The following is a 57,012-nucleotide window of genomic DNA, read 5'->3' on the forward strand; positions in this document are numbered from 1 at the left end:
AAGCCGTAGTCCATCAGGCGCTTCGCGACGTCGTCGACGCTGATGCCGCTCGATTCCTTGATCGGACGCAGGTCGAGAATGCACTCGTGCGCGACCAGCCCGCCCGGGCCCGAATACAGCACCGGGTAGTGCGGCGCGAGGCGCTTCGCGATGTAGTTCGCGTTGAGGATCGCGGTTTCCGTCGCGGCGGTCAGGTTCTTCGCGCCCATCATCGCGATGTACATCCACGAGATCGGCAGGATCGACGCCGAGCCGTACGGTGCTGCCGATACCGCGCCGATGCCGTCTTCCGCGCGTGCGTAGCCGGTCGAACGCTGGTTCGGCAGGAACTTCGCGAGGTGCGCGCCGACCGCGACCGGGCCGACGCCCGGGCCGCCGCCGCCGTGCGGGATGCAGAACGTCTTGTGCAGGTTCAGGTGCGACACGTCGCCGCCGAACTGGCCCGGCGCGGTCAGGCCGACCATCGCGTTCATGTTCGCGCCGTCGACGTACACCTGGCCGCCGTGCGTGTGGACGATCTCGCAAATCTCGCGGACGTTCTGCTCGAACACGCCGTGCGTCGACGGATACGTGATCATGATCGCCGCGAGGTCCTTCGAATGTTCTTCGGCCTTCGCCTTCAGGTCGGCGATATCGACGTTGCCCTGTGCGTCGCAGGCCACGACCACGACCTTCATGCCGGCCATGTGCGCCGACGCCGGGTTCGTGCCGTGCGCGGATGCGGGGATCAGGCACACGTCGCGATGCGCTTCGCCGCGCGATGCGTGGTACGCGTGGATGATCAGGAGGCCCGCGTACTCGCCCTGCGAGCCGGCGTTCGGCTGCAGCGACACGGCTGCGTAGCCGGTGGCCGCGACGAGCATCTGCTCGAGCTGATCGATCATCTCGCGGTAGCCGACGGTCTGCTCGGCCGGGGCGAACGGGTGGATGCCGCCGAATTCGGGCCACGTGACCGGCAGCATTTCCGAGGTCGCGTTCAGCTTCATCGTGCACGAGCCGAGCGGGATCATCGAGCGGTCGAGCGCGAGATCCTTGTCCGACAGGCTGCGCAGGTAACGCAGCATTTCGGTTTCGGAATGGTGGCGGTTGAACACGTGGTGCGTCAGGTATGCGCTCGTGCGCTCGAGGCCGGCCGGCAGCGCGGCGACGCCGGCGAGGCCCGCGTCCAGCGCGTCGACGGCCGGTGCGGTGCCGCCCGCGGCCTGCGCGAACACGTCGAGAAGATCGGCGAGGTCGTCGCGCGTCGTCGTTTCGTCGACCGACACGCCGACTTGCGTGTCGCTCACGCGGCGCAGGTTGATGCGCCGGGCCTTCGCGAACTCATGGACCTGCGCGGTGCGCGCGCCGGTGTCGATCGTCAGCGTGTCGAAGAACGTGTCGTTGACGGTCGCGAAGCCGAGCTGCTTCACGCCGGCGGCGAGCAGCGCCGCGATGCGGTTTACGCGCAGCGCGATCGTCTTCAGGCCGTGAGGGCCGTGGTAGACCGCGTACATGCTGGCCATGATCGCGAGCAGCGCCTGCGCGGTACACACGTTCGACGTCGCCTTCTCGCGGCGGATGTGCTGTTCGCGCGTCTGCAGCGCGAGGCGCAGCGCGGGCTTGCCCTGCGCGTCGACCGTCACGCCGACGAGGCGGCCCGGCATCTGGCGCTTGAATTCGTCACGCACCGCGAGGTACGCGGCGTGCGGGCCGCCGAAGCCCATCGGCACGCCGAAGCGCTGCGTGTTGCCGATCGCGACGTCCGCGCCCCATTCGCCGGGCGGCGTCAGTACGGTGAGCGCGAGCAGGTCGGCCGCGACGACCACGTGGCCGCCGGCCGCGTGGATCGCTTCGGTGAGCGCGCGGTAGTCGCGCACGTCGCCGTTCACGCCCGGGTATTGCAGCAGCACGCCGAACGCGTTTGCCTGCGCGGCGTCGGCGGCCGGGCCCGTCTTGACCTCGATGCCGACCGGCAGCGCGCGCGTGCGGATCACTTCCAGCGTTTGCGGCAGCACGTCGTCGGCGACGTAGAACACGTTCGACGCCGGCTTGCCGGTGCGCTGCAGCAACGTCATCGCTTCGGCCGCGGCAGTGGCTTCGTCGAGCAGCGATGCGTTCGAGATCGCGAGGCCCGTCAGGTCGGCGATCATCTGCTGGAAGTTCAGGAGCGCCTCGAGGCGACCCTGGGAAATTTCGGGCTGGTACGGCGTGTAGGCCGTGTACCACGCCGGGTTTTCGAGCACGTTGCGCAGGATCACGGCCGGCGTGTGCGTGTCGTTGTAACCCTGACCGATATACGAGCGGAACACCTGGTTCTTGTCCGCGAGAACCCGCAGCGCGGCGAGCGCTTCGGCCTCGCTCTTCGGCTGCGCGAACGGGCCGAGCGGCAGCGTTTCGGCGCGGCGAATCGAGGCCGGGATCACGGCGTCGATCAGGGCGGCGCGCGACGCAAAGCCGAGCGTGTCGAGCATGGCCTGCTGGCTGGCGGCATCGGGGCCGATGTGGCGTTCGGCGAACGCGTCGTGCGTTTCGAGCGCGGCGAGCGAGAGGGGCGTGCGGTTCATCAGGCGGTCCGGGTGTTCGAGCTTCATGGCGTGACTCTGGTCCCGCGCGCGCCGAGGCCGGCGCCGCGCGGTTCGGGTAGGGGAATTAGTCGATCAGCTTGCTGTAGGCGGCAGCGTCGATCAGCTTGTCGGTCGATGCGCCGGCCGCGAGCTTGATCTTGAAGAGCCACGTGTCGTACGGCTCGGCGTTGACGTCTTCCGGCGTGTCGGTTGCGTCCGTGTTGATGGCGATGATCTCGCCCGACACCGGCGAGTAGATGTCGGATGCCGCCTTCACCGATTCGACGACGCCGACCGCGTCGCCTTCCTTCACTTGCTTGCCGACTGCCGGCAGCTCGAGGAACACGATGTCGCCAAGCGTGTTCTGCGCGTGATCGGTGATGCCGACCGTCAGCGTGCCGTCTGCCTCGGCACGGATCCACTCGTGTTCGTCGGTGTATTTCAGCTCGACCGGGACGTTGCTCATCGGATGCTCCTGGATAAAAGGGTTTGTTCGTTGTTGCGGGCGCGCCGCCATGGCACGCCGGATGCGGTTGCGCCGGGTGCCATCTCCCGGCTTACCGGGAGGCGGCCCCCCGGCCGTTACGCAGCGAGGACCTTGCCGTTGCGCACGAACGGCAGTTTTACCACGCGCGCGGGAAGATTCTTGTCTCGAATTTGCACCTGGACCAGGTCGCCGATCTGGACGGCGGCCGGCACGCGGGCGAACGCGATCGATTCCTGCATCGACGGCGAGAACGTGCCGCTCGTGATCTCGCCTTCGCCGTGCGGCGTGACGACCTTCTGGTGCGCGCGCAGCACGCCGCCTGCCTTGCCGTTTTCCTTCTGCAGGATCAGGCCGACGAACGCGGCGCGCGTGCCGTTGGCTTCCAGTGCGGCGCGGCCGACGAAGTCGCGCGGTGCGGTGAGGTCGACCGTCCACGCGAGGCCCGCGTCGAGCGGGGAGACGGTGTCGTCCATGTCCTGGCCGTACAGGTTCATGCCGGCCTCGAGGCGCAGCGTGTCGCGCGCACCGAGCCCGCACGGGCGTACGCCGTTTTGCTGCAGTGCGGCCCACAGCGCTTCGACGTGCACGGCCGGGACGATCACTTCGAAACCGTCTTCACCGGTATAGCCGGTGCGGGCGATGGTGAGATCGCCGAACGGCGTGGCGGCGACCTGCGCGGCGTTGAACGGCTTCAGCTCGCTGGTCGCGGCACGGGCGGAAGGCACCGTGGTCCAGACCTTTTCGCGGGCGTTCGGGCCCTGTACGGCGACGATCGCGAAATCGCGGCGCGGTGCGATCGTGAGACCGTAGCCGCCTTGCTCGTTCAGCTGGTTGAACCACGCGATGTCTTTCTCGGCCGTGCCGGCGTTGACGACCACGCGGAAGAATTCTTCGGTGAAGTAATAGACGATCAGGTCGTCGATGACGCCGCCCTGCGGATTGAGCAGGCACGAGTAGAGGGCCTTGCCGGGCGTCTTGAGCTTGCCGACGTTGTTCGCGATCGCGTGCTCGAAGAACGCGCGCACGCGGCTGCCGGTGAAGTCGACCACGCACATGTGCGACACGTCGAACATGCCGGCGTCGGTGCGCACGGCTTCGTGTTCTTCGATCTGCGAGCCGTAGTTGACGGGCATGTTCCAGCCGCCGAAGTCGACCATGCGGGCATTGAGCGCGCGGTGCGCGGCGTTGAGCGGGGTGTGATTCAGTGCAGTCATCGAGGCCTCAGGCAAGGCGCTTGCGCGCGGATCAGAACGGCCATGTGCCGACCGCCGCGGCCGATGGCCTCAAGCGATCCGGTACATGCCCCTCTGTCCTCGATACCTGAGAGATTGCGCGGCGGGCAAAGCCCGGCCGGCGCGCGCCCCTTCGGTGGGCAGCCTGCCCGCGCAACCAGTGCGCTGCGGGCTACTGCCGCTCTCCAGAGTGCGGGGAGAGTGTGGCCCGCGCAGTGCGCGGACGCGATTCCCCGACGCGGTCGGTCCTTTTGCCTGAGAGTTTGCGGGTGTGCCCCTTCGGCGGCGCAACCGGTGTCGAAACGACCCGGTTACACGCTCTCCCGACGCGTGCGGGCGACTGTACGCGAGCGGGTGGGCATTGTCAATTTGGGCAAAAGAATGTCGCTTCGCGACAAGCGGCGGCGTGGGGTGCCGCCGCTTTTGCCGGCACCGGCAGGTGTCGGCCTGGCCGGGATTACTCGCCGATCGCGCGCGCGGCCGTGTCGAGTTCCTGGTTCAGCACGCGCTGCTCGTCGCCGGACAGGCCGCCGCTGTGCTGGGCCGCCATGTCGTTCGATTCCTGGCGGATCACGTCGAGGCGGTGGTGCAGCTGCGCGCCGTACGGCGGCGGGTAGTAGCCGCCGTTCACGCGCGCGTCGATGCGACGGTGCAGGTTGTCGATCCGGCCCTGGACCTCCTGCATGCGGTCGTTCGCGACGACCTGCGGATTCGGACGCGGCGGGGGCGGAGGCGCCTGCCGGACCGGCCGCTGCGGCTGCACGATACACGCAGCGAGCGAGGAAACCAGGACGCAGTATGCCGCTGCGCGAATCAACCGTTGCATCACATTCTCCTGACGGATTGGTGTCGGATCGACTTTTTGAGAAACGCGTCAGACCGGACGACCGCTGACTTTCGTTCCCGCACCATTTGTAACGGAATGTTCGGGACGGGGCCGTTGCGGCGGCTGACGCAGGGCCGCTGCCCGCGCGCGGTGCGGGAGGGCGGCAGCGGCCGGGTCGGCACTGACCCGGCCGGCGGCCATCATACGATGCGTCGCACGAACGGTACCCGGCGGCCGTCGTGCTCGCTCTGCGCGGCGAGCTCGATGATGGTCATCACGTCGACGGCGTCCTGCGCGGTGACGGGGAACGGTGCGCCGTCGCGGATCGACGCGGCGAGCGCACGGTAGAACTCCGCGTACTGGCCGTCGAGCGTCGGAACCGGGCGCTCGACCTCGACGTCGCCGTCGAGCACGCGCAGCAGGCCGGGCGGGTTGCCGCCGCCGAATTCGACGTCATCCGCGGTGAGGCCGGCCTTGAGCTGGTCTTCCTGCGTGTCGAGCCCGAATTTCTCGTAGCTGCCGCGCGTGCCGTGCAGCGTGAAGCGCGCGGGTTCGATCGCTGACAGCGCGCTCGCATGCAGCGCGACGTCCTTGTCCGGATAGCCGAGCAGCAGATGGACGAAATCGGGCGCCGTGCCGTTGTCGCGACGTGTCTTGACGGTCGCGCTCACCGTTTCCGGCGTGCCGAACAGCGCGAGCGCCTGGTCGATCAGGTGCGGGCCGAGATCGAGCAGCAGGCCGCCGCCGCGGGCCGGCTCTTCGCGCCAGCGCGTGCGCGGCGTCGGCCGGAAGCGGTCGAAATGCGACGCGAAATAGGTGAGGCGGCCGAGCTCGCCCGACTTGACGATGTCGCGCACGGTGAGGAAATCGCCGTCCCAGCGGCGGTTGTGGAACGGCGCGAACAGCCGGCTGCGCGCGTTCGCGAGCCGTGCGAGCGCAAGCGCCTCGTCGGCGGTGAGCGTGACGGGCTTGTCGACGACCACATGGCGGCCGGCTTCGAGCACCTGGCGCGCGAGCGTGAAGTGCGTGTCGTTCGGCGTGGCGATCACCACGCACTCGATGTCGTCGAGGCCGAGCAGCGTATCGAGGTCGGGGACGACGCGCGCGCCCGGATACGCGGCCTGCGCGCGATCGGGCTGCCCCGTCGCGATCGCGGCGACTTCAGTGCGGCCGCTCGTGGCGATCACCGGCGCGTGGAATGTCGCGCCGGCGAAACCGAAACCCATCAAACCAATCCTGAGCAATGACGACATGGCAATCCCTGGCTGCGAAGGAAACTAAAGGATGGCGCGCCGAAATGGCGCGAAGACGACCGGCTATTTTGGCATGGCGCCGCCGCTTGCACAGTGGCGTCGGGCGAAACGCGCGACGTGACGCGACGCTTGCGCAAGGAAACGCGGCATTTTGCGCGGGGCCGCGCACCGCGCGCGGCATGGCCGGCTGCCAGGCTGCATGGTGAATGACCGGCGGACGTTGCCGGCCACGCCGTCGAGCGGGCCGGCCGCCTCGGGCAACCGCGGCGTGACGCGGCGCACGTAGCGGCCCTGCGCGAACAGCAGCGGGCCGAGGGCGGCGGTGGCGAACGGGTATCCCACGAGGTCGATCCGGTAGGGGTTCAGGAAAATGAAATCGGGCCGGAGCGGGCGGCGCCGGGGGAGACATATTGTGGCCGAGCGGTGCGCGAACGGGGCCGGATTGGCCGGACGGACAGGGCGCGCCCGGCCGGTCGGCCTGCGCGGCCCCGTCCGGCGGCGCTCCCGAAATGCACGCCGCCGACGTGTTAACATGCGCGTCCTGCCCGCGTGTCCGCCTGCTTCGCCAGCCCGCCGCGCACGGCATCCTCCCGGCGTTCCGCCGTCAACCGCAACACCATCCGCCATCATGTCAGCAGGCCTCAATCCCGCTCAGAACGAAGCGGTGCGCTACCTCGACGGTCCCTGTCTCGTGCTCGCCGGCGCGGGCAGCGGCAAGACCCGCGTGATCACGCAGAAGATCGCGCACCTGATCGAAGCGAAAGGCTTCGAGCCGCGCCATATCGCCGCCGTCACGTTCACGAACAAGGCGGCCGCCGAAATGCGCGAGCGCGTGTCGAAGCTGCTCGAGGGCAAGACGCTCACCACGCCCGGCAAGGAAGGCCGCAAGGTGCCCGTCAACCAGCTCACCGTCTGCACGTTCCATTCGCTCGGCGTGCAGATCCTGCGGCAGGAGGCCGAGCATGTCGGCCTGAAGCCGCAGTTCTCGATCATGGATTCGGACGACTGCTTCGGGATGATCCAGGAACAGCTCGGCACGACCGACAAGGGGCTGATCCGCAAGATCCAGAGCATCATCTCGCTGTGGAAGAACGGCCTGATCATGCCCGACGAGGCGATGGCGATCGCGTCGAACGAGGACGAGCACCAGGCCGCGCTCGTCTACCGCAACTACGTCGCGACGCTGCATGCGTACCAGGCGGTCGATTTCGACGACCTGATCCGCCTGCCGGCCGAGCTGTTCGCGAAGAACGAGCAGGTGCGCGACCGCTGGCAGAACAAGCTGCGCTACCTGCTGATCGACGAGTACCAGGACACCAACGCGTGCCAGTACGAGCTGGTGAAGCTGCTCGCGGGCCCGCGTGCCGCGTTCACGGCGGTCGGCGACGACGACCAGGCGATCTACGGCTGGCGTGGCGCGACGCTCGAGAACCTCGCGCAGCTCGGGAAGGATTTCCCGAAGCTGCACCTGATCAAGCTCGAGCAGAACTACCGGTCGACGGTGCGGATCCTGACCGCCGCGAACAACGTGATCGCGAACAACCCGAAGCTGTTCGAGAAGAAGCTGTGGTCCGAGCACGGGATGGGCGATTCGATCACCGTCACGGCGTGCAACGACGAGGAGCACGAGGCCGAATCGGTCGTGTTCCGGCTGTCCGCGCACAAGTTCGAGCGGCGCGCGCAGTTCCGCGACTACGCGATCCTGTACCGCGGCAACTTCCAGGCGCGCATCTTCGAACAGGTGCTGCGGCGCGAGCGGATCCCGTACGTGCTGTCCGGCGGCCAGTCGTTCTTCGACAAGGCCGAGATCAAGGATTTGTGCGCGTACCTGCGGCTGATCGCGAACGCCGACGACGATCCCGCGTTCATCCGCGCGATCACGACGCCGCGCCGCGGCATCGGCAACACGACGCTCGAGGCGCTCGGCTCGTTTGCGGGGCAGGCGAAGGTGTCGCTGTTCGAAGCCGTGTACATGGGCGGGATCGAGGCGCGGCTGTCGGCGCGCCAGGTCGAGCCGCTGCGGATGTTCTGCGACTTCATCCAGCGCCTGACCGAGCGCGCGGACAAGGAGCCCGCGACCGTCGTGCTCGACGACATGATGGAAGCGATCCACTACGAGGCGTACCTGTACGACGCATTCGACGAGCGGCAGGCGCAGTCGAAGTGGCAGAACGTGCTCGAATTCCTCGAATGGCTGAAGCGCAAGGGCACCAAGCCCGAGACGGAGGCCGTCGACGGCGAGGCCGAAGGCTTCCACAACGCGGACGGGCTTGCCGATACGGGCAAGAACCTGCTCGGCCTGATCCAGACCGTCGCGCTGATGTCGATGCTCGAGGGCAAGGAAGATGATCCGGACGCCGTGCGGCTGTCGACCGTCCACGCGTCGAAGGGGCTCGAGTATCCGCACGTGTTCCTGGTCGGCGTCGAGGAGGGCATCATGCCGCACCGCGGCGGCAGCGAGGACGACGGCCCGATCGACAGCGAGCGGATCGAGGAAGAGCGCCGGCTGATGTACGTCGCGATCACGCGCGCGCAGCGCAGCCTGCATCTGAACTGGTGCAAGAAGCGCAAGCGGGCGCGTGAGACGGTCGTGTGCGAGCCATCGCGTTTCATTCCGGAGATGGGGCTCGACGAAGCGCCGCCGCCGACGCCGGAAGAAGCGCCGATGTCGCCGAAGGACCGGCTCGCGAGTTTGAAGGCTTTGCTGCAGAAGTGACGCGGCGAGCCGGCGGACCGCCGCACCGGAAAGAGAAAACCCCCGCGATGCGCATGCGTCGCGGGGGTTTTTTACGGATGGCCCGGCGTGGTTACTTCGACGCGTTGACCATGTAGTCGACGGCCGCCTTCACGTCGGCGTCCGACGCGTTCGACCCGCCCTTCGGCGGCATCGCGCCCTTGCCGTGCAGCGCGTAGTTGTAGACCGTATCCATCGACTCCTTCAGGCGCGGCGCCCAGTCGTCCTTGTTGCCGAACTTCGGTGCGCCGAGTACGCCGGCCCCGTGGCAGGCCACGCAGGTCGACGAGTACAGCGCCTTGCCGGCGTCGGCACTGGCCGGGGCGGCCGCTGCTGCAGGCGCTTCACCGGCCTTCGGGATCGCGGCGATCGCAGCCTGTGCCGCGGCGACTTGCGCGCTCGCGGCGTCGGCTGTGCCCGATGCGGCTGCGGCGCCGCTGGCGGCCGGTGCCGCATTGGCTGCCGGCGCTGCCGGTTCGGGGAAGTTCGCGCCGTCGTTGTTCGCCATGTAGACGATCGCGCGGGCGATTTCATAGTCGCTGACGTCGTCGGGGCTCGTGCCGCCGCGCGGCGGCATCGCGCCCTTGCCGGCGAGGGCCGTCTTCAGCAGCGTGTCGAAGCCTTGCGAGATGCGCGGCGCCCAGTCGTCCTTGTTGCCGAACTTCGGTGCGCCGGCCGCGCCCGTGCCGTGACAGGTCACGCAGACGGCCTTGTAGACTTCCTCGCCGGTCTTGTACGTGCGGGGCGCGTTGGCGTCCTTCACGTCGACCTTCGCGAGCGGCGCGATACGCGCGGCGACCTGTTCGTCGGATAGCGCATCGGTGCCGGCGCCGGAACGGAACGCATGGTTCGCATAGTTGGCGAACAGGACGATCAGGATGATCGGAATCGCGAACGACGCGATGATGACGGCAATCAGCTGCCCGGGTGTCTTGACGGGAGATTCGTGGGGTGCTTCGCTCATGCTTGCCTCGTCTCCATGAATAGGAATTGTGAGCGCGGTGCAACGGCAAAATGGCAGTCCAATGAAGCACGGACGATTATAGACGGAACGTTTACATCACGGCGAGCGGTGCGGTGGCGCGTGTTTACCCGCACGCAGCCCGGCCCGGCGGCCATTCGGCGGGCAAGGTGGACGCGTCATGGGAAACCGGGTATCCTTGCCGTCTTGCCAAACGTGGGCGGCCTGTATATTGGGGTCGCTTCACTGTCTCACGCGCCCGTAGCTCAATGGATAGAGTACTGCCCTCCGAAGGCAGGGGTTGCTGGTTCGATCCCAGCCGGGCGCGCCAAGCCTAGTAAGGCTCTCAGCGGTTTTCTCCCTTCGTCGTACTGTCTCGTTGCAGCTGAAATGCAGCTGGCACCGGCATGGGCTCGGCCGTCAGCGGCGTGACCCACTGCGCGAGGTGGTCGGCCGACAGGTGTGCGTACCGCTGCACCATCTCCATCGTCTCCCATCCGCCCAGCTCCTTGAGTACCTGCAGCGGCGTGCCGCGCTGCACGTGCCAACTCGCCCAGGTGTGGCGTAGGTCGTGCCAGCGGAAATCGCGGATACGGACACGCTTCAACGCTTTGCGCCAGACTGGCCAAGACTGCCGCAGCGCGGCGGTGGATTAACCTGCGAGCGTTGAACGAAGCTCGATCGGTGCCGGCGTGATTTGATGCATGTCGAAGATCACCACTTCGTTGTACCCGGTTCGCAGCCACGGGGCGGGGCAGAACAGTCGATATTGAGGGCCGACGTTCCAGTAGCGGCCGAGGTTGCGCCCATTGACCCAAACGATGCCTTTGATCCAGTCGCGCATGTCCAGGAACGTATCGCCCACCTGATCGAGCACCAGTGCCGCCTTGAAGAACAAACCCGGTCGTGTCGGATTCGTGCAGCGTTGCTGCAGTGTCGTGATGTACTCGGCGTCCATCGGGAGCGCATAAGTTGTCCATCCACGTAACGGCTTCGCACCGACCGCCACATCCCCGTCAATACCCTTTCGATCAATCAGGTCGTCACCGTAGTTGACGCGGCCCATGCCTTCGACGAGCACATCGAGCACCTTGCCACCGGTCGGTAGGGTGACGTGCTCGCTGTTTGGTACGACGCGCAGCCCTTCCGCGAGATAGCGCGGCATTTTCGCTCGCGTGATGCCGCCAGCATATTCGGCGTCGACGAACACGGTCGCATAGTCATGAACGTCCCCCGTCGATAGCGGGCCGCCGGCTCCGCCGATGTCCGCGTGGCGGTAAAGAACGAAGCCGGCCTGTTGGCCGTGCATTTCCATCGGCCGCGGCGCGTCGCTTGTGGCGATCGGCGCCGGCAGGTTGTCCCAGAGCGATGCGAAAAGAAACGGCCGCAGAGAGTGATCGCCCGCGAGCTCGATCGTGGGCGGTGCAGCCGGTACGGGTGGAAGCGGTTCGGACAGGTGCGCCTGGATCAGGTCGCGGTAGCGCATGAAGCTTGCGGCCGCACGTCCCTGCTCGTCGATTGGCGCGAAGTAGTCGTAGCTCGTGATGTCAGGTTGATAGTCACCCGTCTTGTGATCGCGGTTCGCGCCGGCCGTAAAGCCGAAGCTCGTGCCGCCGTGGATCACGTAAATGCTGAACGACAGGCCGTAGCGCATGAAATCCGCTAGCTCGCGCGAGATATCGGAGTCATCCCCCTGGAATTTCCGGTCGCCCCAATGGGTGAAGAAGCCCGGATAGACTTCGCCGCCCATTACGGTAGAGCCGGGGAACTCTTCGCGTATCCGATCGATGTCGTGTGCTTTCGGTCCACTGAGACCGATCGCGCAGCCGTCAAGGGCAGTGCGGTTTTCCCGCAATTGCTTGACACCGTCGTCGGTAAAGAACGGCCCGGCGATTCCGCCGTCCACCCATGCCCGTCGTATTTCTTCCAGATAGGCGATGTCGTCGCCATAGGTCGCGTACTCGTTTTCGATCTGGATCAGTAAGATCGGTCCGCCGTTCGTCGACATCAACGGGCGTACGCGCGGCACAAGCTCGGCAATGTACTGGCGCGCCGCATCCATGAAGCGCGGATCACGGTGCGAGCCCACACGCAATTGAATGTCATCGTGTGCGAGCAGGCGCGAAGGGATGCCACCCAGATCCCACTCGCCGCAGATATACGGGCCGGGCCGTAGCAGCACCCACATGCCTTCGTCCTGGCAGAGCCGCATGAATGTCTCGACGTCGCGCTCGTCTGACTCGAAATCGAATTTACCCGCGGCTGTCTCGTGGAAATTCCACATGACGTAGACGGCGATGGTGTTCATCCCCATCGCCTTTGCCATCTGGATTCGCTGGCGCCAGTACTCGCGCGGGATGCGCGCCGGATGCATTTCGCCGCTACGAATCTGGAATGGCGCACCGTCGAGCAGGAAAGTGATGCCGTCGTCGCCGAACGTCAGAGTGTGACTGCCCCCGCTTTTCGGCGTAGGGCCGGAGAGGATTTGCCGTGGTTCGAACGTCACGGACGTTTTGTTGCGACCGCATGCCCCGAGAAGCGGCACCAACGCTGCCGCCATCAAAAAGTTTCGCCTGTTCAAACTTGTGTTCCGGTTCTTTTTTGGGATTCGCCGAGCCTGGCCCTGGCTCGCCTTTCAGTAGCACAACATTATCTTACGAATCCCATCTTCGGGTCAGATCGCAATCCGCCGCAGGCTGCACCTGACGGCCTGACGCGCAGCGCGGCGAACCCCGAGGGCCGCCCACGCATCTGTGCCGTGCCGCCTCGCCGTTGTGCGAGAATCGCCGGCAACGACAACTCAAGCGTCGATCGCGGCGGCCGTCCGCGCATCGCGCCGACTCCCGATGACTGCCATCCCGTCTTCCTTGACCGCAGTCGATGCCCGCGCGCTGACCGATGCGGAGCAAGCGCTGCTCGCGCGTCTGAACGCCTATTCCCCCGACGATCCCGACGCGCCGCTGCCATACAGCCGCCGTCTCGCCGAAGCCGAAGGCTGGTCGCATGCCCATGCGCTGGCCGTGATCGACGAGTACAAGCGCTTCGCGTTTCTCGCGCAGGCGGCCGGGCATCCGGTCACGCCGTCGGTCGCGGTCGATGCCGCGTGGCATTTCCACCTGCAGTACACGCTCGAATACTGGGACGTCTTCTGTGCCGGCGTGCTGCGTGCGCGACTGCATCACATGCCCGGCATGGGCGCGCCGGACGAGGGCGCGGTGTACGCGCAGCGCTATCGCGACACGCTCGACAGCTACCGCCGGCTGTTCGGCTATGAGCCGCCGGAATCGATCTGGCCGCGCCCCGTCGACCGGCCGGCCGAAGCGCCGCCGCCGCAGGCAGACGAGCCGGCCCTCACGCCGACGCGCCGAACCTGGCGCAACCGGCTGCCGAAACTCGCGTGGCCGGCGGCTGCCGCGAGCGTCGCCGCGACCTGCGCATCGGCGCAGGACTTCAACGTGCTGGACTACACGGGGCCGCAGTTTCTCGCGTTCTACATCCCGGCCTGCGTGGCCGCGCTGTTGTTGATCGGGCTTGCGCAACAGATCGAATACCGGTGCCGGCGCAGGCGCGCATTCTCGTCGGACCTGACGGTCGAGCAGGCCGCGTACCTCGCCGGCGACGAGTCGCGGGTCGTGCAGGTCGCGACGCTGTCGCTCGTTCACACAGGCGCGATCGAGCTGGCGATGGCCGGGCGGCTGGGTGGGCGCGTGCGGCTCGTCGATGCGACACGGGCCGGCGAATACGGGGACGAATGCGAATGGCTGGCCGGGCAGCCCGACGGGGAGGCCAGCTTCGGCGCGTTCCGTCAGCTGCTGGCGCGTCGCGCGGCCGAGCAGGCGAAATCGTTGCGCGCGCGTGGCTGTTTCTGGGGGCCGGGCGACATGCGGACGGCACGCATGGCCGCTCGTTCGATCGCGCTGCTGGTGCTCGGCACGGGCGCGGCGAAACTGGCGGTCGGGCTGAGTCGCGGCCGGCCGGTCCTGTTGCTCGTGATCTGCATGGCGGCGTTCGCGATTGCATACGGCATCGTCGTGGGGCGGCTGACCGGGTTCGGGCGGCCCGGCCTGACGGTGGGCGGGCAGGCGTCGCTCGCGGCCCGGCGGACCGTGCGCAGCGACGAACACGACCGGCCGGACGCGTTGCTATGGACCGCCGCGCTGTTCGGCGCGGGCGCGCTGGCCGGCACCGCATGGGCCGCGCATTCGATGGTGCTGATGGAGCCTCCGCCGTTGACGCCGACCGCCGCGCGGGCGGCCGGATCGACCGGTTCGTCCTGCAGTTCGAGCGACTCATCGTCGAGCTGCAGTTCGTCGAGCTCATGCAGCTCGAGCAGTTGCGGCGGCTGTTCGAGCAGCTGAGCGAGCAACTGAGCACAGGGCGCGCTGCCGGGATAGCGCGCCGGGCCGCCAGCGTCAGGCAAGCGGCACGGCGCGCGCCGAACTACGCGATCGCGGCATCGGCGGGCGTTCGTGCCTGCGCAGCACGCCCGTCGCCCGCCTCGACGATCAGCGTCCAGTCGAACGCCGGCAGTGCGCAGAGCTGCTCGACGGTGGCCGTGTACTCGTGCGCGGGCGCGTGCAGGTAGCGCACCTTGTCGGTCCATTCGGGCAGCGGCGCCTGCGACGTGGTCACCACGACCGCCAGCAGATCCTGTTCCGGCCGCCTTGCGATTTCCTGCAGGCTCAGCCGGACCTTGTCGAGGTCGCCCTCGGCGTCCAGGATCAGCGCGCCGGGGATCGGCGCATCCGGCTGGCCGGGCGGGTTGCCGACAGCGCCTTTGTCGATGCACTGCTGATACACATGGCGATAGCGCGGCAGCGCCTGGTGTAGCGCGTGATGCTTGCGGACCTTCGCCTGCGCCGTGCGCGCGAGCCCGCGGCGCAGCGCCGGATTCGCGACCAGCCGGTCGAGCGCGTCGACCCAGGCCTGCGGCGCATCCGGGACCAGCAAGCCGTCGCAGCCGTCGTGCAGCGCGAGGCGATAGGCTGGCCGGTCGCTGACGATCGAGGGGATGCCGGCCGCCGCGTATTCCTGCCACTGGATCGTGCTCGTGCCGGCGTTGTAGTCGTGGTCGGCGAGCGGAAGCAGCGCGATGTCCCAGCGCCGTTCCGGCAGGCGCTGTGCGTGCGCGTCGTAGTCGTGAAGCTCGGGCTCGCACCCGGCGGCCGGGTGGCCGGCCCAGCCTGGCGGGACGTCCGCGCCGACGAAACTCACCTTGACCTTGCCGGGATGGCGCGCGCAGATCGCCTGCAGCGCCGCGTCGACGAGCGCGAAGTTGTCGGCGCGCAGCGACGCGCCGGCGATGCCGATCGTCACGCAGTCGTCGCCGCGCGCCGTCACGGGGCGGTAGAACCGGTCGAAGTCCACGCTGCCGGGCAGCACGTGAACGCGCGGGTGCGACAGCCGGTAGCGGCTGGCGATGAACGGCGTGGATACGATCACGGCGTCCGCGTTGCGCAGCACGAGCTCGATCCCCGCGCGGGCCATTCCGCCTTGCGCGGCGAGCGGGTGCGCGGCCGGCAGGTCGGTCAGCAGGTCGTCGGTCTCGTAGATCACCGGCTTTTCATGCTTGAAGATCGTGTACAAGTCGTTGCCCGTCAGGATGCCGGGCGTCAGCCGGTGCAGCAGGATGGCGTCGGCCGTGGCCAGCACGCTGCTGTCGACCTGGCCGTCCCGGATGCCCGGGACGAGTTCCCATTCGTCGTTCAGCAGACCAAACGGAAGCGTGAGGCGAATGCGCGACGACGCGCAGGCGTCCGGATCGATCGAATACACGATCAGGCGCTTGCGGCGCGGTGCGGCGTCCGCAGTCGCGGCGACGGGCGCCAGCGTCCGGTTCTCCGCCAGCAGCCGCGCGTACAGCGCACCGTGGCGCGCGGCGTTGCGGCCGATGTCGTGCTGCGCACGGATCGCATCCTGCGCGGCCGCGGCGAGTTGCGCGCGGGTTTGCGGATGCTCGATCAGGTGCGCGATCGCGTCGACCCACGCGTCGGCAGTGTCGGCGGCGAGCCAGCCCGTGCGGCCGTGAACAACCGGGCAGCCTTCCGCCGGCGTGGCGACGAGCACCGTGGCCGCGCCGGCCGCCGAGCATTCGAGCCATGCGCGCGGCGGCGCATCGTCGCGCAACGTGACCGGCGCCGCGACCAGCGCGATGTCGAGGTCCGCGCGCTTCAGCGCGTCGGCGTAGCTGTCGTAAGGGGCAGGCTCCGCGATCAGCGTGACGTCCGGTTCGCGGTCCCAGCCGGCCGGCAGCGCCGCGCCGATGAACGACACCCGGAGCTTCCCCGGAAACCGGCGGCGGAGCTCGGCCAGTGCCTGGCGAACCTGCTCGAGACGCACGCCATCGAGACCGGCGCCGGAAACCGCGAGGTTCACGTGGTCGCGCACGCCGGGCACCGCGCGGTGCAGACGCTCGAGATCGACGCCGGTCGGCAGCACGTGGACCGATGCGTTGACATGACGGTACTGCCGCACCAGCGCTTCCGACGGCACGACGAGCGCATGCGCGCGCTGCACGGCGCTGCGGATACCCGCCTTGCGGCGCGCGTTGTCGGTCGCGCCGGGGATGCCGGCGAGCAGCGTGTCGAGCGGTGCGTCGATCTCGAGGACGACCGGCTTGCCGAGCGAGAACAGGTGTTCCAGCGTGGCGGGGGACAGCAGGCCCGGCGTGTCGCCCTGCAGCACGATCAGGTCAGCGCGCTGCAGCGCGTCGGGATCGATGCCGGCTTGCGTGACAGGGAAAGTCAGTGCCCATTCGCGGTCCAGCCGCGCGAACGGCTGCGTGAAGCGCAGGCTGGTGCGCGCGTGGTCGGCCGGTTCGGCGGTGACGACCGCGATGCACGAGCGCGGCGCGGACGCGGGCTGCCCCTGGGCGGCGGCGCCCGTCGCGACGGCCTGCGCATCCAGCTTGTCCGCGTGTGCCTGGGTCCGCTCGACGAAGTTCTGCAACTGCTGCCAGAACGCCTCCTCTTCCTTCAGGTAGACGCTGCGCGCTTCGTGAACGGTGGCCTTCGCGTGGGCGATCTCGTGTTCGTCGAGCCCCCACGCGATGCCCTTGCCGTCCATCACCCACCGGGTCGGCTCCGACAGCGACGCGTCATTCATGATGCACACGACCGGGCAGCCGCACAGCAGCGCTTCGAACACGGCGGTGGACCATTCGTACATGTACACGCACTCGACCTGTCGGAACAGCGCCGCGAGTTCGTGCGCCGAACGTTCCGGCACACGGGTCGAGATTTCGATCGACTCGGCGGTGACCGGATGCAGCGTGCCGCCACGCCGCAGGTGGCGATTGATGAAGACGGCCGTGCCGTTACGGCGGGCGTCGTCGACACCGTCGCTGTTGAAGATGCGCGTGTCGACCAGCGGTATGCGCAGCAGGTCCGCCTTCCATTCTTCGGGCACCAGCGACGGCCCGAACGTGAAGATGAGGTCGTTCGGCTGCAGCGTGATCGGTTCGCCGTTGATGCGACCGGGCTCGGCCAGCAGGTAGCGCACGACGCAGCGCGCGTTGAACGGATTGCCGGTGACGACATCCGGGTAGACGACGATCGGGCTGCGATTCGCGCGGGCGTGCGCCTGCACGATGTCGTTGGTCAGCGGCGGCGTGCGCAGGTCAGGATGCACGACCGGCGTGCAGACGTACGCTTCGTGGCCGAGCAGGTTCAGCACGTGGCACAGGTAGTGCATCGCGCGGATCCCGCCGGAGGTTTGCCGGAAATTCGGCGCGTGTATGTAGTACGGGTGGCCGAGTCGCGTAAAGATGCGCGAACCGCCGTGCGCCAAGCCAGGTAGGGAAGTCGTCATCGTTATCGGGTGCGGTAGAAATCGAAGACCACGTCGAGGATGCGATCCTGTTCGGCTTCGGTCATGTCGTGGTACAGCGGCAGCCGGACGAGCCGGTCGGCGACGAGGTCCGTCACCGCCATGCCGGACCCGCAGCGCCCGTAGCGCTGCCCGGCCGGCGAACTGTGCAGCGGCACGTAGTGGAACACCGCGTTCACGCCCACCGCGCGGATCTGCTGCAGCAGATCGGTGCGTTCGGCGAGGTCGCGTGCGAGGAAATAGAACATGTGGCCGTTGCCGCGCTCGGCGAGCGAAATCGCGGGTAGCTCGATCAGCCCGTCCGCGTGCAGCGGCTGCAGTGCGTCCTGGTAGCGCTGCACGGTCGCGCGCCGCTGCGCGGTGATCACGTCCGCGTGCTCGAACTGCGCGTACAGGAACGCCGCGATCAGCTCGCCCGGCAGGAACGACGAGCCGACGTCGACCCAGGTGTACTTGTCCACCTGCCCGCGGAAGAACTGACTGCGGTTGGTGCCCTTCTCGCGGATGATCTCCGCGCGCTCGACGAGGCGCGGGTCGTTGACCAGCAGCGCCCCGCCTTCGCCCGAGATCACGTTCTTGGTCTCGTGGAAGCTGAGGCACGCGAGGTGGCCGAGGCTGCCGAGCGGCTTGCCGTTCCACGTCGACTGCAGTGCCTGAGCGGCGTCCTCGATCACCCACAGGTCGTGGTCCGCCGCGAGCTGCCCGATCACGTCCATGTCGCATGCGACGCCCGCGTAGTGCACCGGCACGATCGCGCGCGTGCGCCGGGTGATCGCGGCGGCGATCTGCGTCTCGTCGAGGTTCAGCGTGTCGCGGCGGATGTCGACGAACACCGGCGTCGCGCCGCGCAGCACGAACGCGTTGGCGGTCGACACGAACGTGTAGGACGGCATGATCACTTCGTCGCCGGGCTGCACGTCGGCGAGGATCGCGGCCATCTCGAGCGCGGCCGTGCACGAGTGCGTGAGCAGCGCGCGCTGGCAGCCGATGCGCGCTTCCAGCCAGCGGTGGCAGAGCTTCGTGAACGCCTGGTCGCCGGCGAGGCCGCCCTGCTCGACCGCTTTCGCGATGTAGTAGAGCTCCTTGCCGACCACGAACGGGCGGCCGAACGGAATGCAGTCGAGGTTGGGTGGGCCGAACATGGTCAGGCTCCGCGGTGAGGGTGGGACGTTCGGCCGCGCGGCTTGCGCGCGGCACCGCTCAGATGTCCTTGCGGACGAGAATCGTGAATTCGTACAGGCCGTAGTCGTGCAGCAGCGCGACGTGGCGCGAATAGCGGCGCTTGCAGCGATCGAACAGCGCGCACGGGTCCGCGTAGTACAGGAGGTCCGGGCGCATGAACGGCGGATCGGAATACGACGTCAGGCAGTTGAACGCGAAGCCGAGTCGGCTCGTCGCGTGCAGCGTGTCGAGCGTCGCGTGGATGTAGTCGAGCCACGCGTCGTCGCCGTGACCGCGCCTGACGTTGAAGATGCCGGATGCGATCCCGTAGTCCGACGCGGTATGTGGCACCGCGCCGACATGAAACGCGACGTTCGCGTCTTCGCGATAGCGCTGCCGCGCGGCGTCGACCATATCGGACGAGATGTCGTAGCCCGCATACGCGAAGCCGTCCGGCAGCGCACGCGCCGTCAGGAAATCGACCAGCGCGCCGTAGCCGCAGCCGATGTCGTTCACCGAGTGGCCGCCGGACGCGGGCAGAATCTTCGTCAGTTGTTCGAAGCGCAGGAACTGGCTGGTTTCGCCGTTCCAGTCGACGCCGCGCGCGGTCGCGCCGTGCTCCGCCAGCCGCGCGCTGTAGTACGCGGCCACTTCTTCCAGCAGGCTCGCGTGCCGGGATTCGTTCATGGACATCGCCTCAGTCTTTCGAGGTCAGCGCGTACCGGCGCGCTTCGGGACCGCAGTTGAACAGCACATCGAGCACCGTCACGCCGTGGACGAAGTCGCCCCACTGCTGCGGATACTCGGGATAGGTCGGATAGTCGAACCAGCGCACCGCGATGCCGGCATCGGCGAACAGGTTCTCGTCGAGGTAGCTACGCGCGGCCGGGCCGGACAGGTACTCGGTCGCGCCCGCCTGCACGCACAGGTTCAGCAGCTTCTCGGTGCGGTCGCCGTGCAGCGCATAGTCCGACGTCGACGACACGCGCGTGCCGATCTCCAGTTGCCGGAGGACCCACGTCAGCATCGCGAAATTCAGCTCGCTCAGCATCCCGTAGGGGCGACCGGTGTAGAGCGCTTCGAGCTCGTCCGCATAGCGCGCGAAGTGCGGCGCGCGCGCGTAGTTCTGCTGCAGGGCCTTCCAGTGCAGCGCCGCCCAGTCGGCGCCGTCGATCTCGGTTTCGCGGATCGACTGGTGATACTTGCCCTTCACCTTCACCGGCACGCTCAGCCATTGCACGCCCTGCGGCGTCTTGATCTGGTTGCGGTTGCGCCAGTCGCGGCGCGTGTACTGCGCGTCGTCGTAGAGGATGAACTCGTCGCTGGCGGCGATCAGGTCGAAGTAGCCCTTCCACGGAATGTAGTTGGACTGGACGATCGCCACCCGCTTCGCGTCGCGGTTCATGGTCGCACCGCTCATGCCGGAATGTGGCCGTACCGGTACATGTCGACGAGCTCGGGCGGAATGCCCCAGTCCGTCGCGCCCAGCTTGTCGTGCAGCGCCTCCAGGTCCGCGCGGATCGCGTTCTGGAGCTGTTCGACCATGCGGTTGCGCGCCGGCACGAAGTCGTGCTGGTACGCGGCATTGATCTGATGGCGTACCGTCTTCGCGATCGCGGCCGCGCGCGTCATGTTGCGGATCAGCGGGCGTTCGGGCGCGAGTTCCGCGTAGCGTGGATCGATCGGCTCGCCGCGCATCGCCGCGACGAGATCGCGGCACAGCACCGGCGACAGGTGGAAGCCGTCGCGCTTGGTGCCGCCGAGAATCCACAGGTCGCGCACGCTGGTCTCGCCGAACAGCGGATACAGGTCGGACGTCGTCGGCCGCCAGCCGACGTTGACGTTGACCAGGTTCGCGCGCGAGAAGCGGGTGTTGATCTGGTCCATCGCGGACTTGAGCAGCGTGTACGCGCTGCCGGCGTGGCCGTGCTCGTGCGGCACCGGGCTGATGTAGTTGCTGGCGCCGACGAGGGTCCGGTCAGGCCCGTACGGCGCCGAATACACACCGCACGCGAGGCCGCGGTTGGTCGTGCGCACGCAGTGCGTGTGCACGTTCTCCGCGCTCTGCAGTTCGATCGACATGCCGATGCCGTAGAACATCCGCTGCACCGGCAGCTCGGGCAGGCTCGCCTGGAGCACGCGCGTCACGTTGGCGCCGTTGCAGAGGATGAAGCGGTCCGCGGCGAGCACGCTGCCATCGGACAGGCGCGCACCGGTGACGCGTCCGGCCGCGGTGTCGAGCCGCTCGACCTCGGCGTCGATGAAGCGCACGTTGCCGGCTTGCGCGACCGACTCGGTCAGCGCGTCGAGAAACTGTTTCGGATTGGCCCAGCCTTCGCGCTTCAGGAAGACCGCCTTCAGCGCGCGATAGCGCGGATCCGGATGATAGTTCGGGATGCCTGACGGATCGACCGCCTCGCAGGGTTCCTCGAATTCGTGGCAGAACCGCTGCATGGCCGCGAAGTTCTCGTCGTCGAGCGCGTCGGTCGCCGCGTTGTTCAGCACGAAGGTGCCGAAGCCGTGAGCGACCGCGCGCTCCGGCGTGCAGATTTCAGCGAATACGGCGGGCCAGGCCGCCGTCGCGCCGCGGCTCAGCTCGAACTTGAAGCGGTCGATCGGCGTGCCGAGCGAATCGCCTTCCAGTTCGGTGAACGAATTGAGCATCGCCGCCGCAGCGCGCGTGGCCGAGCCGGGCCGATGCGCGTGGCCGACGATCACGAGCTCGACGCCCGGCTCGGCCTGCTGCCATGCGCGGGCCGTCATCAGGCCGAGAATGCCGTTGCCGAGGATGGCGATCTTCATTTGCGGGTGCCCCCACCTTCGGGGAACGACAGGTAGCAGAGCGACGGATATGCCGCCGCCTTGTGGATCTGGTGCGGACGGTTGCCGAGCAGGTCGCGCAGGTAATGGATGCCTTCCGCGGGCAGCTGGCCGCCGCGGGTGAGCTGCCAGAACGCGACGACGCCGCCGGGCACCAGCCGCTCCATCACCGCATCGAACGCGTGCCGGGTCGGCTCGATCACGTTCAGGTCGAACCACGCGAGCGCGACCATCTCGCCGGGATGCGCTTCGTCGAACGCCGCCAGCGTATCGCGGCAGTCGCCTTCCCACACGTGGTGCTTGTCATGCACGTGTCCCATCGCGTTGCTGCGCTCGTGCAGGTTCAGCAGCTTGCGCAGCAGGTCGGCGTACTCGCCGGACAGCGAGTACGTGCCGTCGGAGAACAGCTTGCGGTCGCGCGTGTCGTGCTCGGCGAAGCCCGTGTAACCCGTGAACGTATCGAATGCGTGGATGCGGCGCTGGAAGTTCAGCGGCTCGAGAATCGCGCGGAAGTTCTCGCACAGCACGGCGGTCTGCCCGCGCCACGTGCCGAGATCGAGGATCGCGCCCGGCAGCGGCACGATTTTTTGATAGATCTCGAAGGTCGCGAGAATGCGTGCGAGGAGCGAGCCGCGCACGAACAGGCCGAGCGACCGTTCCAGTTCCTCGCGCGTCGCGGGGTAGGTCTGCATCAGGTCGAACAGTTCGCGGCGCGCCGCGAGCTGATCGCCATCTGCGTTGGTGATGATCGCTGATTCGTGCATACACAGGGCTCCAGGCGCAAAGGGTGTGGCCGGACGAGCGCGTGTCGGCGCGGTGGCATCGGAATGCGCAACCGTCCGAGCGTCGCAGGTCGGACATCTTTCTACGATCAAGTCTAGCGAGCGCCGCCCGGATCGAATGTCGGATTAGCGGGTGGTTTCACCCCGCATTTCGATGGATGCGCGGGTGTCCGGCGCGAATTCGGGGCGCCCGCGGGTGCGGCTTGCAGTCGCGCGAATAGCGACCAATTCCAGCACCTGCTCGCCAAATTGGAACGCGGCGTGCGCGAGGAGAATTCGGACACGTCGGAGACCGTCGGTGCGTGCGTCCGCGGGCGAAGGCGTGTGCCGACGCAGCGACGCCGGCCGCGATTCGAATCCCGTATTGGCTACCAGGACGACCTAGCTCATGATGCCCACCTCCCCCGCCGCCGCCACGATCGAACAAGCGCTGGCGCACCATCAGGCCGACCGGCTGGAAGAGGCCGAGACGCTGTACCGGCAGATCCTCGACACCGATCCCCGGCACGCGGACGCGCTTCACCTCCTCGGCCTGATCGGCCATCAGTACGGGCGCTATCAGCAGGCATCCGACCTGATCATGGCGGCGATCGAGATCCGGCCGGACGCGATGTACTACTACAACCTCGGCAACGTGATGCAGGCGGACAACCGTCACGCCGCCGCCGCCGAGTGCTTCCGTCTCGCAATCGAGCTGCGACCCGACTACGTCGATGCGTACAACAACCTCGGCAACGCGCTGCGGCTCGCCGGCGACGCCCGCGCGGCCGTCGATGCGTTCTGCCAGGCCATCGCGCTGAAGCCGGACAACGGCCAGGCCTACAACAACCTTGCGAATGCGCTGTTCGATCTGAACGAGATTCCGGCCGCGCTCGAGGCTTACCGGCACGCGGTTGCGCTGCGCCCCGAACTGCCGGAGCCGCGCAGCAACCTGCTGTTCGCGAGCCACTGCAGCGAGGCGTTCGACCACGACGCCTATCTCGCCGAGGCCGCGCGCTACGACGAAGTCGTCACGCGGTGCGCGACGCCGTGGACGGACTGGCTCGTCGACCTGACCGCCCGCGCCGGGCGGCCGCTCAAGGTCGGCATCGTGTCGGGCGACCTGAAGGCGCATCCGGTCGGCTATTTCATCGAGAGCATGCTGAAGCATCTCGACGCGAATCGGATCGAGATGCATGCGTACCCGACGCGCGACGTCGAGGACGACGTGACCGCCCGCCTCAAGCCGGCCTTCGCGACGTGGACCTGCATTGCCGGCCTGAGCGACGAAGCGGCGGCTGCGCGTGTCCGCGCGGACCGCATCGATGTGCTGCTCGACGCGGCGGGCCACACGGTCTACAACCGCCTGCCGCTGTTCGCGTGGAAGCCGGCGCCGCTGCAGGCGAGCTGGCCCGGTTATTTCGCGAGCACCGGCGTGCGCGCGATCGACTACGTGATCGGCGACCGTCACGTGCTGCCGCCCGCCGAGGCCGCGCATTTCACCGAGCGGCCGTGGCATCTGCCGGACAGCTATCTGTGCTTCACGCCGCCGGTCGAGCCTGTCGACGTCGGCGCGCTGCCGATGCTCGCGAACGGCCATCCGACCTTCGGCTATTTCGGCAAGCTCGCGAAGATCACCGATCACGTCGTCGCGGTCTGGTCGCGCGTGCTGCAATCGGTCGCGGGCGCGAAGCTGTTCGTGAAGGCGGAGCATCTCGACGATCCGCGCGAGCAGCAGGCGCTTGCCGCGCGCTTCGCGGCGCACGGCATCGACGCGCAGCGCTTGATCCTCGAAGGCCGCTCGCCGCGCGCCGAATACCTGGCCGCGTACCGGCGCGTCGACCTGATGCTGAGCCCGTTCCCGTATCCGGGCGGCACGACGACCGCCGAAGCGCTGTGGATGGGCGTGCCCGTTCTGTGCCGGCGCGGCGAGCGCTTCCTGTCGCACATCGCCGAGAGCCTGCTGCATTCGGCGCGGCTGCCCGAGTGGATCGCGGACGACGACGACGCGTATGTCGCGAAGGCCGTCGCGCAGGTCGGCCAGCCCGCCGAGCTGGCGGCGCTGCGCACGACGCTGCGCGCGCAGGTGCTCGCGTCGCCGCTGTGCGACGCGCCCCGCTTCGCGCGCCACTTCGAGGACGCACTGCACGGCATGTGGGCGCAGCACGTCGAAGCCGCGCCGGTCGCATCCGTGTGAGGCCGCTCACGACTTGTTGATGTGCGTGGGCATTTCCACGTAGGCGGCAAGCGGAACATGGCGCCCCTCGCGCTGAACACCGCGCCGGCCGACGTGATCGTCATTCCGGCCGGTGGCGCGTGCGCGATACCGTCGTCGGCCGTGACGATCGGGCACGGCGGCAGGCTGATCGACTTCGGACGCGAACCGCATCCCTATTGAGCAGAGCAGACGAGATGGACGGAACAGGACAGGCATTGCAGGCGGCGCTGGCGCATCATCAGGCGGGGCGTCTCGCGGAAGCGAAGACGCTGTACGACGCGATCCTCACCGCGCAGCCGGGCCAGCCGGATGCGCTGCATTTCCTCGGGCTGCTGGCGTGCCAGCTGAAGCAGTACGACGCGGGCATCGCGCTGATGGAGCATTCGCTCGTCGAGCGGCCGGACGCGTCGTACTTCAATAACCTGGGCAACATGCTGCGCGAAAGCGGCCGGCTCGACGACGCGATCGCGCACTATCGGCGCGCGGTGGCGCTGCGGCCGGACTATCCGGAGGCGCACAACAACCTCGGCAATGCGTTGCGCGACGCGCGCGAGCCGACGGCTGCCATGGAGAGCTGCGCGCGCGCGATCGAGCTGCGCCCCGGTTACGCGGAGGCGTACAACAATCTCGGCAACGCGCTGCAGGATCTGGGCGACCTTGATCGCGCCGCGTCGCACTACGGCCGCGCGATCGAGCTGAACCCGTCGATGGCGATGGCCCACGCGAACCTGAGCGCCGTGCGTCACAAGCAACTGCGCTGCGCGGAAGCGCTCACGCATGCGCAGGACGCGATCCGGCTCGCGCCGAACCTCGGCGACGCACATAACCACGCGGGCAACGCGTATCACGGACTGAACCGGCTCGAGGATGCGCATGCGAGCCATCGCACGGCCGTCACGCTCAATCCGGCGGACGCTGGCGCGTGCCACAACCTGTCCGTCGTGCTGCTGAAGCTGCAGCGGCTCGACGAGGCGCTCGTGTATTGCCGGCAGGCGTTGCAGGCCGGCCCGCCGGCCGTATTGATGCACGTCAATCTCGGCGACATCCTGCGCGCGCAGGGCAACGTCGATGCCGCGGTCCACGCGTATCGCGATGCGCTTGCGCTGGTGCGCGACGACGCAGACGACGTCGCGGCGACCGTGCTGAACCGGCTGCTGTTCAGCGCGGCGGCGTCCGCTTGCGTGAACCCCGCCGACTACCTGGCCGACGCGCGGCGCTACGGCCGGCACCTGGCCGCGCGTTCGACGCGCCATGCGCACGATCCGCGCGAGCGGGCCGCGCGCGCGCAAGGGCGGCCGCTGCGCGTCGGCTTCGTGTCCGGCGACCTGCGCCTGCATCCGGTCGGCATCTTCCTGGAAAGCGTGCTCGCGCACCTCGAGCGCACGCGCATCGACCTGCGCGTGTACGTGACCACGGACGAGGAGGACGCGATCACCGCGAAACTGAAGCCGCACGCGAACGGCTGGCGCTCGATCGCCGCACTGGGTCCGGAGGCGGCCGCGCGGATGATTCACGACGACGAAATCGACGTCCTCGTCGACCTCGCGGGCCATACGCAGTCGAGCGGGCTCCCCGTGTTCGGCTGGAAACCCGCGCCGGTGCAGGCGAGCTGGCTCGGCTTCTTCGCGTCGACCGGCTGCGACGCGATCGACTACTTCATCGGCGATCGCTACACGCTGCCGGACGCCGAAGCGCATCACTTCGTCGAGAAGCCGTGGCGGCTGCCCGACAGCTTCCTGTGCTTCACGCCGCCGGCCTGCGACGTCGAGGTCGGCCCGCTGCCGATGGCGGCGAGCGGCCATCCGACGTTCGGTTGCTTCGGCCAGCTCGTGAAGATCGGCGACGACGTCGTGCGCGCGTGGTCGCGCATCCTGCACGCGCTGCCGAACGCGCGGCTGCTGCTCAAGGCGCACGAGCTCGGTCGCGAGGGCGTGCGCGACGCGACCGCCGCGCGCTTCGCGCGGCATGACGTCGGCGCGGACCGGCTGATCCTCGAGGGCGGTTCGCCACGCACGGAATACTTCGCCGCGTACCACCGCATCGACGTCGCGTTGAGCCCGTTCCCGTACCCGGGCGGCACGACCACGGCCGAAGCGCTGTGGATGGGTGTGCCGGTGCTCGGGATGAAGGGCAGCAGGTTCGTCACGCACATCTGCGAAAGCGTGCTGCACGCGGCGGGCATGGGCGAATGGGTCGCCGACGGCGAGGACACCTATGTCGCGAAGGCGATCGCGGCGGTGCGCGATCGCGAGCGGCTCGCGGCGCTGCGCGCCAGCCTGCGCGCGCAGCTGCTCGCGTCGCCGCTGTGCGACGCGCGCCGGTTCGCGGCGCATCTCGAAGCGGCTTTCCTCGCCATGTGGCAACGCTATACGAACTCGGAACACGAAGCATGAACGATATCCACGACACGCTGCAGTCCGCGCTGGCGCATCATCAGGCGGGGCGTCTCGCGGAAGCGAAGACGCTGTACGACGCGATCCTCACCGCGCAGCCGGGCCAGCCGGATGCACTGCATTTCCTCGGGCTGCTGGCATGCCAGCTGAAGCAGTACGACGCCGGGCTCGCACTGATGGAGCGTTCGCTCGTCGAGCGGCCGGACGCGTCGTACTTCAACAACCTGGGCAACATGCTGCGCGAAAGCGGCCGGCTCGACGACGCGATCGCGCACTACCGGCGCGCAGTGGGGCTGCGACCGGACTACCCGGAGGCGCACAACAACCTCGGCAACGCGTTGCGCGACGCACGCGAGCCGGCCGCCGCGATGCAGAGCTGCGCGCGCGCGATCGAGCTGCGCCCCGGTTACGCGGAGGCGTACAACAATCTCGGCAACGCGCTGCAGGACCTGGGCGAGCACGAAGCGGCGGCCGCGAGCTACGCCAAGGCCGTCGCGCACCAGCCGCAGTACGCGGATGCGTACTGCAATCTCGGCAACGCGCTGCATGCGCAGGAGAAATTCGACGATGCCGCGGATGCCTATCGTCGCGCCATCGCGCTGCAACCGGGCTTCCGTGTCGCGCACCGGGGGCTGAGCGCGACGCTGCGCGCGGCCGGCGATCTGCACGGCGCGATCGACCATGCGAGCGAGGGGCTCGATCCGGGCGACGCAGACGCGCACTGCGTGCTGGCAAGGTTGCTGCAGCGCATCGGCGATTTCGACAAGGCGCTCGAACTGCTCGAGCAGGCGGTCGCGATCGCCCCCGCGCATGCACAGGCATGGGCGTGGCTCGGCGATTTGCGCAACCAGCAGGGCGAATACGGGCAGGCGGTGCAGGTGTGCCGGCGTGCGATCGAGCTTGATCCCGAACTGGCCGACGCATACAACTTCCTCGGCTTCGCGTATCACAACCTCAACTTGCTGGCCGCCGCGGAGTTGAGCCACCGGCATGCGATCGACCTGAACCCGGACGATGCCGACGCGCATCACAACCTCGCCGCCGCGCTGTTTCGGCTCGAGAAGCTCGACGAGGCGATGAAGCACACCGAGATCGCGCGGGAGCTCGGCATCGATCCGCTGAAGGTCCAGATGACGCTCGGCGACATCCTGTGGGCGAAAGGGGATCTCGCCGGCGCGCTGGATGCGTTCCGCTCGGCGATCCGGCACGACCTTCATCGCGCGTACTCGCGGATGCTGTTCAACATGTCGAGCTCGCCCGCGTTCGAGCCGCAGGAGTGGGTCGCGGAAGCGCGCCGCTACGGCGAGCATCTCGAGCGCGACGCGCATCCGTTCGAGCACGACCGCGCGCAGCGCGTCGCGCAGGCGCAGGGGCGGCCGCTGCGCGTCGGCTTCGTGTCGGGCGACCTGCGCCAGCACCCGGTCGGCATCTTCCTGGAAAGCGTGCTCGCGCGGATCGACCGGTCGCGCATCGAGCCGCATGCCTATGTGACGTTCGTCGGCGAGGACGACGTGACCGCGCGGCTCAGGCCGAACTTCGCGAGCTGGAAGAAGGTGGTCAGCCTGGGCCGCGAGGAGGCCGCGCAACTGATTCGCGACGACGGCATCGACATCCTGATCGATATGGCGGGCCATACCAACTGGAGCGGCCTGCCGATCTTCGGGCACAAGCCCGCGCCGGTGCAGGCGAGCTGGCTCGGTTTCTTCGCGACGACCGGTTGCCGCGCGATCGACTATTTCATCGGCGATGCGTATACGCTACCGGCCGACGAGGCGCATCACTTCACCGAACGGCCGTGGCGACTGCCGGACAGCTACCTGTGCTTCACGCCGCCGCCGTACGATGTCGCGGTCGGCCCGCTGCCGATGGTGGCTCATGGCGGCGTCACGTTCGGCTGCTTCGGCAAGCTGATCAAGATCAGCGACGAGGTCGTCGCGCTGTGGTCACGCATCCTGCACGCACTGCCGGACGCACGCCTGCTGCTGAAGGCCCATGAGCTCGGCGCCGGCGACGTGAACCAGGCGACGCTCGACCGCTTTGCGCGGCATGGCATCGGAGCGGACCGGCTGATCCTCGAGGGCGGCTCGCCGCGTGCGGAATACTTCGCCGCATACAACCGCATCGACATCGCGCTGAGCCCGTTCCCGTACCCGGGCGGCACGACCACCGCCGAAGCGCTGTGGATGGGCGTGCCGGTGCTCGGGATGAAGGGCGGCCGGTTCGTCACGCACATTTGCGAAAGCCTGCTGCACGCGGCGGGCATGGGCGACTGGATCGCGGAAGACGAGGATGCGTACCTCGCGAAGGCCGTCGCGTTCGCGCGCGACCGCGACGGGCTGGCGACGCTGCGTGCAACACTGCGCGAGCGCGCGCTGGCGTCGCCGCTGTGCGATGCGTCGCGCTTCGCACGCAACCTCGAGGACGCGCTGCACGGCATGTGGGCCAGCTACGCGGCCGGTGAGACGGCGCCCCGGGACGCGTGACGAGCGGGATCGCGCCACGGCTGGAAGCCGCGCTCGCGCATCGTCGGGCCGGCCGCCCGAGATGATCGACGCGGCCGTCGAGCGGGCGACGCGGGCGTAGCCGGCGCGATCCGGCTCGCGCGCCTGCCTGCAGGCGAAAAAAAAAGCCGCATTGAAGCGGCTCGACGGTACGGCGACAACGGACCGCTCGACTGGCGGCGTCTTTTAATTCGAAATGCGCGGCGGGCGAGACGCCCGGCCGGTCACAGCATGCCGGCCTTCTGGTACTGGCTCGCGGCCTTGATCCGCTCCTGGGACTGCGCAAATTCCGCAGCGAGGCGGTCACGGTCCGTCTGCGCATGCTCCGTGATCGACGCGTCGATCGCCATGATCTGCCGCACCTGGTCCAGCACGTCCGGGGTCTGCTCGCCGGACAGGTTCATCAGCAGCGGCGAGCGTTCGTCGACGAGGGCCGCGACGCGCACCCAGTCGCGCGCATCGGCCGCCGACTGCATGGCACGGGTCAGGTCGAAGGCGCGGGACAGGGTGTCGTTCGTCATGGTTCTGCTCCGAAGGGGGGCGGCCGAGGCTTACTTGTTGCTGGCCATCGCGCCGGCGCTGTTCTGGCCGCCGAACAGCTGGGTCAGGTAGCGGGTGTTGTTCGCCATCGTCGCCATCAGCGTGTTCAGCGCGGTGAACTGCGCATTGTATTGCTTGGTCAACTGGTCCGAGTAGCTCTGCAGCTGCGTCGCCTGACTCTGCACGCTCTTCAGATCGGCGTTGATCGCGTTGGTGCGCTGGTCGATCAGGCCGGACGCCTGCGTGTACGAGTTGATGTTCGCATTGAGCGCCTGGGCGATGCCGTTCGTCTGGTTGAAGATCGCCGACACCGCGGAACTGTTCGACTTGAGCGCGGTGGTCAGCGCGGCGGTGTCGACCGACATCGCGCCGGTCGAGTCCACGTTGATGCCGATGCTGCCGAGCGCATAGGTCGTGCCGCCCGTCGTGACGCCGCTGCTGAGCGTCGTCGCGAGCGTGTTCCTGATCGTGTTCAGCATCGCGTCGCCGAGCATCGGGCCGGCGGTGTTCGCCGTCGAGTCGTAGCTCGACAGCGATTTCGCGGTATTCACGAAGTTGGTATAAGCGGTCGCGAAATTGTTGATCGCGGTCGTCGCCGCGGCCGTGTCCTGCGACAGCGTGACGGTTTGCGTCGTGCCGACAGCGGCCTGCGACAGCGCCAGCGTGACGCCCGTCAGCGCGCCCGACACGTTGTTCGACGCGCTCGACACCGGCGTGCCGTCGATCGTCAGCTTCGCGTCGGCGGCCGGCGTGACCGTCGTGTACCCCGACGTCAGTTTCGAATTGACGCCCGTACCCGAGATCGAGATCGTGTTGGCCGCGCCGGTGGCGTTCGACTGCATCACGAGATGCTGGCCGTCCGAACCGGTGATGACCGACGCGGTGACGCCGGCATTGCCGGATGCGGAGTTGATCGACGACGCGATGTCGGACAGCGATGCGCCGGCCGCCACGTTGACGTTGAACGCGGGGTTGCTGCCGAACGTGATGCTCAGCGAGCCGGCCGATATCGTGTCCGCCGACGTCACGCCGGCCGACGACAGCTTGTTGGCGGTCGCGAGCTGCGTGACATTGACCGAATACGAACCGGCCACCGCGCCGCTGCCGCTCTTGATCGTCGTCGCGATGCCCGTGCCGCTCGCCGTCGCGGCCAGGCTGCCGAGCGCGGTGCCGTCCGAGAGGCCGGTGAGCGCGGTCTGCAGCGCGGACAGCGCACCCTTCAGCTGGCCGATCGCGGACAGTTGCGTATTGTCGTTCGTCTGGCGGGTCTGCAGGGTCTGCAATTGCCCGGCCGTCTTCGCGTTCACCAGCGTCGTGACGAGCGTATTGACGTCGAGCGACGAATTGGTCGCGCCGCTGATGATCGATTGACCTGCATTCGCCAGGATGCTGCTGATGTCCGTGCTGCTGACGGGGGTCGTGGTGGCCATGCCGTTGCTCCGGTCGTCCGCGCAATCAACGTGCGCGATGCGGCGGGGCGCCGCGGTTCAATGCAAAGAGGGAGGCGTGCCTCCCTGGAGAATTCTGATCCGTGCGGTTTCGGCGGCGTCGCGATGCGTCGCATGGCGACGCCGCCGTGCCCGGAGGCGGGCGGGCGCGTGGCCCGCCGCGGGTGCTGCTCGATTAGCCGAGGAGCTTCAGGACTTGCTGCGGCAGCGAGTTCGCTTGCGCCAGAACCGAGATACCAGCTTGTTGCAGCACTTGCGCCTTGCTCAGGTTCGCCGTTTCCGTCGCGAAGTCCGCGTCGGTGATCTGCGAGCGAGCGGCGGTCATGTTGGTTGCCTGGGTTTGCGTCGTCGAGATCGCAGCCTGGAACGTGTTCTGTGCTGCGCCCAGCGTTGCCTGGAACGTGTTGACTTGCTTCAGTGCCGCGTCGATCGCCGTGATCGCCGATTGCGCGCCCGACTGGGTGGCGACGCTCAGGGTGTTCACGCTCATGCCCGTGCTGTTCCAGTTCGCCGTGCCGAAGTCGACGGTAACGACCTGGTTCGCTGCTGCGCCGATCTGGAACGTGACGCTGCCGGTGCCGCCCAGGATGGTCTGGCTGTTGAACGTCGTTTGCGATGCGACACGGTCGATTTCGCCGAGACGCGTCGACACTTCAGCTTGCAGGTTTGCGCGAGCGCTCGAATCCAGCGAGCCGTCGCCCGCTTGTTGCGCCAGCGTACGGATACGCTGCAGGTTGTCGACCGTCGATTGCAGCGCGCCGTTGGCGGTCTGGATCATCGAGATGCCGTTGTTCGCGTTTGCAACACCTTGCGTCAGCGCATTGATTGCCGCCGTTTGCGACGTCGAGATCGCCAGGCCTGCTGCATCGTCAGCAGCGGTGTTGATGCGCTTGCCCGACGACAGGCGGTTGATCGCTTGCGACAGTGCGCTTTGCGAGCCCGACAGATTCGTCTGCGTCGTCAGCGAAAGGATGTTGGTGTTGATGTTCAGCATTTGCTTCCTCGTTTTGGAAAATGCCTGAGATACAGACAGGTTCTGGTATCGGCGTTGCGCTTTTTCGCGTCTGGCGCTGCCCGCCTTTCCTGGTTGACGGCGGCACCCGGCGAAAACTTTAGAGGGATGTTTGAGGAAATTCGGGACGGAAGGACCGGTTTCGCCGGGAAGCCACGCCGGACATGGTGGGCGGCACGATGGCCGTGGCGCGGGAATCGCGCGTTTGGGTGGAATGTTGGGTGGAACGTTCGCCCGCGATCCACAAAAGGATGGTTTTGTCTGTGATTCCCTGCTATGATGGCGGGCTGAATTGAGATTTCTGTCACGCCTCTGCCGTTTTCGGCATGTCTGCTGGCAGTCAAACGCGGCGCTGCACGCGGCTGTGAAGCGTACTCGCGGTGCTTTCCGCCTCTCTTTTCCGGCCTCCGAGGCCGTATTTCCGCTCGTTTCGCCTGTTTGTGGGGACGCTCGGATGGCCGGTGCGTGGCGCTTGGCCGCTACGTTTTTGACCGTTTAAGCAATTTAGGAACGACATGACGACGATTCTTCTGAAAGAAAACGAGCCGTTCGAAGTGGCGATTCGCCGCTTTCGCCGTGCTATCGAAAAAAATGGCCTGATCGCTGAACTGCGCGAACGCCAGTCCTACGAAAAGCCGACCGCAGTCCGCAAGCGCAAGAAGGCAGCAGCCGTCAAGCGCCTGCACAAGCGCCTGCGTAGCCAGATGCTGCCGAAGAAGCTCCACTAAGAGCGTCTTACGGTTCGCCGCGAAACGGCGGAGCGTGCCTCGAAAGAGGCCGCTCCGCCGTTTTGCTTTTGTGGGCCGGAAAAATTGCGGGTCGTGGCGGAAAAGTGGCAGATCGGCCGGTAGGCGGCGGCACGGCCAGGCGGCGACACGACCAGACGACGGCACGGCGGCACGGCCACGCGGCCGTACCGTCGGCGGCCAACGGGTAAGGGCGCCGCCGTATTCACGTGGAAATCGGTGCCGCGTTCGGGTTCACCTGCGCGGATCGCTTGGCGGCGCGTGCCGACGTGCCGGTGCGGCAGGCCGACCCGCGTACGGGTTTCGTCGCCGTCAGCCCGCCTTGCGCTTTCGTGCCGGCTGTTTGCCGCCGAGCGCCGCGCACTGCGCGTGGCACGGGCAGCCGGCCTCGTGATCGTTGACCATGCCGGTTGCCTGCATCAGCGCATAGCAGATCGTCGAACCGACGAATTTGCAGCCGTATGCCTTCAGCGCCTTGCTGAGCGCGTCGGACTGTTCGGTCGACGCGGGCGCGTCGCGATACGACTGCCATGCGTTCTGGATCGGCGTATTGCCGACGAATGACCACAGGAACGCGGCGAGCGACCCGTGTTCCTCGCGGATGCGCTGAACGGCGCGCGCGTTGGTGACCGCCGATTCGACCTTCGCGCGGTTGCGCACGATGCCGGGATTCTCCAGCAGCTTCTCGATGCGCTTCGGCGTGAAACGCGCGACGGCATCGACGTCGAACTCCGCGAACGCTTCGCGGTAGCCCGCGCGCTTGTTCAGGATCGTCGACCACGACAGCCCGGCCTGTGCGCCTTCCAGGATCAGCATTTCGAACAGGTGGCGATCGTCGTGCGACGGCACGCCCCACTCGGTATCGTGATAGTGAGCATCCGCTTCCGTCCTTACCCAGTTGCACCGCTGCGACATCGTTTCCCTCGTTTTCGGTATCGATTCGATCGTGCCAGCATAGCGGAAGCCCCTTGTGCGGAATAGCCGGCCGAACGGCAGATGGGCGCGCGGCGCCGATCCGGTTAAGCTTGGCGCCTGTTCGAATCAGCGGGATGAAGGCATGGCGGCATTACTTTTTGCGATCGGCATCGACGGCGGCGGCACGGGCACGCGCGCGGTGCTGGCCGACCGGCACGGGCGCGAGCTCGCACAGGGGCGCGGCGGCCCGTCGGGGCTCGGGCTCGGTATCGAGCGCGCGTGGGCGTCGATCGGCGCGGCATGCGCCGATGCGTTCACGCAGGCCGGCTTCGCGTTCGACTGGTCGCAGTGCGCGCTCGGCTGCGGGCTCGCGGGTGTGAACAACGCGGCGTGGCTCGCGGCGTTTCGCGCGCAGGCGCCGCTCGGCGCGCTTGCGATCGAGAGCGATGCCTATACGACGGTCGTCGGCGCGCACGGCGGCGCGCCGGGGCTCATCGTCGCGCTCGGCACCGGCAGTATCGCGGCGGCGCTCGATGCGGCCGGTGCGTGCCGGATCGCCGGCGGGTTCGGTTTTCCGTCCGGCGACGAGGCGAGCGGTGCGTGGCTCGGCGTGCGCGCGCTCGCGTACGCGCAACAGGCGCTCGACGGCCGCGTGCCGCGCGATGCGTTTGCCGCTGCGCTGCTCGCGGAAACGGGCGCGCAGGATCGCGACGCGCTCGTCCAGTGGTCGTGCGATGCGAACCAGACGATCTACGCGCGTCTCGCGCCGGTCGTGTTCGCGCACCGCACGCACCCGGTCGCGGGCGCGCTGATCGCGCAGGCCGGCGACGAGATCGGCAAGATGATCGACGCGCTCGATCCGCAGCAGGCGCTGCCAGTCGCGCTGTGCGGCGGGCTGGCGGACGCGCTCGCACCGGCCGTGCCGGCGCGCCATGCCGCGCGGTTGCGCGCACCGCTCGACGATTCCGCACACGGCGCGTTGCGGCTGGCACTGCAGGCGCTGCGGGCGGCGGAAGGCGGTTGAGGCGGGATAACGTGCGGCGGCAGGCGCGGGGGAAGGTGCAGTGGAGGCTGCGTCGACGCAGCACCGAAGGCGGCGCTCGACCGGGAACCGTTCGGCGCGCCGCCGGGCGCGACGTTAAAATGGCGATTCCGCAGAGCCCTGAGCGCCATTCTCCCGTCCCATGTACAAAGTCATCGCCACCGATCTCGACGGCACCCTGCTGAACAGCGACCACCAGCTCGACCCGTACACGATCGACACCGTCCGGCGGCTCGACCGCGACGGCCTGCAGTTCGTGATCGCGACGGGGCGCCACTATGCGGACGTCGCCGGCATTCGCGACGTGCTCGGCATCCGGCCGTACCTGATCACGTCGAACGGCGCGCGCGTGCATGCGCCGGACGACACGACGATCCACGCGCAGGACATCGCTCCCGCGATGGTCCGCGGCCTCGTGCAGCCTGACGTCACCGGCGCGCATGGCCGCGTGATCGTCAACCTGTTCACCAACGACGGCTGGCTGATCGACCGCGACGCACCGCACCTGCTCGACTTCCACCAGGATTCGGGCTTCCGGTACGACGTGATCGACATGGCCGCGCACGACGGCGCCGGTATCGCGAAGGTGCTGTACATCGGCGAGCCGGCCGATCTGGCGATGGTCGCCGAGCAGATGCGCGTGCGCTTCGGCGATGCGCTGTACGTCACGTACTCGCTGCCCGACTGCCTCGAAGTGATGACCGCGAACGTGTCGAAGGGCCGCGCGCTGCGCTCGGTGCTCGCGCGGCTCGGCGTCGATTCCGGCCACTGCATCGCGTTCGGCGACAACATGAACGACATCGATCTGCTCGAAACCGCCGGTCATGCGTTCATGATGAACAACGCGAATCCCGACCTGGTCGCACGGCTTCCGCACATCCCGCGGATCGGCAACAACTTCGATGCGGGTGTCGCACGCCATCTGCGCACGCTGTTCTCGCTCGAGGACAACGTCGCCGCTTCCTGAGCGCCCGGCTCCGGGCGCGTTTCCCGGGCGGGCATGAAAAACGGGCGCCAATGGCGCCCGTCGAAACCACTTGCCTCGATGTTCTTGGACAGCGTGAGGCTCGCTGCTCTGCTCGCTTGACCCCGTAGTGTTTTATTCGCTTGTGCGAGCTGATGCCGGCAGCAGGTCGACGGCGTCGTCACGTCCGGCGACCAGCGGGTAAATGATCCCTGCGAGTACCGCGCCGATCAGCGGCGCCACCCAGAACAGCCAGAGCTGGCCGATCGCGTCGCCGCCGACGAACAGCGCCGGGCCGGTCGAGCGCGCCGGGTTCACCGACGTGTTGGTGACCGGGATCGAGATCAGATGAATCAGCGTCAGGCACAGGCCGATCGCGATCGGTGCAAAGCCGGCCGGCACACCGCGCTTGTCGGTCGCGCCGAGGATCACGAACAGGAAGAAACCCGTCATCACGACTTCGCAGATGAACGATGCGGTCAGCGAGTAGTGGCCGGGCGAGCGATCGCCGAAGCCGTTCGTCGCGAAACCGCTGCCGACGACGTCGAAGCCCGGCTTGCCGGTTGCGATCAGGTACAGCACGAACGCACCGAGCGTGGCGCCGACGACCTGCGCGACGATATACGGCGCGAGATCGCGCGCCGGGAAGCGGCCGGCGACCGTCAGGCCGACGCTCACCGCCGGATTCAGGTGGCAACCCGAAATGTGGCCGATTGCGAATGCCATCGTCAGCACGGTCAGGCCGAAGGCGAGTGCGACGCCGGCAAAGCCGATGCCGAGGCCCGGAAAGGCGGCGGCCAGCACGGCGCTTCCGCACCCGCCGAGCACCAGCCAGAACGTGCCGAATACCTCTGCAGCGAGACGCTGAGATAGATTCATGTAAGGACCTCGTTCAAGTGGGTTGAAGACCGCCGGACGACACCGCGGATTTAATCCTTCGCCCGGAATTGGTCTGGATTATAGGAAATGAATCGCGTCCGGGAGGGTCAACGATTGTTAAATTTGAATGGCTGACGAATGCCTTTTATTAGAATAAGCCCGCATTCTCGATATAGCCGAATTGGTTAAAGATGACAGTATTTATTTCCAAGAGCAGGGCGGCAGTACAGATGACGTAACGAGTGTTGGTGTCCCGGCCGGATTCGCCGGGGCCGCATCATCGAAAAGGGGAGTCGAAAAATGTCTCAATACGCGAAACTCAAGGCGCAGATCGCTGATCTGCAGGCCCAGGCGGACGACGTGCGCCGCCAGGAAGTGGCGGCGGTCATTGCCGACGTCCAGCGAATGATTGCGGAATACGGCCTGACGGCCCAGGACCTGGGCTTCGCGGAACGGGCACGGCGCGGGCGCCCGCCGAAGAAGGCGCCGCTGCCGCCGAAATACCGCGACCCGAAGTCGGGTGCAACCTGGAGCGGGCGCGGCAAGCCGCCGAATTGGATCGTCGGGAAAAACCGCGATCGTTTCCTGATCGAATGACCGGAAGCCAAAAAGAAAGAGCCGCATCGGCGATGCGGCTCTTTTGTATTACGCACCGATTTCGGCGCGGATTTTACCGAATATTTCGGCGTGGATTTCCGTGTCAGGCACCCGCGACCCGGCGCAATACCGGTTGCTTGGTCGCCGCGCAAAGCGATTCGTAAGTTTCGACATAACGCTGCGCCATTGCCTTCGAGCTGAAACGCGTGTCGAAACGCTGGCGGATCGCGGTTCGCGACAGCGTGTCGATCCGGTGCAGCGCGCCGACCGCGCCCTGCACGTCCTCGACGATGAAGCCGGTCACGCCGTCCTCGATCACTTCCGGCACCGAACCGCGGTTGAACGCGACGACCGGCGTGCCGCAGGCCATCGCCTCGATCATCACGAGGCCGAACGGCTCCGGCCAGTCGATCGGGAACAGCAGCGCCTTCGCGCCGGACAGGAACGCGGGCTTCTGCGCCTCGTTGATCTCGCCGATGAACTCGACGTGCGCCTCGCCGAGCAGCGGCTCGATCACTTCCTTGAAATAGTCGGCGTCGGCCTTGTCGACCTTCGCGGCGATCTTCAGCGGCAGCCCGCTTTGCGCGGCGATCCGGATCGCGGTGTCGACGCGCTTTTCGGGACAGATCCGGCCGAGGAACGCGAGATATTCGGGCTTCACGCCCGGCTGCGGCGTGAGCAGCGAGTCGGGCAGCCCGTGATACACGGTGCCGGCCCACGCGGCCTGCGGCAGCGGCTTGCGCTGGTTGTTCGAGATCGACACGACCGGCGCGTCCGGGAACGCGTCGAACACCGGCTGCAGCTCCGGCAGGTCGAGGCGGCCGTGCAGCGTCGTCACGTACGGCGTGTCGAGACGCGACATCAGCGGGAACGGCAGGTAGTCGAGGTGGAAGTGCAGCACGTCGAATTCGTGCGCGACCCGGGCGACCTGCTCGAGGAGCCGCATGTGGGGCGCCATCGAATCGCGGATCGACGGGTCGAGCCGCAGTGCGCGCGGCCATGCCGCCTCGAGACGGGCCGACGTGACGGAGTCGCCGCTGGCGAACAGCGTCACGTCGTGGCCGAGTTCGACGAGCGCCTCGGTGAGGTAGGACACGACACGCTCGGTGCCGCCGTAGAGTTTCGGCGGAACGGCTTCGTAAAGCGGCGCGATCTGGGCAATTCGCATGGGTGTTCTCCGGTTTTGATCCGAGGGCGCCATGGCGCCGATATGGATCCCATACAACGTTGCGGAACTCGCCGACGTACGCGTTCGGCGGTACGTGGCCGGGCCCTGGACGGGGTGCGCGGGGCGCCGGACGGCAAGCTGGGGGCGGGCCGGCACGGCTCGCGCCGCCGCCCATTGGAGTCCATTATCGATATCGGCCTGCGGGGTTCGAGTGTTTTTTCAAACACTTAAGGCTTGTTACACGATGAAATACGCGAAAACCCCGATAAAAAGGGCACGGATTCGAGAAGCGAGATGGCCGCAACTATTGTTGCGCTATCGTGAAAAAGCACTATAATTTTTACCGATCCGATTGTCGGCAGCCCTGCCGGCAAGCCTTCCGCCACCAGGCGGCGGCGATCGGCACCCTCACAGCCGAATTTGCGCTGTCACCCGTTTTCCCGATTACGCCTTTCAATTCGCTTTGTCGGAAAAATTCCTACACGGTTTACAGACAAATCCTGCATGGCATACGCCACTTCGCTGATACCGACATAAATCCCGTTTGGCCAAAATTCGCCCTGTAAGACTATAAACGAGCCGACCGAGCGCCAAGAGCGCTCCGAGCGAGCAAACGTTTTCATAACACGAATGGCCAAAGCAAAGCTCTTTAACGGGGGAATCATGAGCGCTACCAGCGAAATGCTCAGTGAGATCAAAGAGGTCAACCTGTCCTACCTCCTCCTCGCGCAACGCCTGCTGCGGGAAGATAAAGCGATGGGCATGTTCCGCATGGGAATTTCCCAGGAACTCGCCGACGTGCTCGCCAACCTCACGCTCGCACAGACCGTGAAGCTGGCCGCGTCGAACCAGATGCTGTGCCGCTTCCGCTTCGACGATCATGCGCTGCTGTCGTCGCTCGCCGACAAGGGCCGTAGCGACGTCGTCGCGCACGCCCACTCGGCCATCCTGATGGCCGGGCAGCAGGTCGAAAGCGTCCGCTGATCCATCCCGCCTTGCGTTGTGTCCCGGCGTACCGCGCCGGAGGGCAGCGTATTGGCCATCCATCCGAACAACGTCAAGCGGACGGTTATCACCATGGCAAGCAAAAGCGTCGTGATCGAGGTGAAGGAAATCACCCTCGCCATCGAACTGATCGAACTGGGCGCCCGGCTGCAGCTGCTGGAGGCGGAGACGAGCCTGTCGCGGGACCGTCTGATCAAGCTGTACAAGGAACTGAAGGGCGTGTCGCCGCCGAAGGGGATGCTGCCGTTCTCGACCGACTGGTTCATGACGTGGCAGCCGAACATCCACTCGTCGCTGTTCTACAACATCTACCGGTTCATGCAGGACCACGGCCGCTGCGAGCCGATCCAGTCGATCGTGAAGGCGTACCGGCTCTATCAGGAGCACGTGAACCTGTCCGGCGACGAGGCCGCGCTGAGCCTCACGCGGGCGTGGACGCTCGTGCGCTTCTTCGATTCGGGGATGCTGCAGATGACCCCGTGCACGCGCTGCGGCGGCCATTTCGTCGCGCATGCGCATGATCCACATCAAGGTTTCGTGTGCGGCCTGTGCCAGCCGCCGTCGCGCGCGGGCAAGACCCGCAAGGCCGCCGCGGCGCGCGCCGAACTGGCTGCCGCCGCCGCCTGACGCCGGGCCGGGCGGGGTGCAGGCCCGTTGCCGCCGGCCGTGCGAATCGTCCATGCATTGCTGGTAAACACCGTCGGGCCGCCGCCGGGCGGCCGCGAAAGTTTTCCTGCCGACTGCCGTAAACCTGTTTAACGGCGGTCTTCCCGCCGGTCTTTCGTGAGGGACAGGCAGTGCTGATTATCGTGGGAACACTCGTGACGCTGTTGTCCGTCTTCGGCGGTTATGCGCTGGCAGGCGGGCATCTGGGCGCATTGATCCAGCCCGTCGAGATCCTGATGATCGTGGGCGCGGGCGTGGGCGCGTTCATCCTCGGCAACGGCGGCAAGACCATCAAGGCCACGCTGCGCGTGCTGCCGACGCTCTTCAAGGGTTCGAAGTACACGAAGGACGTCTATATGGAGCTGATGGCGCTGCTTTACGTGCTGCTCGCCAAGGCTCGCAAGGAAGGCACGCTCACGCTCGAGGCCGACATCGACGATCCGGAAAAGAGCCCGATCTTCACGCAATACCCGAAGATCCTCGCCGATCACCACATCGTCGAATTCCTGACCGACTACCTGCGCCTGATGGTGGGCGGCAACATGAACGCGTTCGAGATCGAGAGCCTGATGGACGAGGAGATCGAGACGCACCACGCGGAAGGCGAAGGCCCCGCGCACGCCCTGATGCGCGTCGGCGACGCGATGCCGGCGTTCGGTATCGTCGCGGCCGTGATGGGCGTGGTGCACACGATGGCGTCGGCCGACAAGCCGCCCGCGGTGCTCGGCGCGATGATCGCGCAGGCGCTGGTCGGCACGTTCCTCGGGATTCTGCTGTCGTACGGGCTGATCGGGCCGCTCGCGAGCCTCGCGGAGCAGCGCGTCGCCGAGTCGACCAAGATGTTCCAGTGCATCAAGGTGACGATCCTCGCGACGCTGAACGGCTATGCGCCGGCGATTGCGGTCGAGTTCGGCCGCAAGGTGCTGTTCTCGACCGAGCGCCCGTCGTTCTCGGAGCTCGAAGAGCACGTGCGCCGCGTGAAGGCGAAGTGACGCGAAGGAGCGCACGATGAGCAAGAGCAAGGATCGCGCGATCGTCGTCAAGCGGGTGGCCCCGGCGAAGAAGGGCCACCACGGCGGCGCATGGAAGCTCGCGTACGCGGACTTCATGACCGCGATGATGGCGTTCTTCCTGCTGATGTGGCTGCTGAGCTCGGTCACGCCGGTGCAGCTGAAGGGGATCGCCGAATACTTCAACACGCCGCTGAAGGCCGCGCTGTTCGGCAGCGGCGACCGCAGTTCGCAGGATTCCAGCATCATCAACGCCGGCGGCCGCGACCTGTCGAGCGTCGACGCGGGCACGCTGCGCCGCACCGACGGCACGACGCAACTCGCCGAACGCCTCTCGAAGATGGGCGACGAGCATTCCCGGTCGCAGGCGCAGGGCGCGCAGGACCGGCTCGAGCAGGCGCGCCTGCACGACCTGCAGATCAAGCTGATGGCCGCGATCGAGGCCAACCCGACGCTGCGCCAGTTCAAGCAGCAGATCCGCATCGACTCGACGCTGATGGGGCTGCGCATCGAGATCGTCGATTCGCAGAAGCGGCCGATGTTCGCGATGTCGAGCGACCGCGTCGAACCGTACATGCGCGACATCCTGCGCGAGATCGGCAAGACGCTGAACGACGTGCCGAACCGGATCATCGTCCAGGGCCACACCGACGCCGTGCCGTACGCGGGCGGCGAGGGCGGCTACAGCAACTGGGAGCTGTCGGCCGACCGCGCGAACGCATCGCGCCGCGAGCTGGTCTCCGGCGGCATGGACGAGGCGAAGGTGCTGCGCGTGCTCGGCCTCGCGTCGACGCAGAACCTGAACAAGGCCGACCCGCTCGATCCGGAAAACCGCCGGATCAGCGTGATCGTGCTGAACCGCAAATCCGAAGAGGCGCTGATGCGCGACGACGCGACGACCACGACGCTGTCGGCCGACGCGGCCGGCTCGAAGCAGCTCGCGCAGCAGCTCGGCGGCGCGGCGCCGGCCGTGCGCCCGGCGCTCGCGGCGTCCGCCGTCGCCGTGCCGAAACCCTGATATCGACAAGACCTGCTTCCGAGACAGACATGATCCGAACCATTCTCGCCATCGACGACTCCGCGACCATGCGCGCCCTGCTGCAGGCGACGCTTGCACAGGCCGGCTATGACGTGACGGTGGCGCCGGACGGCGAAGCCGGCTTCGACATGGCCGCGACCACGCCGTACGACCTGGTGCTGACCGACCAGAACATGCCGCGCAAGAGCGGGCTCGAGGTGATCGCCGCGCTGCGCAAGCTGACCGCGTATGCGGACACGCCGATCCTCGTGCTGACGACCGAGGGCAGCGATGCCTTCAAGGACGCCGCACGCGACGCGGGCGCGACCGGCTGGATCGAGAAACCGATCGACCCGGCCGTGCTGATCGACCTGGTCGCGACGCTGTCCGAGCCGGCTGCCTCCTGACATGAACGCGACGAATTCAACCGGTGACCGGGCATGACTCTCGACATCACTCAGTTCTACCAGACCTTTTTCGACGAAGCGGACGAGCTGCTCGCGCAGATGGAGCAGCTGCTGCTGAACCTCGACGTCGACTCGCCCGACCCCGAAGACCTGGCCGCGATCTTCCGCGCCGCGCATTCGATCAAGGGCGGTGCGGCGACGTTCGGCTTTTCCGCGCTGACCGATACGACGCACATCCTCGAATCGCTGCTCGACCGCGCGCGCAACCATGAGCTGACGCTGACCAAGGACATGGTCGACGCGTTCCTCGAGACCAAGGACGTGCTGTCCGACCAGCTCGTGGACTACCGCGCGAGCGCCGAACCCGACGCGGCGGCTGCCGCGACGATCTGCGCGAAGCTCGAACGGCTGAAGGCCGAGAGCGGTGCGGATGCGCCGGCTGCTGCCGCCGCGCCGGCGCCTGCGCCTGCCGCGCCGGTTGCCGCTGCCGTTGCTCCGGCCGCCGAGCCCGCTACCGGCGGCGACCGCGCGCCCGATCACGTGGTCGAGCAGGCCGTCGCGGCCGCGCATCCGGCGGGCGACGCCGACGCCGGCGGCCCGCACCTGAAGATCACGCTGGTCGCCGTCGACGCGAAGGACCAGGCGCTGCTCACCGAAGAACTCGGCAACCTCGGCCGGATCGTCGGCCGCGAGGAAGCGGGCGCCGACCTGTCGCTGTGGCTCGAATCCGACGTGCCGTCCGACGACATCGTCGCCGTGTGCTGCTTCGTGATCGACGAAAGCCAGATCCGCGTCGCGCACGGTACGGCGCCGGCCGCACCGGCCGCGCCGGCTGCCGCGCAGGACATCGCGGCACCGGCTGCCGAACCGGCCGCCGCCGCGCAACCCGCGCGCGTCGAGGTGTTCGCGCCGCAGGCTGCCGCACCGCAGGCCGCACCGGCACCGGCGCCTGCCGAACCGGCCGCCGCCGCGGCCCCGGCTCCGGCTCCGGCCCAGCCGCCGCAACCCGCGCAGCAACCGCAAGCCGAACCGGCGGCGGCGCCGGCCGCCGCACACCACGACGACAAGCGTGCGCGTCCGGCCGCCGCCGCCGCGTCGGGCGCCGAAGGCAGCTCGATCCGCGTCGGCGTCGAGAAGGTCGACCAGCTGATCAACCTCGTCGGCGAACTCGTGATCACGCAGGCGATGCTCGCGGAGACCGCGAGCGCGTTCGATCCGGCGCTGCACGATCGCCTGTTCAACGGGATGGCGCAGCTTGAGCGCAACGCGCGCGACCTGCAGGAAGCGGTGATGTCGATCCGCATGATGCCGATGGACTACGTGTTCAGCCGCTTCCCGCGCCTCGTGCGCGACCTCGCCGGCAAGCTCGGCAAGCAGGTCGAGCTCGTCACGTTCGGTCAGGCGACCGAGCTCGACAAGAGCCTGATCGAACGGATCATCGATCCGCTCACGCACCTCGTGCGCAACAGCCTCGACCACGGCATCGAAACCGTCGACAAGCGCGTCGCCGCCGGCAAGGATGCGGTCGGCCAGCTCGTGCTGTCGGCCGCGCATCACGGCGGCAACATCGTGATCGAGGTGAGCGACGACGGCGCGGGCCTGAACCGCGAGCGGATCCTCGCGAAGGCCGCGAAGCAGGGCATGCAGGTGTCCGACAACATCAGCGACGACGAAGTCTGGCAGTTGATTTTCGCGCCGGGCTTCTCGACCGCCGAGACGGTGACCGACGTGTCGGGCCGCGGCGTCGGGATGGACGTCGTGAAGCGCAACATCCAGTCGATGGGCGGCCACGTCGAGATCACGTCGCTGGCCGGCCGCGGCACGACCACGCGGATCGTGCTGCCGCTCACGCTGGCGATCCTCGACGGGATGTCGGTGAAGGTCGGCAACGAGATCTTCATCCTGCCGCTGAACTTCGTGATGGAGTCGCTGCAGCCGTCGACCGACGACATCTACACGGTCGGCAACGGTGAGCGCGTGGTGCGCGTGCGCGGCGAATACCTGCCGCTGGTCGCGCTGCACGAGGTGTTCTCGGTGGACGACGCGCGCACCGATCCGACGCAGGGGATCGTCACGATCATGGAAACCGAGGGACGCCGCTTCGCGATGCTGATCGACGAGCTGGTCGGCCAGCAGCAGGTGGTCGTGAAGAACCTCGAAACCAACTACCGCAAGGTGCACGGCATCTCGGCGGCGACCATCCTCGGCGACGGCAGCGTCGCGCTGATCGTCGACGTCGCGGCACTGAACCGCGAAACCCGTGCGATGCACGGCGCCCGAGCCGGCGCCGAGCTCGCCGTCTTCTGACTCTCGCCATTCAACCGATTGGGGGCAAACGTGTCTGCTGAAGTCCAAATGATCAATACGGCCGCGGCGAACGCGGCAACCAGCCGCCGCGACGCGGCGCACGGCGACGCGACGGGCCAGGAATTCCTCGTGTTCACGCTCGGCGACGAGGAATACGGGATCGACATCCTGAAGGTGCAGGAAATTCGCGGCTACGACAGCGTCACGCGCATCGCGAACGCGCCGGAGTTCATCAAGGGCGTGATCAACCTGCGCGGGATCATCGTGCCGATCGTCGACATGCGGATCAAGTTCCATCTCGGCCGCGTCGAGTACGACCACCAGACCGTCGTGATCATCCTGAACGTCGCGCATCGCGTGGTCGGGATGGTGGTCGACGGCGTGTCGGACGTGCTGACGCTGCAGACCGACCAGATCATGCCGGCGCCGGAATTCGGCGCGACGCTGACGACCGAGTACCTGACGGGCCTCGGCACGGTCGACGGCCGGATGCTGATCCTGATGGACATCGAGAAGCTGATGTCGAGCCGTGAAATGGCGCTGATCGAGACGCTCGGCGGGTAAGCGCGCCACGCGCGCAGCAATTTCGGGAGAATCTGCAATGTTGCATAACTGGTCGATCCGCACGACGCTCACGGCGGTCGGACTCATCCTCGTGTGCCTGGCCGCCGCGGTCGGCGGGCTCGGCCTCTACGCGCTGAATCAAGCGAGCCGCTCGCTCGACGAGATCGCGCACGTCGACCTGCCGGCGATCCACGCGCTCGACGACACGGCCGCGCAGCTGCTGCGCTCGCGCGTGGCGCTCGATCGCTTCCGTACGCTGACCGAAGGCGGCAATGCGGCCGACGCGGCGAAGGTGCTCGACCGCGCGCAGGAACTGTTCACGAAGTCGAACCAGAACTGGCAGGCGTTCCAGTCGACGCCGAAGCTCGGTGTCGAGCAGGCGCTCGTCGACGAGCTCACCGCCCGCTACACGACGATCGTGAAGGAAGGCGTCGAGCCCGAATTCGCGGCGGCGCGCGCGGGCGACATGGCCGCGTACCACGCGATTGCGGACACGAAGATCAGCCCGATGTTCATCGCGTTCGACCAGTCGGCGGCGGCCGTGGTCGCTGCGCTGCAGAAGCGCGCGGAAGAACGCCAGGCCGAGACGCAGTCGCAGATCTCGCTGATGGTCGCGCTGATCGCGGCCGGCATCGCGATCGCGTTCGTCGTCGTGATCGCGATCCGCTTCGTGCTGCGCGGACTGATCGTGCAGCCGATCGAGGACGCGATCGCGCACTTCGAGCGTATCGCCGGCGGCGACCTCACGCAGCCGGTGAACGTGTTCAGCACGAACGAGATCGGCCGCCTGTTCGGCGGCATCAAGCGGATGCAGGACGCTGTCACGACGATGGTGCAGGCCGTGCATCGCGGCACCGAGTCGATCGACGTCGGCGCACGCGAGATCGCGACCGGCAACATCGACCTGTCGCAGCGTACCGAGCAGCAGGCCGCGTCGCTGCAGGAAACCGCGTCGAGCATGGAGCAGCTGACGGGCACCGTGCGGCAGAACGCGGAGAACGCGCGGCAGGCGAGCCAGCTCGCGGTGAACGCGTCGGACATCGCGACGCAGGGCGGCGAGGTGGTCGGCCAGGTCGTGTCGACGATGCAGGACATCGCGGCGAGCTCGGGCAAGGTCGTCGACATCATCGGCACGATCGAGGGCATCGCGTTCCAGACCAACATCCTCGCGCTGAACGCGGCGGTCGAAGCCGCGCGTGCCGGCGAACAGGGCCGCGGCTTCGCGGTCGTCGCGGGCGAGGTGCGCTCGCTCGCGCAGCGCAGCGCGAGCGCCGCGAAGGAAATCAAGCAGCTGATCGGCGATTCGGCGGACAAGGTCGAAAGCGGGTCGGCGCTCGTGTCGCGCGCGGGCTCGACGATGGACGAGATCGTGCAGGCCGTGCGCCGCGTGACCGACATCATGGGCGAGATCAGTGCCGCGTCCGACGAGCAGTCGACCGGCATCGAGCAGGTCAACCGCGCGGTCGGCCAGATGGATTCGGTCACGCAGCAGAACGCGGCGCTCGTCGAGCAGGCGGCGGCCGCGGCGGCGTCGCTCGAAGAGCAGACGCGCCAGATGAAGGCGATCGTGTCGGGCTGGCGTGTCGCGGGCGGGATCGTGCTCGCGCCGTCGCGCGGTGTCGCGCGGCCGGTCGCGCATGAACCGGCGGCCGTGCCGGCACTGCCGTCGGAGCCGCGTCACGACGCGGCGCCGGTCGCCGCGCTGCCGGCCCCGCACGCAGCGGCACAGCCGGCACGCCGCGCCGCGCCGGCATCGCGTGCGGCGGCGTCGGGCGCCAGCCACGAACCGAAGCATGCGGCCGATACCGCCGCACGCCCGCAGAAGGAAGCACCGGCGTCCCGCGGCACTGCCGCGGGCGGCTATGGCCCGCGCCTCGCGAAGTCGGCCGCACCGGCGGACAAGCCGGCCGCGAAGCCCGCGCTCGTGCGCCCGGCGCTGAACGGCGAGAAGCCGGCGCTGGCGGCAGCCGGCACGTCCGACGACGACTGGGAGACCTTCTAAACCATGCCGCATGCGCGCGCGCCGTTTCGACCCGATGCACCGGATGCGTCGCCCCGCGCGGGCGAGCCGGGGCGCGACTTCGCGTTCACGGGCGCGGATTTCGCACGCATCCGCGCGCTGATCCATCAACGCGCGGGAATCTCGCTGTCCGAGCACAAGCGCGACATGGCGTACAGCCGTCTTGCACGGCGGTTGCGTGCGCGCGGCCTCGACACGTTCCGCGACTACCTCGACCTGCTCGAGCAGGAAGACGATCCGCTCGAGTGGGAAGCGTTCACCAACGCGCTGACGACCAACCTGACCGCGTTCTTCCGCGAGTCGCACCATTTCCCGATCCTGTCGGATTTCGTGAAAGGGCGGCCGGCGCCGGTGTCGGTCTGGTGTTCGGCGGCGTCGACCGGCGAGGAGCCGTATTCGATCGCGATCACGCTGATCGAGGCGCTCGGCGACTCGGCCGCGCGCGGCGCGTCGATCCTCGCGACCGATCTCGACACGCAGGTGCTCGCGAAGGCGGAATCCGGCATCTATACGTACGACCAGGTCAAGCACCTGTCGCCGGAGCGCCTGAAGCGCTTCTTCCTGAAGGGCACGGGCCCGCAGGCCGGCCGCGTGAAGGTGCGCCCCGAGCTGCGCGCGATGATCCGCTTCGAGCAGCTGAACCTGACCGATGCGGACTACGGGATCGCGAAGCCGTTCGACGCGATCTTCTGCCGCAACGTGATGATCTATTTCGACAAGCCGACGCAGGGGCAGGTGCTGTCGCGCTTCGAGCCGCTCGTGAAGCCGGGCGGGCTGCTGTTCGCCGGCCATTCGGAAAACTTCACGTACGTGACGCAGGCGTTCCGGCTGCGCGGGCAGACGGTGTACGAACTGACCCGCGACGCCGCGCAGGGTGCGCGGCCGCGCGGCGCGCAGGCGAGCGCGGCGGCCCCGATGCCGTCGCCCGTGCGTGCGCGGGCCGCCGGCGCCGCCGCGCCCGCCTATGGAGATCGCGGATGAGCGCACTGCCGATCGCGACCAATCGCTACTTCGACAGCCACTTCGCCCTTCCCGGCGTGAAGCTGCTGCCGAACGAGTTCTACACGACGGGCGAGGACATGGTGCTGATGACCGTGCTCGGCTCGTGCGTCGCCGCGTGCCTGCACGACCCGTACGCGCGGATCGGCGGGATGAACCACTTCATGCTGCCCGACGACGGCGCCGATCCGGGCGCGGCCGCGTCGGAATCGATGCGCTACGGCGCGTATGCGATGGAAGTGCTGATCAACGAGCTGATCAAGGCCGGCGGGCGCCGCGAGCGGATCGAGGCGAAGGTGTTCGGCGGCGCGGCCGTGCTGGCCGGGATGACGACGATCAACATCGGCGATCGCAACGCGGATTTCGTGCGCCGCTACCTCGCGCTCGAACGCATCCGCATCACCGCGGAAGACCTGCAGGGCGTCCACCCGCGCAAGGTCGCGTTCATGCCGAACAGCGGGCGCGCGATGGTGAAGAAGCTGCGGCTGCAGGTGCCGGGCGTCACCGAGCGCGAAGCGGCGCTCGCGCGCGAGGCCGATCGCGCCCGCGCCGCACGGCCGCGTCCGCAGGTCGAGCTGTTCGCGGCCAAGCGGCCGGCGCCGCCGCAGCCGGCGCGCCCGCGCATCGAGCTGTTCGGCGCGCGTGGCACGGCGCCGGCCGGCGCCGGCAGCGTGCGGGCGGCGAACCAATCCAGAAAGCAGGAGGCATGACCGCAGTGCAGAAGATCAAAGTATTGTGCGTCGACGATTCGGCGCTGATCCGCAGCCTGATGACCGAGATCATCAACAGCCAGCCCGACATGACGGTGGTCGCGACCGCGCCCGATCCGCTCGTCGCGCGCGAGCTCATCAAGCAGCACAACCCCGACGTGCTCACGCTCGACGTCGAAATGCCGCGCATGGACGGGCTCGACTTCCTCGAGAAGCTGATGCGCCTGCGGCCGATGCCGGTCGTGATGGTGTCGTCGCTGACCGAGCGCGGCTCGGAAATCACGCTGCGCGCGCTCGAACTCGGCGCGGTGGATTTCGTCACGAAGCCGCGCGTCGGGATTCGCGACGGGATGCTCGACTACGCGGAAAAGCTCGCCGACAAGATCCGCGCGGCATCGCGCGCGCGCGTGCGCCAGGCGCCGCAGCCGCAGGCCGTCGCGCGTACGGCGGACGGCCCCGCGGCCGCGCCGATGATCAACAACCCGCTCGTCAGTACCGAGAAGCTGATCATCATCGGCGCGTCGACGGGCGGCACCGAGGCGATCCGCGAAGTGCTGACGCCGCTGCCGCCGGATGCGCCGGCCGTGCTGATCGCGCAGCACATGCCGCCGGGCTTCACGAAGTCGTTCGCGCAGCGGCTGAACGGCCTGTGCCGGATCGCGGTGAAGGAAGCCGAGCACGGCGAGCGCGTGCTGCCGGGCCATGCGTATATCGCGCCGGGCCACGCGCACCTGTTGCTTGCGAGAAGCGGGGCGAACTATATTGCGCAACTGTCGGACGAGCCGCCGGTGAACCGGCACCGCCCGTCGGTCGACGTGCTGTTCCGCTCGGCGGCGACGCACGCGGGCAAGAACGCGATCGGCGTGATCCTGACCGGGATGGGCCGCGACGGCGCGGCCGGCCTGCTGGAAATGAAGCGCGCGGGTGCTCACACGTTCGCGCAGGACGAAGCGAGCTGCATCGTGTTCGGGATGCCGCGCGAGGCGATCGCGCTCGGCGGCGCGGACGAGATCGCGCCGCTCGCCGACATGAGCCGCCGCGTGATGGCGCGCCTGGCGACGATGGGCGACCGCGTGCAGCGCGTTTGAATGGAATGTCACGGGGCGCGTGCCACGATACGCGCCTCGACGGAAACGAATCTGGAAAGGAACGACGATGGACAAGAGCATGAAAATCCTGGTGGTGGACGATTTCCCGACGATGCGCCGGATCGTCCGCAACCTGCTCAAGGAACTGGGCTATACGAACGTCGACGAGGCCGAGGACGGCGCGGCCGGCCTCGCGCGGCTGCGCGGCGGCGGCTTCGACTTCGTGATCTCGGACTGGAACATGCCGAACCTCGACGGCCTCGCGATGCTGAAGGAAATCCGCGCGGACGCGACGCTCACGCACCTGCCGGTGCTGATGGTCACGGCCGAGTCGAAGAAGGAGAACATCATCGCGGCCGCGCAGGCCGGCGCGAGCGGCTACGTCGTGAAGCCGTTCACGGCCGCGACGCTCGACGAGAAGCTGAACAAGATCATCGACAAGATGGCGAAGACCGGGAGCTGACGTGAACGAGCCGATCCATGCGGCGCTCGCCGGCGCGGGGTTCAGCGCCGACAGCCACCCAGAAGGCGCCGATTTCGCGAGCGACCGCATCCTCGCGCGCATCGGCCAGGTCACGCGCGCGCTGCGCGATTCGATGCGCGAGCTCGGGCTCGACAAGCATGTCGAGCGCGCGGCGGAAGCCGTGCCCGATGCGCGCGACCGGCTGCGCTACGTCGCGACGATGACCGAGCAGGCTGCCGTGCGCGTGCTGAATGCGATCGAGGTCGCGAAGCCGATGCAGGAGCGCATCCAGAACGAGGCCGAGGCGCTCGACGCGCGCTGGGCGCAGTGGTATGCGGCGCCGATCGAGCACGCGGAAGTGCGCGCGCTGATGGACGATACGCGCACATTCCTGCGCACGCTGCCCGAATCGACGTCGGCGACCAGCGCGCAGCTGCTCGAGATCATGCTCGCGCAGGATTTCCAGGATCTCACCGGGCAGGTGATCAAGAAGATCATGGACATGGTCTACCTGATCGAGCAGCAGCTCCTCACCGTGCTCGTCGAGAACATCGCGCCCGAGCGGCGCGAACAGTTCGCGGCCACCGCGGCCGCGCTCGCGGCCGAGCAGATCAGCGCGACCGGCAGCCCCGAGTCGCTACTGAACGGCCCGCAGATCGCGCCGGAAGGCAAATCCGACGTGGTTCAGGACCAGGGGCAGGTCGACGACCTGCTCGCGAGCCTGGGCTTCTGACGCTGCCGCCACGTATCGGCGCGCCTCGTCCCGCGAGGCCGCCCGATACGCACATTGCCCGTTCCCCCTCGTTTCCCCTGACGCGCCGCACTCTTGCGGCGCGGCGTGATCCTGCGTCAAATTGACACTTCGCCACACTCAGCAGGCATACTACGCGTCAGCAGCAATGTAGCGTCATTCGTACGATTCAAAGGTTGGCAGGCGGCGCGGGCCCGACGGCGGCGCCGCCGGCAACGAAGCCAGTCCCTGGGGGGGAACGTGAAGCTGAAACGCTTGGGCTGGACCGTCGCGCATGCGACGGCTGCAATGGGTGTGCTGTGGGCCGTCCACGCACACGCCGAACTGGGCGGCGCACCGATGTCGCCGCCCGCGGACGACCAGGCCGCGACCGTGCGCGCGCTGCAGCGCGCCATGCGTTCGGCGGACGGCGTGCAGACGAGCACGGCCGGCTATACCGTCCGCGAGATCACGCTCGGATCGGGCACCGTCATCCACGAATACACGTCGGCCGCCGGCAGCGTGTTCGGCCTCGCGTGGAGCGGGCCGACGATGCCGGATCTCGCGTCGCTGCTCGGCAGCTATTTCCCGCAGTACACCGCAGGCGTCCAGGCGGCCCACAAGGCGCGCGGCTGGCGCGCGCCCGTGGCCGTCGACACGAGCGGCCTCGTGATCCGGACGGGCGGCCACATGGGCGCGTTCTCGGGTCAGGCGTGGCTGCCGGCGGCACTGCCCGCCGGCCTGGCCGGCACCGACATCCAGTGACAGCGGGAGAGCGATCTTGAGAATTCCTCGTACATTCAAGCGCTGGCTCGGCGTGCTGGGCCTCGCGGCCGCGACGGCCGTGCTCGTGACCGCCTGCGGCGGCGGCGACGGCGGCGGCAGCAGCAACGGCAACAACTCGGGCAACAACGGCAACAGCGGGTCGGACGGCAACAGCGGCAACACGGCCGTCATCACGGTCGGCACCGGCGTCGCGAACGTGATCAACATCCCGACCGTCAACGTGAAGGTCTGCGTGCCGGGCACGTCGAACTGCCAGATCGTCAGCAACGTGCTGGTCGATACCGCGTCCTACGGGCTGCGGCTCGTCGGCAGCGCCGTGTCGGGCGTGCTGGGCAACCTGCCGCAGGTGACGAGCGGCGGCGCGCCGGTCGCCGAGTGCGGCAAGTTCGTGTCGAGCTATACGTGGGGGTCGGTGCGGACGGTCGACCTGTCGATCGGCACCGAGCAGGCGACCTCGCTGCCCGTGCAGATCATCGGCGACCTCGGCACGACGAACGTGCCGAGTTCGTGCACGAACGGCGGCGCGTCGGCCAACTCGGCGAGCGCGCTCGGCGCGAACGGGATCCTCGGCATCGGGCCGGCACCGTACGACTGCGGCACCACGTGCGCGACCTCGACGTCGACGAACAACAACTACTACGCGTGCCCGAACGGCGACAACGCGAGCTGCACGGTGGCGCTCGTGCCGCTGGCGCAGCAGGTGGCCAACCCGGTTCATCGTTTCGCGAACAACGACGGCGTGAGCGTGCAGATGCCGGCCATCTCGAGCAACGGGCAGTCGAGCGCGACCGGGACGCTGACGTTCGGCCTGCCGAGCATGAGCGGGAAGACGGTGCTGACGTCGACCACGACGGGCGACGTCAGCGCGACGTTCCTCGGGCGCAACGTGACCGCGTTCTTCGATACGGGCTCGAACGCGTACTTCTTCAACGATTCGGCGCAGACGGTCTGTTCGCGGAACACGGAGTTCTACTGCCCGGCGTCCGCGACCAGCTATTCGGCGACGCTGAGCGGCCAGAACGGCGCGTCGGGCGTCGTGACGATGCCGGTCTCGAACGCCGATTCGCTGTTCTCGAACTCGTCGACGTTCGCGTTCAACGACATCGCGGGCCCGTTCGGCTCGTCCAACTGGCTCGACATCGGCATGCCGCACTTCTACGGCAAGACGATCTACTTCGGGATGGACAAGACCGCGAGCGGCGGCGCGCAGCCGTTCGTCGCGTTCTGACGACGCGGCGCGGCCGCCGGCACGAACAAAGGGGGCGAGCGATCGCCCCCTTTTTTTTGCCGCCGTGCACGTGCTACGAACCGGATTTCCGCCACATGCGGGCGCAGCGCCTACGATGTAAGACCGGCACCGGTGCCGGCACGACATCGAGGAGACAACGCCATGAGCCCGCGAATCCAGCGCATCACGCCGTTCCTGTGGTTCGACCGCGACGCCGAGGCGGCGGCCGGCTTCTACGTGTCGGTATTCGACAACGCGCGCATCGTGCACGTCGCCCGCTACGGCAAGGCCGGCGCGCACGCGTCGGGCAGCGCGGAGGGCGCGGTGATGACCGTCGCGTTCGAGCTCGACGGGCAGGCGTTCGTCGCGCTGAACGGCGGCCCCGTGTTCCAGATCACGCCGGCCGTGTCGTTCGTCGTCAACTGCCGCGACCAGGACGAGATCGATCGTTACTGGGCGCGCCTCTCCGAAGGCGGCGACGAGCGCGCGCAGCAGTGCGGCTGGTTGCGCGACCGCTTCGGCGTGTCGTGGCAGGTCGTGCCGGTGCAACTGACCGAACTGATGACCGGTGATGCGGCGCGCGCCGAACGCGTGATGGCGCAGGTGATGACGATGAAGAAGCTCGATCTCGCCGCGCTGCAAAGGGCGGCGGCCGGTTAGGCCGGTTGGACCGCTCAATCGAATGCCGCATGCGCGCACCGATTATCGATCATGCCGGATTTCATTCGGTTGTAATCAAGGGGTGGATTATCGCGGGCTGTAGTTTCTGTCAGGTCTTCAAGATTATTAAAATGACGCGACACGCAAACCCGCAACGCCGCATTATGCTGCTGCGGCCGTTCCTGCGCTGTATCGGCGGGCCGCGAGAACGGGCGAATGCGCCGGCCGGCAAGCGAAAAGAGATGGAATCCGGCGAAATTAAAACATATAATGCCGGCGTTGTTTCCGGGGTGCCAATATAAAACAGGAGGGTAATAAAATGGGTTTTTCCGAAGCCGTTCGTACCGCACTTAATAAATACGCGACATTCGAAGGCCGTGCGCGTCGTGCGGAATACTGGTATTTCACGCTGCTGAGCGTCATTCTCTCGATCGCGGCCCAGGTCATCGGCGCGGGCGGCCGCGACGGCGGCCTGGTCACGCTGCTGCTGCTCGGCATCATCTGCCTGGCTTCGCTGGCGCTGCTCATTCCGGGCATCGCGGTCAGCGTGCGCCGGCTGCACGATACGGGCCGCTCGGGCTGGTTCCTGCTGATCGCGCTGATTCCGGTCGTCGGCGGCATCCTGCTGCTCGTGTGGATGTGCTCGCGCGGCACCGACGGCCCGAACCGCTTCGGCGCCGATCCGATCCCCGCGATCTGACCGACGCCTGCCCCGGCGCGCGACCGTCGCGCCGGGGCCTGAATGCCCCGCCTTTCCCTTCCGTCGTTCCTCCGTCTTCCGCGCTTCCCCCGCTTCCCGCTGCCGGCATCCTGCCCGCGGCCGACCCCTCGCCGTCGCGTCGACCGGTACGTTTTTCCGCGTTGCCGCACCGCGCTCCGCCCCCGCGCCAGCCGCGTTCGCAACGGTTCGCCCGATTCTCCGAAATACCCCCCTTTCCCGGCTTTGCTCGACCGATCGGCGTTTGACGCCTGCATGAATAATCGGTGTCACTGGAAAGCGGCATTCCGCCGTACCCGACTGGAGGCCCCGTGGCAGACGAGAGCGATCTCGACAAGACCGAAGCCGCCACTCCCAGGCGCCGCGAGAAGGCGCGCGAGGAGGGGCAGGTCGCGCGTTCGCGCGAGCTGGCTTCGTTCGCGCTGCTCGCGGCCGGGTTCTACGGTGCATGGCTGCTCGCGGGCCCGTCGGGCGCGCATCTGCAGACGATGCTGCGCGGTGCGTTCACGTTCGATCGCGCGATCGCATTCGACACCAACCGGATGCTGTCGGCGGCCGGCAGCGCGAGCCTCGAGGGCCTTACCGCGCTGCTGCCGATCCTCGCGCTCACCGGCGTTGCCGCGCTGCTCGCACCGATGGCGCTGGGCGGCTGGCTGATCTCGCAAAAGACCTTCGAGCTGAAGTTCGACCGCCTGAACCCGATCTCGGGCCTCGGCCGCATCTTCTCGATCCAGGGGCCGATCCAGCTCGGGATGTCGATCGCGAAGACGATCGTCGTCGGCGGGATCGGCGGCGTCGCGATCTGGCGCAGCAAGGACGAACTGCTCGGCCTCGCGACGCAGCCGCTCGGCGCCGCGCTCCCCGACGCGCTGCACCTGGTCGCCGTGTGCTGCGGCACGACGGTCGCCGGGATGCTGGTGGTCGCCGCGCTCGACGTGCCTTACCAAATCTGGCAGTACAACAAGAAGTTGCGCATGACGAAGGAAGAAGTGAAGCGCGAGCATCGCGAGAACGAAGGCGATCCGCACGTGAAGGGGCGGATCCGCCAGCAGCAGCGCGCGATCGCGCGCCGCCGGATGATGGCGGCCGTGCCGAAGGCCGACGTGGTCGTCACGAACCCGACGCACTTCGCCGTCGCGCTGCAATACACGGACGGCGAGATGCGCGCGCCGAAGGTCGTCGCGAAGGGCGTGAACCTCGTCGCCGCGCGCATCCGCGAACTCGCGGCCGAACACAACGTGCCGCTGCTCGAAGCGCCGCCGCTCGCGCGTGCGCTGTATCACAACGTCGAACTCGAGCGCGAGATCCCCGGCTCGCTGTACTCGGCCGTCGCCGAAGTGCTCGCGTGGGTCTACCAGCTCAAGCGCTTCCGCTCGGAAGGCGGCGCGTTCCCGGCGGTGCCGGTCGATCTCGACGTGCCGGCCGAACTCGACAAGGGCACGTCGGTGGCCGCCGACGACGAGCGCGAAGAAGCCGAGGACACGCTCGGCAAGCAAGGGAACGCAGCATGAGCACTCCGACCACCGGCCTGTTCGCGAAGCGCCCGAACCTGCTGGCAGGCACGAACCTGCGCGGGCTCGCGGGCCCGATCCTCATCTGCATGAT

49 protein-coding genes, 1 tRNA gene, 2 pseudogenes and 2 riboswitches (2 of these 54 running past the window's edge) are annotated in these 57,012 nt (G+C 67.7%); of the genes and pseudogenes, 31 read left to right on the forward strand and 21 right to left on the reverse strand.

Going from position 1 to position 57,012, the window contains the following annotated elements:
• The 6 genes and pseudogenes from gcvP to AC5LXX_RS00750 all read right to left on the reverse strand — a co-directional run.
• Window positions 1-2,570, reverse strand: partial view of an aminomethyl-transferring glycine dehydrogenase gene (gcvP, locus tag AC5LXX_RS00725; protein WP_493410201.1) — the 5' portion only. The gene continues 358 nt to the left of window position 1, outside the view; the window shows 2,570 of its 2,928 coding nt (coding positions 1-2,570); the start codon lies at window positions 2,568-2,570; its stop codon lies beyond the left edge, outside the window.
• Window positions 2,571-2,628: 58 nt separating this feature from the next.
• Window positions 2,629-3,009 carry a glycine cleavage system protein GcvH gene (gene gcvH, locus AC5LXX_RS00730; protein ID WP_493410202.1) on the reverse strand — a complete coding sequence of 127 codons (381 nt, stop codon included), beginning with the start codon at window positions 3,007-3,009 and terminating at the stop codon, window positions 2,629-2,631.
• A gap of 116 nt (window positions 3,010-3,125) precedes the next feature.
• Complete coding sequence (gcvT, locus tag AC5LXX_RS00735) at window positions 3,126-4,244, reverse strand: glycine cleavage system aminomethyltransferase GcvT (protein ID WP_493410203.1); 1,119 nt, start codon at window positions 4,242-4,244, stop codon at window positions 3,126-3,128.
• Window positions 4,245-4,327: 83 nt separating this feature from the next.
• Window positions 4,328-4,461: riboswitch (glycine riboswitch) on the reverse strand.
• 34 nt (window positions 4,462-4,495) lie between these two features.
• A riboswitch (glycine riboswitch) is annotated at window positions 4,496-4,598 on the reverse strand.
• Between the two features lie 121 nt (window positions 4,599-4,719).
• Window positions 4,720-5,088 (reverse strand): hypothetical protein, encoded by a 369-nt coding sequence (locus tag AC5LXX_RS00740; protein WP_493410204.1) that lies wholly within the window; start codon window positions 5,086-5,088, stop codon window positions 4,720-4,722.
• Between the two features lie 200 nt (window positions 5,089-5,288).
• A complete protein-coding gene (locus AC5LXX_RS00745; protein ID WP_322082132.1) occupies window positions 5,289-6,341 on the reverse strand; it encodes an oxidoreductase in 1,053 nt (350 codons plus the stop codon).
• Window positions 6,342-6,560: 219 nt separating this feature from the next.
• A pseudogene (locus AC5LXX_RS00750) lies at window positions 6,561-6,683 on the reverse strand (SGNH/GDSL hydrolase family protein); the annotation flags it as partial.
• A 286-nt stretch (window positions 6,684-6,969) separates the two neighbouring features.
• On the opposite strand from AC5LXX_RS00750, the gene AC5LXX_RS00755 reads away from it, so the two are divergent.
• Window positions 6,970-9,057, forward strand: coding sequence for a UvrD-helicase domain-containing protein (locus tag AC5LXX_RS00755; protein WP_493410205.1), 2,088 nt, complete (start codon window positions 6,970-6,972; stop codon window positions 9,055-9,057).
• Between the two features lie 91 nt (window positions 9,058-9,148).
• On the opposite strand, the gene AC5LXX_RS00760 is transcribed toward AC5LXX_RS00755, so the two are convergent.
• Window positions 9,149-10,039, reverse strand: a complete 891-nt coding sequence (locus tag AC5LXX_RS00760) for a c-type cytochrome (RefSeq protein ID WP_493410206.1) — start codon at window positions 10,037-10,039, stop codon at window positions 9,149-9,151.
• A 252-nt stretch (window positions 10,040-10,291) separates the two neighbouring features.
• Between AC5LXX_RS00760 and AC5LXX_RS00765 the strand changes: the two genes are divergently transcribed.
• Window positions 10,292-10,367 (forward strand) — tRNA-Arg (locus AC5LXX_RS00765).
• Window positions 10,368-10,382: 15 nt separating this feature from the next.
• Here AC5LXX_RS00765 and AC5LXX_RS00770 read toward each other — a convergent pair.
• Together AC5LXX_RS00770 and AC5LXX_RS00775 are read right to left on the reverse strand one after the other, a co-directional pair.
• A pseudogene (locus AC5LXX_RS00770) lies at window positions 10,383-10,655 on the reverse strand (tyrosine-type recombinase/integrase); the annotation flags it as partial.
• A gap of 33 nt (window positions 10,656-10,688) precedes the next feature.
• Window positions 10,689-12,542 carry a beta-galactosidase gene (locus AC5LXX_RS00775; RefSeq protein WP_493410207.1) on the reverse strand — a complete coding sequence of 618 codons (1,854 nt, stop codon included), beginning with the start codon at window positions 12,540-12,542 and terminating at the stop codon, window positions 10,689-10,691.
• A gap of 340 nt (window positions 12,543-12,882) precedes the next feature.
• Between AC5LXX_RS00775 and AC5LXX_RS00780 the strand changes: the two genes are divergently transcribed.
• Window positions 12,883-14,394, forward strand: coding sequence for a TIGR04222 domain-containing membrane protein (locus tag AC5LXX_RS00780; protein ID WP_493410208.1), 1,512 nt, complete (start codon window positions 12,883-12,885; stop codon window positions 14,392-14,394).
• Between the two features lie 82 nt (window positions 14,395-14,476).
• Here AC5LXX_RS00780 and AC5LXX_RS00785 read toward each other — a convergent pair whose 3' ends face one another.
• Genes AC5LXX_RS00785 through AC5LXX_RS00810 form a run of 6 tightly spaced genes read right to left on the reverse strand, consistent with a single transcriptional unit; the run spans window position 14,477 to window position 22,608 of the window.
• Window positions 14,477-17,845, reverse strand: a complete 3,369-nt coding sequence (locus AC5LXX_RS00785) for a glycosyltransferase family protein (RefSeq protein ID WP_493410209.1) — start codon at window positions 17,843-17,845, stop codon at window positions 14,477-14,479.
• Window positions 17,846-17,847: 2 nt separating this feature from the next.
• Window positions 17,848-19,005, reverse strand: coding sequence for a dTDP-4-amino-4,6-dideoxygalactose transaminase (gene rffA / locus AC5LXX_RS00790; RefSeq protein ID WP_493410210.1), 1,158 nt, complete (start codon window positions 19,003-19,005; stop codon window positions 17,848-17,850).
• 58 nt (window positions 19,006-19,063) lie between these two features.
• Entirely contained in the window at window positions 19,064-19,711 is a 648-nt protein-coding gene (locus AC5LXX_RS00795; RefSeq protein ID WP_493410211.1) for a class I SAM-dependent methyltransferase, read from the reverse strand.
• Between the two features lie 10 nt (window positions 19,712-19,721).
• Entirely contained in the window at window positions 19,722-20,444 is a 723-nt protein-coding gene (locus tag AC5LXX_RS00800; RefSeq protein WP_493410212.1) for a WbqC family protein, read from the reverse strand.
• Entirely contained in the window at window positions 20,441-21,826 is a 1,386-nt protein-coding gene (locus tag AC5LXX_RS00805; protein WP_493410213.1) for an NAD(P)/FAD-dependent oxidoreductase, read from the reverse strand. The genes AC5LXX_RS00800 and AC5LXX_RS00805 overlap by 4 nt, the downstream gene beginning before the upstream one ends.
• Window positions 21,823-22,608 carry a class I SAM-dependent methyltransferase gene (locus AC5LXX_RS00810; RefSeq protein WP_060966414.1) on the reverse strand — a complete coding sequence of 262 codons (786 nt, stop codon included), beginning with the start codon at window positions 22,606-22,608 and terminating at the stop codon, window positions 21,823-21,825. The genes AC5LXX_RS00805 and AC5LXX_RS00810 overlap by 4 nt, the downstream gene beginning before the upstream one ends.
• A 406-nt stretch (window positions 22,609-23,014) precedes the next feature.
• On the opposite strand from AC5LXX_RS00810, the gene AC5LXX_RS00815 reads away from it, so the two are divergent.
• From AC5LXX_RS00815 to AC5LXX_RS00830, 4 genes are read left to right on the forward strand one after another with little or no spacing between them, the layout of a single operon-like run.
• Entirely contained in the window at window positions 23,015-24,802 is a 1,788-nt protein-coding gene (locus AC5LXX_RS00815) for an O-linked N-acetylglucosamine transferase, SPINDLY family protein (protein ID WP_493410214.1), read from the forward strand.
• A 57-nt stretch (window positions 24,803-24,859) separates the two neighbouring features.
• Window positions 24,860-25,003, forward strand: a complete 144-nt coding sequence (locus AC5LXX_RS00820; RefSeq protein ID WP_493410215.1) for a hypothetical protein — start codon at window positions 24,860-24,862, stop codon at window positions 25,001-25,003.
• A gap of 14 nt (window positions 25,004-25,017) precedes the next feature.
• Entirely contained in the window at window positions 25,018-27,216 is a 2,199-nt protein-coding gene (locus AC5LXX_RS00825) for a tetratricopeptide repeat protein (RefSeq protein WP_493410216.1), read from the forward strand.
• The gene (locus AC5LXX_RS00830; protein ID WP_493410217.1) at window positions 27,213-29,699 is read left to right on the forward strand and encodes a tetratricopeptide repeat protein; all 2,487 of its coding nucleotides are present in this window, start codon (window positions 27,213-27,215) and stop codon (window positions 29,697-29,699) included. Before AC5LXX_RS00825 ends, AC5LXX_RS00830 begins: the two co-directional genes overlap by 4 nt.
• 242 nt (window positions 29,700-29,941) lie before the next feature.
• Here AC5LXX_RS00830 and AC5LXX_RS00835 read toward each other — a convergent pair whose 3' ends face one another.
• The 3 genes from AC5LXX_RS00835 to AC5LXX_RS00845 all read right to left on the reverse strand — a co-directional run bounded on the left by AC5LXX_RS00835 (window position 29,942) and on the right by AC5LXX_RS00845 (window position 32,699).
• Window positions 29,942-30,238, reverse strand: a complete 297-nt coding sequence (locus AC5LXX_RS00835) for a flagellar protein FliT (protein WP_069246849.1) — start codon at window positions 30,236-30,238, stop codon at window positions 29,942-29,944.
• A gap of 30 nt (window positions 30,239-30,268) precedes the next feature.
• Complete coding sequence (gene fliD, locus AC5LXX_RS00840; protein WP_493410218.1) at window positions 30,269-31,687, reverse strand: flagellar filament capping protein FliD; 1,419 nt, start codon at window positions 31,685-31,687, stop codon at window positions 30,269-30,271.
• A gap of 193 nt (window positions 31,688-31,880) precedes the next feature.
• On the reverse strand, window positions 31,881-32,699 hold the full coding sequence (locus AC5LXX_RS00845; RefSeq protein ID WP_039346846.1) for a flagellin domain-containing protein: 819 nt from the start codon (window positions 32,697-32,699) through the stop codon (window positions 31,881-31,883).
• Between the two features lie 533 nt (window positions 32,700-33,232).
• Between AC5LXX_RS00845 and rpsU the strand changes: the two genes are divergently transcribed.
• Window positions 33,233-33,445 (forward strand): 30S ribosomal protein S21, encoded by a 213-nt coding sequence (rpsU, locus tag AC5LXX_RS00850; protein ID WP_006401410.1) that lies wholly within the window; start codon window positions 33,233-33,235, stop codon window positions 33,443-33,445.
• 330 nt (window positions 33,446-33,775) lie between these two features.
• Here the strand turns inward: rpsU and AC5LXX_RS00855 are convergent, their stop codons facing one another.
• Window positions 33,776-34,378, reverse strand: coding sequence for a DNA-3-methyladenine glycosylase I (locus AC5LXX_RS00855; protein WP_493410219.1), 603 nt, complete (start codon window positions 34,376-34,378; stop codon window positions 33,776-33,778).
• Between the two features lie 142 nt (window positions 34,379-34,520).
• Here AC5LXX_RS00855 and AC5LXX_RS00860 point away from each other — a divergent pair, with 142 nt between their 5' ends.
• Window positions 34,521-35,402, forward strand: a complete 882-nt coding sequence (locus AC5LXX_RS00860; RefSeq protein WP_493410220.1) for a glucosamine kinase nucleotide-binding domain-containing protein — start codon at window positions 34,521-34,523, stop codon at window positions 35,400-35,402.
• A gap of 160 nt (window positions 35,403-35,562) precedes the next feature.
• On the forward strand, window positions 35,563-36,387 hold the full coding sequence (locus AC5LXX_RS00865; RefSeq protein ID WP_493410221.1) for a Cof-type HAD-IIB family hydrolase: 825 nt from the start codon (window positions 35,563-35,565) through the stop codon (window positions 36,385-36,387).
• Between the two features lie 132 nt (window positions 36,388-36,519).
• Here AC5LXX_RS00865 and aqpZ read toward each other — a convergent pair whose 3' ends face one another.
• Entirely contained in the window at window positions 36,520-37,263 is a 744-nt protein-coding gene (aqpZ, locus tag AC5LXX_RS00870) for an aquaporin Z (protein WP_006477345.1), read from the reverse strand.
• A gap of 300 nt (window positions 37,264-37,563) precedes the next feature.
• Between aqpZ and AC5LXX_RS00875 the strand changes: the two genes are divergently transcribed.
• Window positions 37,564-37,860: an H-NS histone family protein gene (locus AC5LXX_RS00875; protein WP_006489320.1), complete on the forward strand. Its 297-nt coding sequence runs from the start codon at window positions 37,564-37,566 to the stop codon at window positions 37,858-37,860.
• Window positions 37,861-37,963: 103 nt separating this feature from the next.
• Here the strand turns inward: AC5LXX_RS00875 and AC5LXX_RS00880 are convergent, their stop codons facing one another.
• A complete protein-coding gene (locus tag AC5LXX_RS00880) occupies window positions 37,964-39,028 on the reverse strand; it encodes a glycosyltransferase family 4 protein (protein ID WP_493410222.1) in 1,065 nt (354 codons plus the stop codon).
• A gap of 663 nt (window positions 39,029-39,691) precedes the next feature.
• Between AC5LXX_RS00880 and flhD the strand changes: the two genes are divergently transcribed.
• The 20 genes from flhD to flhA all read left to right on the forward strand — a co-directional run.
• A complete protein-coding gene (flhD, locus tag AC5LXX_RS00885) occupies window positions 39,692-40,012 on the forward strand; it encodes a flagellar transcriptional regulator FlhD (RefSeq protein WP_069746442.1) in 321 nt (106 codons plus the stop codon).
• 93 nt (window positions 40,013-40,105) lie between these two features.
• Window positions 40,106-40,660, forward strand: coding sequence for a flagellar transcriptional regulator FlhC (flhC, locus tag AC5LXX_RS00890; protein WP_011350591.1), 555 nt, complete (start codon window positions 40,106-40,108; stop codon window positions 40,658-40,660).
• A gap of 170 nt (window positions 40,661-40,830) precedes the next feature.
• Entirely contained in the window at window positions 40,831-41,691 is an 861-nt protein-coding gene (gene motA / locus AC5LXX_RS00895; RefSeq protein ID WP_011350592.1) for a flagellar motor stator protein MotA, read from the forward strand.
• 16 nt (window positions 41,692-41,707) lie between these two features.
• Entirely contained in the window at window positions 41,708-42,727 is a 1,020-nt protein-coding gene (gene motB / locus AC5LXX_RS00900; protein ID WP_124456915.1) for a flagellar motor protein MotB, read from the forward strand.
• A gap of 29 nt (window positions 42,728-42,756) precedes the next feature.
• The gene (locus AC5LXX_RS00905) at window positions 42,757-43,134 is read left to right on the forward strand and encodes a response regulator (protein ID WP_124456916.1); all 378 of its coding nucleotides are present in this window, start codon (window positions 42,757-42,759) and stop codon (window positions 43,132-43,134) included.
• Window positions 43,135-43,167: 33 nt separating this feature from the next.
• A complete protein-coding gene (gene cheA, locus AC5LXX_RS00910) occupies window positions 43,168-45,441 on the forward strand; it encodes a chemotaxis protein CheA (protein WP_493410223.1) in 2,274 nt (757 codons plus the stop codon).
• A gap of 48 nt (window positions 45,442-45,489) precedes the next feature.
• Entirely contained in the window at window positions 45,490-46,005 is a 516-nt protein-coding gene (gene cheW / locus AC5LXX_RS00915; RefSeq protein WP_493410224.1) for a chemotaxis protein CheW, read from the forward strand.
• 37 nt (window positions 46,006-46,042) lie between these two features.
• A complete protein-coding gene (locus tag AC5LXX_RS00920) occupies window positions 46,043-48,007 on the forward strand; it encodes a methyl-accepting chemotaxis protein (RefSeq protein ID WP_493410225.1) in 1,965 nt (654 codons plus the stop codon).
• 3 nt (window positions 48,008-48,010) lie between these two features.
• On the forward strand, window positions 48,011-49,006 hold the full coding sequence (locus AC5LXX_RS00925; RefSeq protein WP_493410226.1) for a CheR family methyltransferase: 996 nt from the start codon (window positions 48,011-48,013) through the stop codon (window positions 49,004-49,006).
• Entirely contained in the window at window positions 49,003-49,734 is a 732-nt protein-coding gene (gene cheD / locus AC5LXX_RS00930) for a chemoreceptor glutamine deamidase CheD (RefSeq protein WP_493410227.1), read from the forward strand. The genes AC5LXX_RS00925 and cheD overlap by 4 nt, the downstream gene beginning before the upstream one ends.
• A complete protein-coding gene (locus AC5LXX_RS00935; protein ID WP_124456922.1) occupies window positions 49,731-50,822 on the forward strand; it encodes a protein-glutamate methylesterase/protein-glutamine glutaminase in 1,092 nt (363 codons plus the stop codon). Before cheD ends, AC5LXX_RS00935 begins: the two co-directional genes overlap by 4 nt.
• A gap of 67 nt (window positions 50,823-50,889) precedes the next feature.
• Window positions 50,890-51,285, forward strand: a complete 396-nt coding sequence (cheY, locus tag AC5LXX_RS00940; protein ID WP_026045350.1) for a chemotaxis response regulator CheY — start codon at window positions 50,890-50,892, stop codon at window positions 51,283-51,285.
• Window position 51,286: 1 nt separating this feature from the next.
• Window positions 51,287-52,018: a protein phosphatase CheZ gene (gene cheZ / locus AC5LXX_RS00945; protein ID WP_124456923.1), complete on the forward strand. Its 732-nt coding sequence runs from the start codon at window positions 51,287-51,289 to the stop codon at window positions 52,016-52,018.
• Between the two features lie 258 nt (window positions 52,019-52,276).
• Window positions 52,277-52,780: a DUF2844 domain-containing protein gene (locus AC5LXX_RS00950; RefSeq protein ID WP_124456924.1), complete on the forward strand. Its 504-nt coding sequence runs from the start codon at window positions 52,277-52,279 to the stop codon at window positions 52,778-52,780.
• A gap of 16 nt (window positions 52,781-52,796) precedes the next feature.
• Window positions 52,797-54,029, forward strand: a complete 1,233-nt coding sequence (locus AC5LXX_RS00955; RefSeq protein WP_493410228.1) for a DUF3443 family protein — start codon at window positions 52,797-52,799, stop codon at window positions 54,027-54,029.
• 162 nt (window positions 54,030-54,191) lie between these two features.
• Window positions 54,192-54,689 (forward strand): VOC family protein, encoded by a 498-nt coding sequence (locus AC5LXX_RS00960; protein ID WP_124456926.1) that lies wholly within the window; start codon window positions 54,192-54,194, stop codon window positions 54,687-54,689.
• Between the two features lie 29 nt (window positions 54,690-54,718).
• Window positions 54,719-54,991, forward strand: a complete 273-nt coding sequence (locus tag AC5LXX_RS00965; RefSeq protein WP_493410229.1) for a hypothetical protein — start codon at window positions 54,719-54,721, stop codon at window positions 54,989-54,991.
• A 17-nt stretch (window positions 54,992-55,008) separates the two neighbouring features.
• Window positions 55,009-55,389, forward strand: a complete 381-nt coding sequence (locus AC5LXX_RS00970) for a DUF805 domain-containing protein (protein WP_124456928.1) — start codon at window positions 55,009-55,011, stop codon at window positions 55,387-55,389.
• 329 nt (window positions 55,390-55,718) lie between these two features.
• Entirely contained in the window at window positions 55,719-56,918 is a 1,200-nt protein-coding gene (flhB, locus tag AC5LXX_RS00975; protein WP_493410230.1) for a flagellar biosynthesis protein FlhB, read from the forward strand.
• Window positions 56,915-57,012 carry the 5' end (the start) of a flagellar biosynthesis protein FlhA gene (gene flhA / locus AC5LXX_RS00980; protein WP_493410231.1) on the forward strand. Its footprint extends 2,005 nt past the window's final position, so only the first 98 of its 2,103 coding nucleotides appear in the window; it begins with the start codon at window positions 56,915-56,917; its stop codon lies off the right edge, out of view. Before flhB ends, flhA begins: the two co-directional genes overlap by 4 nt.

The sequence above is a fragment of the Burkholderia torrens genome (assembly GCF_984668525.1).

Excerpts from the sequence above, each read along its gene's own strand:
- AC5LXX_RS00740 (WP_493410204.1), bottom strand. The coding sequence starts at position 5,088 with ATGCAACGGTTGATTCGCGCAGCGGCATACTGCGTCCTGGTTTCCTCG.
- AC5LXX_RS00835 (WP_069246849.1), bottom strand. The coding sequence starts at position 30,238 with ATGACGAACGACACCCTGTCCCGCGCCTTCGACCTGACCCGTGCCATG.
- flhC (WP_011350591.1), top strand. The coding sequence starts at position 40,106 with ATGGCAAGCAAAAGCGTCGTGATCGAGGTGAAGGAAATCACCCTCGCC.
- fliD (WP_493410218.1), bottom strand. The coding sequence starts at position 31,687 with ATGGCCACCACGACCCCCGTCAGCAGCACGGACATCAGCAGCATCCTG.
- AC5LXX_RS00810 (WP_060966414.1), bottom strand. The coding sequence starts at position 22,608 with ATGCACGAATCAGCGATCATCACCAACGCAGATGGCGATCAGCTCGCG.
- AC5LXX_RS00905 (WP_124456916.1), top strand. The coding sequence starts at position 42,757 with ATGATCCGAACCATTCTCGCCATCGACGACTCCGCGACCATGCGCGCC.
- AC5LXX_RS00795 (WP_493410211.1), bottom strand. The coding sequence starts at position 19,711 with ATGAACGAATCCCGGCACGCGAGCCTGCTGGAAGAAGTGGCCGCGTAC.
- AC5LXX_RS00965 (WP_493410229.1), top strand. The coding sequence starts at position 54,719 with ATGCGCGCACCGATTATCGATCATGCCGGATTTCATTCGGTTGTAATC.
- rffA (WP_493410210.1), bottom strand. The coding sequence starts at position 19,005 with ATGTTCGGCCCACCCAACCTCGACTGCATTCCGTTCGGCCGCCCGTTC.
- AC5LXX_RS00935 (WP_124456922.1), top strand. The coding sequence starts at position 49,731 with ATGACCGCAGTGCAGAAGATCAAAGTATTGTGCGTCGACGATTCGGCG.
- gcvT (WP_493410203.1), bottom strand. The coding sequence starts at position 4,244 with ATGACTGCACTGAATCACACCCCGCTCAACGCCGCGCACCGCGCGCTC.
- AC5LXX_RS00755 (WP_493410205.1), top strand. The coding sequence starts at position 6,970 with ATGTCAGCAGGCCTCAATCCCGCTCAGAACGAAGCGGTGCGCTACCTC.
- AC5LXX_RS00855 (WP_493410219.1), bottom strand. The coding sequence starts at position 34,378 with ATGTCGCAGCGGTGCAACTGGGTAAGGACGGAAGCGGATGCTCACTAT.
- AC5LXX_RS00780 (WP_493410208.1), top strand. The coding sequence starts at position 12,883 with ATGACTGCCATCCCGTCTTCCTTGACCGCAGTCGATGCCCGCGCGCTG.
- cheA (WP_493410223.1), top strand. The coding sequence starts at position 43,168 with ATGACTCTCGACATCACTCAGTTCTACCAGACCTTTTTCGACGAAGCG.
- AC5LXX_RS00970 (WP_124456928.1), top strand. The coding sequence starts at position 55,009 with ATGGGTTTTTCCGAAGCCGTTCGTACCGCACTTAATAAATACGCGACA.
- AC5LXX_RS00800 (WP_493410212.1), bottom strand. The coding sequence starts at position 20,444 with ATGAGCGGTGCGACCATGAACCGCGACGCGAAGCGGGTGGCGATCGTC.
- cheW (WP_493410224.1), top strand. The coding sequence starts at position 45,490 with ATGATCAATACGGCCGCGGCGAACGCGGCAACCAGCCGCCGCGACGCG.
- motB (WP_124456915.1), top strand. The coding sequence starts at position 41,708 with ATGAGCAAGAGCAAGGATCGCGCGATCGTCGTCAAGCGGGTGGCCCCG.
- AC5LXX_RS00875 (WP_006489320.1), top strand. The coding sequence starts at position 37,564 with ATGTCTCAATACGCGAAACTCAAGGCGCAGATCGCTGATCTGCAGGCC.
- AC5LXX_RS00860 (WP_493410220.1), top strand. The coding sequence starts at position 34,521 with ATGGCGGCATTACTTTTTGCGATCGGCATCGACGGCGGCGGCACGGGC.
- AC5LXX_RS00785 (WP_493410209.1), bottom strand. The coding sequence starts at position 17,845 with ATGACGACTTCCCTACCTGGCTTGGCGCACGGCGGTTCGCGCATCTTT.
- AC5LXX_RS00820 (WP_493410215.1), top strand. The coding sequence starts at position 24,860 with ATGGCGCCCCTCGCGCTGAACACCGCGCCGGCCGACGTGATCGTCATT.
- gcvH (WP_493410202.1), bottom strand. The coding sequence starts at position 3,009 with ATGAGCAACGTCCCGGTCGAGCTGAAATACACCGACGAACACGAGTGG.
- AC5LXX_RS00825 (WP_493410216.1), top strand. The coding sequence starts at position 25,018 with ATGGACGGAACAGGACAGGCATTGCAGGCGGCGCTGGCGCATCATCAG.
- AC5LXX_RS00865 (WP_493410221.1), top strand. The coding sequence starts at position 35,563 with ATGTACAAAGTCATCGCCACCGATCTCGACGGCACCCTGCTGAACAGC.
- AC5LXX_RS00845 (WP_039346846.1), bottom strand. The coding sequence starts at position 32,699 with ATGCTGAACATCAACACCAACATCCTTTCGCTGACGACGCAGACGAAT.
- AC5LXX_RS00815 (WP_493410214.1), top strand. The coding sequence starts at position 23,015 with ATGATGCCCACCTCCCCCGCCGCCGCCACGATCGAACAAGCGCTGGCG.
- AC5LXX_RS00745 (WP_322082132.1), bottom strand. The coding sequence starts at position 6,341 with ATGTCGTCATTGCTCAGGATTGGTTTGATGGGTTTCGGTTTCGCCGGC.
- cheD (WP_493410227.1), top strand. The coding sequence starts at position 49,003 with ATGAGCGCACTGCCGATCGCGACCAATCGCTACTTCGACAGCCACTTC.
- AC5LXX_RS00920 (WP_493410225.1), top strand. The coding sequence starts at position 46,043 with ATGTTGCATAACTGGTCGATCCGCACGACGCTCACGGCGGTCGGACTC.
- AC5LXX_RS00880 (WP_493410222.1), bottom strand. The coding sequence starts at position 39,028 with ATGCGAATTGCCCAGATCGCGCCGCTTTACGAAGCCGTTCCGCCGAAA.
- rpsU (WP_006401410.1), top strand. The coding sequence starts at position 33,233 with ATGACGACGATTCTTCTGAAAGAAAACGAGCCGTTCGAAGTGGCGATT.
- AC5LXX_RS00960 (WP_124456926.1), top strand. The coding sequence starts at position 54,192 with ATGAGCCCGCGAATCCAGCGCATCACGCCGTTCCTGTGGTTCGACCGC.
- cheY (WP_026045350.1), top strand. The coding sequence starts at position 50,890 with ATGGACAAGAGCATGAAAATCCTGGTGGTGGACGATTTCCCGACGATG.
- AC5LXX_RS00830 (WP_493410217.1), top strand. The coding sequence starts at position 27,213 with ATGAACGATATCCACGACACGCTGCAGTCCGCGCTGGCGCATCATCAG.
- AC5LXX_RS00925 (WP_493410226.1), top strand. The coding sequence starts at position 48,011 with ATGCCGCATGCGCGCGCGCCGTTTCGACCCGATGCACCGGATGCGTCG.
- flhD (WP_069746442.1), top strand. The coding sequence starts at position 39,692 with ATGAGCGCTACCAGCGAAATGCTCAGTGAGATCAAAGAGGTCAACCTG.
- AC5LXX_RS00805 (WP_493410213.1), bottom strand. The coding sequence starts at position 21,826 with ATGAAGATCGCCATCCTCGGCAACGGCATTCTCGGCCTGATGACGGCC.
- AC5LXX_RS00760 (WP_493410206.1), bottom strand. The coding sequence starts at position 10,039 with ATGAGCGAAGCACCCCACGAATCTCCCGTCAAGACACCCGGGCAGCTG.
- aqpZ (WP_006477345.1), bottom strand. The coding sequence starts at position 37,263 with ATGAATCTATCTCAGCGTCTCGCTGCAGAGGTATTCGGCACGTTCTGG.